This is a genomic window from Pseudoalteromonas sp. CF6-2 (assembly GCF_021729425.1).
Lineage (GTDB): Bacteria > Pseudomonadota > Gammaproteobacteria > Enterobacterales > Alteromonadaceae > Pseudoalteromonas > Pseudoalteromonas arabiensis.
In genome coordinates this window covers 1,500,001-1,557,671 of sequence record NZ_CP091442.1, presented here as the reverse complement: position 1 = coordinate 1,557,671, position 57,671 = coordinate 1,500,001, and the positions used below count along the sequence as shown (strand labels likewise).

At 40.8% G+C, this 57,671-nt stretch carries 52 protein-coding genes and 3 rRNA genes (2 of these 55 only partly in view); 20 read left to right on the top strand and 35 right to left on the bottom strand.

What is annotated here, in order from left to right; genetic code table 11:
* The 6 genes from icd to L3Q70_RS07210 form a co-directional block, all read right to left on the bottom strand.
* Window positions 1-481: the beginning of an NADP-dependent isocitrate dehydrogenase gene (gene icd / locus L3Q70_RS07235; RefSeq protein ID WP_193988693.1), read on the bottom strand. 785 nt of this gene lie to the left of the window's left edge; the window shows 481 of its 1,266 coding nt (coding positions 1-481); its start codon is at window positions 479-481; its stop codon lies off the left edge, out of view.
* A gap of 93 nt (window positions 482-574) precedes the next feature.
* A complete protein-coding gene (locus L3Q70_RS07230; RefSeq protein WP_237115248.1) occupies window positions 575-3,211 on the bottom strand; it encodes a 7TM diverse intracellular signaling domain-containing protein in 2,637 nt (878 codons plus the stop codon).
* 75 nt (window positions 3,212-3,286) lie between these two features.
* Window positions 3,287-5,539 (bottom strand): TonB-dependent receptor, encoded by a 2,253-nt coding sequence (locus L3Q70_RS07225; protein ID WP_237115139.1) that lies wholly within the window; start codon window positions 5,537-5,539, stop codon window positions 3,287-3,289.
* A 124-nt stretch (window positions 5,540-5,663) separates the two neighbouring features.
* Window positions 5,664-7,913, bottom strand: coding sequence for an NAD(P)-binding protein (locus L3Q70_RS07220; protein ID WP_237115138.1), 2,250 nt, complete (start codon window positions 7,911-7,913; stop codon window positions 5,664-5,666).
* Between the two features lie 9 nt (window positions 7,914-7,922).
* On the bottom strand, window positions 7,923-8,864 hold the full coding sequence (locus tag L3Q70_RS07215) for an acetoacetate decarboxylase family protein (protein WP_237115137.1): 942 nt from the start codon (window positions 8,862-8,864) through the stop codon (window positions 7,923-7,925).
* A gap of 47 nt (window positions 8,865-8,911) precedes the next feature.
* Window positions 8,912-9,487 (bottom strand): hypothetical protein, encoded by a 576-nt coding sequence (locus tag L3Q70_RS07210; protein WP_062568873.1) that lies wholly within the window; start codon window positions 9,485-9,487, stop codon window positions 8,912-8,914.
* Between the two features lie 272 nt (window positions 9,488-9,759).
* Between L3Q70_RS07210 and L3Q70_RS07205 the strand changes: the two genes are divergently transcribed.
* The gene (locus tag L3Q70_RS07205; RefSeq protein ID WP_237115136.1) at window positions 9,760-10,194 is read left to right on the top strand and encodes a hypothetical protein; all 435 of its coding nucleotides are present in this window, start codon (window positions 9,760-9,762) and stop codon (window positions 10,192-10,194) included.
* A 682-nt stretch (window positions 10,195-10,876) separates the two neighbouring features.
* Window positions 10,877-11,740, top strand: a complete 864-nt coding sequence (locus L3Q70_RS07200; protein WP_062568871.1) for a TIGR02285 family protein — start codon at window positions 10,877-10,879, stop codon at window positions 11,738-11,740.
* A gap of 20 nt (window positions 11,741-11,760) precedes the next feature.
* Here L3Q70_RS07200 and L3Q70_RS07195 read toward each other — a convergent pair whose 3' ends face one another.
* The 4 genes from L3Q70_RS07195 to L3Q70_RS07180 form a co-directional block, all read right to left on the bottom strand.
* The gene (locus tag L3Q70_RS07195; RefSeq protein WP_062568870.1) at window positions 11,761-12,339 is read right to left on the bottom strand and encodes a YceI family protein; all 579 of its coding nucleotides are present in this window, start codon (window positions 12,337-12,339) and stop codon (window positions 11,761-11,763) included.
* A 1-nt stretch (window position 12,340) separates the two neighbouring features.
* Complete coding sequence (locus L3Q70_RS07190; RefSeq protein ID WP_193988689.1) at window positions 12,341-12,892, bottom strand: cytochrome b; 552 nt, start codon at window positions 12,890-12,892, stop codon at window positions 12,341-12,343.
* A 140-nt stretch (window positions 12,893-13,032) separates the two neighbouring features.
* A complete protein-coding gene (gene nrtS / locus L3Q70_RS07185; protein ID WP_228074453.1) occupies window positions 13,033-13,398 on the bottom strand; it encodes a nitrate/nitrite transporter NrtS in 366 nt (121 codons plus the stop codon).
* A 96-nt stretch (window positions 13,399-13,494) separates the two neighbouring features.
* Window positions 13,495-14,403 (bottom strand): AraC family transcriptional regulator, encoded by a 909-nt coding sequence (locus tag L3Q70_RS07180; RefSeq protein ID WP_193988688.1) that lies wholly within the window; start codon window positions 14,401-14,403, stop codon window positions 13,495-13,497.
* 168 nt (window positions 14,404-14,571) lie between these two features.
* On the opposite strand from L3Q70_RS07180, the gene L3Q70_RS07175 reads away from it, so the two are divergent.
* Window positions 14,572-15,315, top strand: coding sequence for a cysteine hydrolase (locus tag L3Q70_RS07175; protein ID WP_237115135.1), 744 nt, complete (start codon window positions 14,572-14,574; stop codon window positions 15,313-15,315).
* A gap of 217 nt (window positions 15,316-15,532) precedes the next feature.
* Here the strand turns inward: L3Q70_RS07175 and L3Q70_RS07170 are convergent, their stop codons facing one another.
* The 4 genes from L3Q70_RS07170 to L3Q70_RS07155 all read right to left on the bottom strand — a co-directional run bounded on the left by L3Q70_RS07170 (window position 15,533) and on the right by L3Q70_RS07155 (window position 18,642).
* On the bottom strand, window positions 15,533-16,120 hold the full coding sequence (locus tag L3Q70_RS07170) for a hypothetical protein (RefSeq protein ID WP_193988686.1): 588 nt from the start codon (window positions 16,118-16,120) through the stop codon (window positions 15,533-15,535).
* A gap of 207 nt (window positions 16,121-16,327) precedes the next feature.
* Complete coding sequence (locus tag L3Q70_RS07165) at window positions 16,328-17,164, bottom strand: ScpA family protein (RefSeq protein WP_237115134.1); 837 nt, start codon at window positions 17,162-17,164, stop codon at window positions 16,328-16,330.
* Between the two features lie 8 nt (window positions 17,165-17,172).
* Window positions 17,173-17,793, bottom strand: a complete 621-nt coding sequence (locus tag L3Q70_RS07160) for an L-threonylcarbamoyladenylate synthase (protein WP_193988685.1) — start codon at window positions 17,791-17,793, stop codon at window positions 17,173-17,175.
* 9 nt (window positions 17,794-17,802) lie between these two features.
* Window positions 17,803-18,642, bottom strand: coding sequence for a PHP domain-containing protein (locus L3Q70_RS07155; RefSeq protein ID WP_193988684.1), 840 nt, complete (start codon window positions 18,640-18,642; stop codon window positions 17,803-17,805).
* 445 nt (window positions 18,643-19,087) lie between these two features.
* On the opposite strand from L3Q70_RS07155, the gene L3Q70_RS07150 reads away from it, so the two are divergent.
* Genes L3Q70_RS07150 through trpA form a run of 6 tightly spaced genes read left to right on the top strand, consistent with a single transcriptional unit; the run spans window position 19,088 to window position 25,648 of the window.
* Window positions 19,088-20,656, top strand: coding sequence for an anthranilate synthase component 1 (locus L3Q70_RS07150; RefSeq protein WP_062568863.1), 1,569 nt, complete (start codon window positions 19,088-19,090; stop codon window positions 20,654-20,656).
* Entirely contained in the window at window positions 20,656-21,261 is a 606-nt protein-coding gene (locus L3Q70_RS07145; RefSeq protein WP_062568862.1) for an aminodeoxychorismate/anthranilate synthase component II, read from the top strand. Before L3Q70_RS07150 ends, L3Q70_RS07145 begins: the two co-directional genes overlap by 1 nt.
* 9 nt (window positions 21,262-21,270) lie before the next feature.
* Complete coding sequence (gene trpD, locus L3Q70_RS07140; RefSeq protein WP_062568861.1) at window positions 21,271-22,290, top strand: anthranilate phosphoribosyltransferase; 1,020 nt, start codon at window positions 21,271-21,273, stop codon at window positions 22,288-22,290.
* The gene (gene trpCF / locus L3Q70_RS07135) at window positions 22,283-23,647 is read left to right on the top strand and encodes a bifunctional indole-3-glycerol-phosphate synthase TrpC/phosphoribosylanthranilate isomerase TrpF (protein WP_237115133.1); all 1,365 of its coding nucleotides are present in this window, start codon (window positions 22,283-22,285) and stop codon (window positions 23,645-23,647) included. The genes trpD and trpCF overlap by 8 nt, the downstream gene beginning before the upstream one ends.
* Window positions 23,648-23,654: 7 nt before the next feature.
* Window positions 23,655-24,839, top strand: a complete 1,185-nt coding sequence (gene trpB, locus L3Q70_RS07130; protein WP_062565365.1) for a tryptophan synthase subunit beta — start codon at window positions 23,655-23,657, stop codon at window positions 24,837-24,839.
* A complete protein-coding gene (trpA, locus tag L3Q70_RS07125) occupies window positions 24,836-25,648 on the top strand; it encodes a tryptophan synthase subunit alpha (protein ID WP_062568859.1) in 813 nt (270 codons plus the stop codon). The genes trpB and trpA overlap by 4 nt, the downstream gene beginning before the upstream one ends.
* Before the next feature lie 62 nt (window positions 25,649-25,710).
* On the opposite strand, the gene L3Q70_RS07120 is transcribed toward trpA, so the two are convergent.
* Window positions 25,711-26,283 carry a type 1 glutamine amidotransferase domain-containing protein gene (locus L3Q70_RS07120; RefSeq protein ID WP_062568858.1) on the bottom strand — a complete coding sequence of 191 codons (573 nt, stop codon included), beginning with the start codon at window positions 26,281-26,283 and terminating at the stop codon, window positions 25,711-25,713.
* Window positions 26,284-26,420: 137 nt separating this feature from the next.
* Window positions 26,421-26,720, bottom strand: a complete 300-nt coding sequence (locus tag L3Q70_RS07115; protein ID WP_338053563.1) for an HU family DNA-binding protein — start codon at window positions 26,718-26,720, stop codon at window positions 26,421-26,423.
* A gap of 162 nt (window positions 26,721-26,882) precedes the next feature.
* Between L3Q70_RS07115 and L3Q70_RS07110 the strand changes: the two genes are divergently transcribed.
* Together L3Q70_RS07110 and L3Q70_RS07105 are read left to right on the top strand one after the other, a co-directional pair.
* Entirely contained in the window at window positions 26,883-27,470 is a 588-nt protein-coding gene (locus L3Q70_RS07110; protein ID WP_062568856.1) for an inner membrane-spanning protein YciB, read from the top strand.
* 58 nt (window positions 27,471-27,528) lie between these two features.
* Window positions 27,529-28,167 (top strand): CPBP family intramembrane glutamic endopeptidase, encoded by a 639-nt coding sequence (locus tag L3Q70_RS07105; RefSeq protein WP_062568855.1) that lies wholly within the window; start codon window positions 27,529-27,531, stop codon window positions 28,165-28,167.
* A 51-nt stretch (window positions 28,168-28,218) separates the two neighbouring features.
* Here the strand turns inward: L3Q70_RS07105 and L3Q70_RS07100 are convergent, their stop codons facing one another.
* Window positions 28,219-29,643, bottom strand: coding sequence for a sodium-dependent transporter (locus tag L3Q70_RS07100; protein WP_237115132.1), 1,425 nt, complete (start codon window positions 29,641-29,643; stop codon window positions 28,219-28,221).
* Window positions 29,644-29,819: 176 nt separating this feature from the next.
* Here L3Q70_RS07100 and L3Q70_RS07095 point away from each other — a divergent pair, with 176 nt between their 5' ends.
* The 5 genes from L3Q70_RS07095 (at window position 29,820) to L3Q70_RS07075 (ending at window position 32,945) form a co-directional block, all read left to right on the top strand.
* Window positions 29,820-30,119, top strand: a complete 300-nt coding sequence (locus tag L3Q70_RS07095; protein WP_237115131.1) for a YciI family protein — start codon at window positions 29,820-29,822, stop codon at window positions 30,117-30,119.
* Window positions 30,120-30,279: 160 nt separating this feature from the next.
* Complete coding sequence (locus tag L3Q70_RS07090) at window positions 30,280-30,531, top strand: PepSY domain-containing protein (protein WP_062568852.1); 252 nt, start codon at window positions 30,280-30,282, stop codon at window positions 30,529-30,531.
* Window positions 30,532-30,533: 2 nt separating this feature from the next.
* Window positions 30,534-31,208 carry a response regulator transcription factor gene (locus L3Q70_RS07085; protein ID WP_062568851.1) on the top strand — a complete coding sequence of 225 codons (675 nt, stop codon included), beginning with the start codon at window positions 30,534-30,536 and terminating at the stop codon, window positions 31,206-31,208.
* Window positions 31,202-32,539, top strand: a complete 1,338-nt coding sequence (locus L3Q70_RS07080; protein WP_193988680.1) for an ATP-binding protein — start codon at window positions 31,202-31,204, stop codon at window positions 32,537-32,539. Before L3Q70_RS07085 ends, L3Q70_RS07080 begins: the two co-directional genes overlap by 7 nt.
* Before the next feature lie 16 nt (window positions 32,540-32,555).
* A complete protein-coding gene (locus tag L3Q70_RS07075; protein WP_237115130.1) occupies window positions 32,556-32,945 on the top strand; it encodes a hypothetical protein in 390 nt (129 codons plus the stop codon).
* A 19-nt stretch (window positions 32,946-32,964) separates the two neighbouring features.
* Here the strand turns inward: L3Q70_RS07075 and L3Q70_RS07070 are convergent, their stop codons facing one another.
* A complete protein-coding gene (locus tag L3Q70_RS07070) occupies window positions 32,965-34,002 on the bottom strand; it encodes an AI-2E family transporter (RefSeq protein ID WP_062568848.1) in 1,038 nt (345 codons plus the stop codon).
* 160 nt (window positions 34,003-34,162) lie between these two features.
* Here L3Q70_RS07070 and L3Q70_RS07065 point away from each other — a divergent pair, with 160 nt between their 5' ends.
* From L3Q70_RS07065 to L3Q70_RS07055, 3 genes are all read left to right on the top strand, one after another.
* On the top strand, window positions 34,163-34,753 hold the full coding sequence (locus tag L3Q70_RS07065) for a hypothetical protein (protein WP_062568847.1): 591 nt from the start codon (window positions 34,163-34,165) through the stop codon (window positions 34,751-34,753).
* 63 nt (window positions 34,754-34,816) lie between these two features.
* A complete protein-coding gene (locus tag L3Q70_RS07060) occupies window positions 34,817-35,737 on the top strand; it encodes a M14 family metallocarboxypeptidase (RefSeq protein WP_062569392.1) in 921 nt (306 codons plus the stop codon).
* Window positions 35,738-35,907: 170 nt separating this feature from the next.
* Complete coding sequence (locus L3Q70_RS07055; protein WP_062568846.1) at window positions 35,908-36,324, top strand: hypothetical protein; 417 nt, start codon at window positions 35,908-35,910, stop codon at window positions 36,322-36,324.
* Between the two features lie 26 nt (window positions 36,325-36,350).
* Here L3Q70_RS07055 and ccoG read toward each other — a convergent pair whose 3' ends face one another.
* The 9 genes from ccoG to L3Q70_RS07010 form a co-directional block, all read right to left on the bottom strand.
* Complete coding sequence (gene ccoG, locus L3Q70_RS07050) at window positions 36,351-37,733, bottom strand: cytochrome c oxidase accessory protein CcoG (protein WP_237115129.1); 1,383 nt, start codon at window positions 37,731-37,733, stop codon at window positions 36,351-36,353.
* A gap of 139 nt (window positions 37,734-37,872) precedes the next feature.
* Window positions 37,873-39,291, bottom strand: coding sequence for a sigma 54-interacting transcriptional regulator (locus L3Q70_RS07045; RefSeq protein ID WP_062568844.1), 1,419 nt, complete (start codon window positions 39,289-39,291; stop codon window positions 37,873-37,875).
* 115 nt (window positions 39,292-39,406) lie between these two features.
* Window positions 39,407-39,964, bottom strand: a complete 558-nt coding sequence (locus L3Q70_RS07040; protein ID WP_193988677.1) for a DUF1439 domain-containing protein — start codon at window positions 39,962-39,964, stop codon at window positions 39,407-39,409.
* Between the two features lie 47 nt (window positions 39,965-40,011).
* Window positions 40,012-42,693, bottom strand: a complete 2,682-nt coding sequence (locus L3Q70_RS07035; protein ID WP_237115128.1) for a DUF349 domain-containing protein — start codon at window positions 42,691-42,693, stop codon at window positions 40,012-40,014.
* Window positions 42,683-42,964, bottom strand: a complete 282-nt coding sequence (locus L3Q70_RS07030) for a DUF1315 family protein (RefSeq protein WP_062568841.1) — start codon at window positions 42,962-42,964, stop codon at window positions 42,683-42,685. Before L3Q70_RS07030 ends, L3Q70_RS07035 begins: the two co-directional genes overlap by 11 nt.
* 1 nt (window position 42,965) lies before the next feature.
* A complete protein-coding gene (locus L3Q70_RS07025) occupies window positions 42,966-43,292 on the bottom strand; it encodes a hypothetical protein (RefSeq protein ID WP_062569391.1) in 327 nt (108 codons plus the stop codon).
* 142 nt (window positions 43,293-43,434) lie between these two features.
* Entirely contained in the window at window positions 43,435-44,937 is a 1,503-nt protein-coding gene (locus L3Q70_RS07020) for an alanine/glycine:cation symporter family protein (protein ID WP_062568840.1), read from the bottom strand.
* 286 nt (window positions 44,938-45,223) lie between these two features.
* Window positions 45,224-46,351 (bottom strand): M14-type cytosolic carboxypeptidase, encoded by a 1,128-nt coding sequence (locus L3Q70_RS07015; RefSeq protein WP_062568839.1) that lies wholly within the window; start codon window positions 46,349-46,351, stop codon window positions 45,224-45,226.
* A 201-nt stretch (window positions 46,352-46,552) separates the two neighbouring features.
* Window positions 46,553-47,995 (bottom strand): glyceraldehyde-3-phosphate dehydrogenase, encoded by a 1,443-nt coding sequence (locus tag L3Q70_RS07010; RefSeq protein ID WP_062568838.1) that lies wholly within the window; start codon window positions 47,993-47,995, stop codon window positions 46,553-46,555.
* A 173-nt stretch (window positions 47,996-48,168) separates the two neighbouring features.
* Here L3Q70_RS07010 and L3Q70_RS07005 point away from each other — a divergent pair, with 173 nt between their 5' ends.
* Window positions 48,169-48,969: a DUF2989 domain-containing protein gene (locus L3Q70_RS07005; protein ID WP_237115126.1), complete on the top strand. Its 801-nt coding sequence runs from the start codon at window positions 48,169-48,171 to the stop codon at window positions 48,967-48,969.
* A 42-nt stretch (window positions 48,970-49,011) separates the two neighbouring features.
* Here L3Q70_RS07005 and ihfA read toward each other — a convergent pair whose 3' ends face one another.
* The 8 genes from ihfA to L3Q70_RS06965 all read right to left on the bottom strand — a co-directional run.
* On the bottom strand, window positions 49,012-49,311 hold the full coding sequence (ihfA, locus tag L3Q70_RS07000; protein ID WP_036969033.1) for an integration host factor subunit alpha: 300 nt from the start codon (window positions 49,309-49,311) through the stop codon (window positions 49,012-49,014).
* 2 nt (window positions 49,312-49,313) lie between these two features.
* Window positions 49,314-51,701 carry a phenylalanine--tRNA ligase subunit beta gene (pheT, locus tag L3Q70_RS06995; RefSeq protein WP_237115125.1) on the bottom strand — a complete coding sequence of 796 codons (2,388 nt, stop codon included), beginning with the start codon at window positions 51,699-51,701 and terminating at the stop codon, window positions 49,314-49,316.
* A 15-nt stretch (window positions 51,702-51,716) separates the two neighbouring features.
* A complete protein-coding gene (gene pheS, locus L3Q70_RS06990; RefSeq protein WP_062568835.1) occupies window positions 51,717-52,697 on the bottom strand; it encodes a phenylalanine--tRNA ligase subunit alpha in 981 nt (326 codons plus the stop codon).
* Window positions 52,698-52,773: 76 nt separating this feature from the next.
* Entirely contained in the window at window positions 52,774-53,484 is a 711-nt protein-coding gene (gene hda / locus L3Q70_RS06985) for a DnaA regulatory inactivator Hda (RefSeq protein ID WP_193988946.1), read from the bottom strand.
* Window positions 53,484-54,539, bottom strand: coding sequence for a DUF2066 domain-containing protein (locus tag L3Q70_RS06980; RefSeq protein WP_237115124.1), 1,056 nt, complete (start codon window positions 54,537-54,539; stop codon window positions 53,484-53,486). Before L3Q70_RS06980 ends, hda begins: the two co-directional genes overlap by 1 nt.
* Before the next feature lie 536 nt (window positions 54,540-55,075).
* A 5S ribosomal RNA gene (gene rrf / locus L3Q70_RS06975) occupies window positions 55,076-55,190 on the bottom strand.
* A gap of 58 nt (window positions 55,191-55,248) precedes the next feature.
* Window positions 55,249-55,363: ribosomal RNA gene (rrf, locus tag L3Q70_RS06970) — 5S ribosomal RNA — on the bottom strand.
* A 121-nt stretch (window positions 55,364-55,484) separates the two neighbouring features.
* Window positions 55,485-57,671, bottom strand: a 23S ribosomal RNA gene (locus L3Q70_RS06965); it runs 698 nt beyond the window's last position.

Here is a 57,671-nt window from a genome sequence, read left to right as displayed (position 1 = left end):
ACACATCTTCAGAACTATCACGGATGACTGTTATGTTGGTTTTCTCAGGCTCTTTTAAGGGCGAAGGAAGGCGTGAATAGCTGCGAATTGGCCGCATATTAACGAACAAATCCATTTCATGGCGAAGGGCCACATTCAAAGAGCGAAAACCTCCTCCAAGGGGTGTTGTTAAAGGGCCTTTAATCGCTATTTTGTATTGTCTAACGGCGTGCAAGGTTTCTTGGGGAAACCAATCACCATCATACAGTACAGCCGCTTTTTCACCATTAAATACTTCCATCCAATGAATTTTCTTTTCATCGTGATAAGCATGGTACACCGCAGAATCGACAACACTGCGCATCACAGGGGTAATATCCTGCCCGACTCCATCACCTTCTATGTAAGCAACGATAGGATGTGAAGGGATATGCCATACGCCAGATGAGTCAATCGTGATTTGCTCTCCCTGCTCGGGGATGGAAATGTGTTGATACGACATATTCGCTTCTTATTGATTATTATTTAAAGCTATTAATAGCAACGATTTACCTCACTGTCTGCGCCTGTGCGCGAATAGTCACTATTCAAGGCATTAATAATTCACTTTAGTGATTTCATCTTGCATGGCGCAAAACAAAGAGGTAAAGAGCTGCGCATCTAAAGTCACCGTGTCATTTTTAAGTGCCGTATCCACCGCAACGGCTTTCACATATAGTTGCTCACATTCAAACATATTAGCAGCGCCTTTTAGCATGTGAACATTTTTACTCAAGCCATCAATATCCATAACTTTGTACTGCTCACGCATTTCTCGATACTGATCCTCAAGCCCTTTTATATAATCATCTTTTAAAACTTGAAACTCTTTATCTGGTAATTTGATATCGCTTAATTCGTCGCAGTCCAAATAGCTGGAAATTTGATGGCTAAAAGCATTTCGATCTATCGGCTTTGCAATTAAATCGACAAATCCTTGCTTCATGTAACGCTCAATTTCATGTTTCATAGTATTTGCAGTCAGCGCAATAATAGGTGCTGTCACCCCTGTTGCTTGCATCATTTTTAATGCTTCTTGACCGTCCATTATCGGCATTTGTATATCCAATAAAATCAAATCGAAGGTATTTTCTAACGTTTGTTGGACAGCATCTTTACCATTTTCTACCGTGGTTACTGTCAAGCCCATCCGTTCTAGAATTCGTGCAATTAAACGCCTGTTATCTGGATGATCTTCAGCGAGAAGTACATGACCTTTTAAATTTTCTGGTTCATCTAATTTACAAAATGGCGATGTTTCTACCAGCCTGACTTCACTAATGTTATTTAGCCAACGTGTTTTTTCTGTTTTGTAGACTGCCATCGACAATATAAATTCACTGCCTGAGCCTACATGACTCTTAACACTAATGTCGCCATCGAGTTTTGCTGCTAAACTTTTCGAAATATTTAAACCCAGCCCTGTCCCACCATACTGACGTGAGATAGACGAGTCAGCTTGGTAAAACGCACTAAACAGCGATGCTTGCTCAGCATCTGTCATACCAATACCTGTGTCTTTAACACTGATAGTAAGAATATCGTTATCACAACTTACCGACAGTGTAATGCGCCCCACTTGCGTAAATTTGAGCGCATTAGTTGTTAGGTTCAACAAGATCTGTCTTAATCGACTTGGATCAGTGACAATGTAATCAGGTAAAGGAAATTGATAATCAACACTAAATTTAAGGCCTTTATCACGAATTTGTTTACCTATTAGGGATTCAATATTGGCAATTGTGGCAAATAAGTCCGTTTCTATCAGTTCAATCTCAAGCTTGTTAGCCTCAATTTTTGACATATCTAAAATATCATTAATTAAACCAAGCACATGCCGACTATTTTGTAAAATAACCCCAATACCATGGTTACGTTCATGGGGTTTTATATCACCGAGCATTATACCGTCCGCATAACCAATTATAGAGGTCATGGGCGTGCGAATTTCGTGGCTAATATTAGCAAGAAAACGGCTTTTCGCTTGGTTAGCATCGCGTAATTCATCAGCAAGTTGTTCAAGCTCTAATGTTCGAGAATGTACTTTTTCTTCTAAGTTTTTGGTCAGTTCAACATTATCATCGTGCAGTAGCCTAAATTTATCAGCAACAGCAAAAGCCAGTAACATAGCATCCATCGCCGTGCCGATTAGACCGAGCAAATATAAGTTAACCGTTGTCGCTGGCAACAAGCCAAGGTTAGTTAAATTACCAACCATATTTGGTAGCATCATCGCAAGATAAGCCAACACAAAGTAACGTGCTGGTTTAAATCCTTTAAGCATACAGCGCACACCAATGTATAAACCCAAACACAGTGCAATACCCGTGACCACCGTAGACCAGTAGAAACCAAAACTTGGCCATAAAATACAAAAAGGAATACCGAGTGTCGCAATAACACCCACAGTCATTGACAGCTGTGCAAGCTTTGGAAAAGTCTCTTTTAATTTCAGTAGGTTATTATAAAATAATATATTTGTGAGTGGCGTTAGTGCGAAACCGAGCCAATGCAAATGAGGATTGTAATAGCCAAATAATTGGTCAGATATATGAAAAAAATGACTCCACGCGAACACCCATGAAGCAGTAAAGAGCGCATAATAAAGGTGAGTGACATCTCTGGAAACAAGGTAAATTAACAAATTATATAAACCAAGCGCAATGCCAACTCCAAAGCACAGCATCATCACCATATTCTCTACAGTGATAGTATCAAAATAACTCTGGTACGGCGTTAACACAAGTTTTGCAGGCGTATAAAAATAATCACTTTCAAAGTAAGTAATCAATACATACTGCTTTCCCTTTTCTAGGGTTAGCCGATTACCATAATGGAATGCAAACTGGTTTCTCTCGACACCTCCTGTAAGATAGTGCTGAACAGGTTTACTAGGATCCGTTAGGTCATAGACACGACTTTCAATTTTCGATACAAGCGTATTGTAAGGATAGAGCACCAAATCTTCTCTGTTACTTTGGTTATCTATCTTAACGATCAGCCAATAACTCCCGCCCACCGAACTAATGCGAGATTGAGGTGTTTTACTTGACTGCCACTGGTTAATGTTAGCCGCTGACTGAGGAAACATATTATCCTTTGCCATGAGTACTTGCCCAACATCATGTAAATTCTGCTCAGCTGAGTCATCTGTATAAACATAAGTTTGCGCAGCATTGGCCGAAAACATCATGCTAAGAAGAAAAAGCAGACTGCCTACATAGAACTTAAATCTCATTCATCTATCTCTTAAGCAAGAACAACTCGATTAAAAATGATAGGCAACATCGAAACCATAACGACGCCCCTCACCTTTGAAATCTTCTAACATGCCCAAGAACGAGCTTAAATCGAACTTCAGTTGGCTATGCTCAGTATCAAATAGGTTTTTCCCCCACAAGATAAATGACCAATTATCGACATCATATTTCACGTTGGCATTTACGATACTAAAACCTTCTTGGTGCGCATAAGAATTCATATTCTGATCAAAGTAAAAATCAGACTGATAATCGTAACTTAGAGAAGCCGTAAGTGGGTTGTTGGCTATATAAGTATCATATTGCAGGCTTGCGGCAACATTCCATTTAGATGTAAAAGGCAAGCGGTTATCAGTAATACTGTTTCCGAGTGGATCAACATACTCTTCAAATTCAGCATGCGGAATATAGCCTACCGTTAAAACCAAGGCTAAATCATTGTATGGCTGGTAATAAACTTCGCTTTCAAGACCATAAATAATTGAGTTACCGACATTTTCAAGCAATTGTACGGGTGGCATTTGCGGTGTTTCTGACGGCTGATTCATAAATACTTGCTGATCATTGTAATCATAATAAAAACCAGCCCAGTTCATTCTCAAGTTCTGCTTCGGCCACCATGATTTTAAACCCACTTCATGCGCATTCAGTCGCTCTTTGCCATAATTAGCTAAAATAGCTTGTTCTTCTGACGATAAAAACCCGCCATTATAGCCACCACTTTTACTCCCATTGGCAAACCGATAATACATATTAGTTGCATCGCTGAGCGCATAGTTAATGGTAAGTTGCCTTGTTACACCGTTATCAGATTGAGAGTCTACAACCTCATAAAAAGGCACATTAACTCCCTCTAGATTGGTAGGGTCTATCACAGTATTTAAGGTTGCTATGGAGTGATAATCGAGTGATTCGTAATCGTACCTCAGTCCTGCACTTATTATCCAGCGTGTAGCAAACGGTACTTCTATCTGGCTAAAAAGCGCAAGGTTTTGCATACTAATTTCGTTGTCGTAGATAAACGTTGCCGTTAAGTTGCTAGGTAAAATGCCGCGCAGATCGCGTAAAATATCGTTAAGGTTGTCCTGTTTTATGTTTTCATCAGCAAAATAGACACCACTGGTGAGCGTGTAGTTTTCAAATTCATTTAGTAGCCTAAACTCTTGGCTAAATAGCTGAGTATCTAAACCTAACACCCCTTCGCATAAACGAGCTGGGGAGCCATCACAGTTAAATGCATGGCTGCGTTCTAAATCGTTAAAACTTGACAGTGAAGTAAACGTACTTTGCTCACTAAGATGCCAATTCACTTCCCCAATAAAGCCATAACCATCCGAGCTGTGTGGTGAATCGTTATTTACACTCACAGTAAAGAAGTCGTCACTGCCATCATTAAAACCAAAACTATCAAAACAACGCGTTGAGCCTGCTTCGCTAGGGGAGCATAATTCACCAGTGAGTGGGTTAGCTACAATGCCAATATTACCAACAGGTTGTACAATTCCATCCCAATCTTCGATGTGTGCTTGTAAGTACACATCAACCTTGTCCCATTGCGTTAAAAATGACACACGGGCATTTTTTTGCTCCATTCCCGCTTCGGGTGAATCACTGAAAATGTTTTCTGTGGAATAGTCATAATCTTGATAATTAACAGCAAAGCGTAGCGCACTTGTATCACTGACTTGCTGATTCCAAATACCATCAATACTGGTCGCATTATTATTGGCTATGCCAAGCGTTAGTGCGCCATAGCTATCAAACTCTGGGCGATTAGTACGGATCAGAATTGCTCCACCGGTGGAGTTACGTCCAAATAGTGTGCCTTGTGGACCTCGCAGTATATCGAGCTGGTCTATGTCATATAAATTAATGATTTGGTTATTGGCAGAGCCAACTGCAACGCCATCTAAATACATACCCACAGGTGAGGTGTTGGCCGTATTATAATCAAGCAAACCGACCCCACGTATACTTACAGCCGGTGGCGTCCCCTCAGCAGCGTTTTGAGTTATTTTTACATTGGGCGCAAATAAGGCGATTTCAGTCGAATCTTTAAAATGTTGATTCTTTAATTTTTGGCCACTCACTTGGCTGACAGCAACGCCCACATCTTCAATTGCTTGAGGACGCTTTTGCGCATAAACACTGATAACTTCCATGTCTTTTACAGTCTCAGACCCATGAGCAACTTCGCTAGTTACTCCATTACCAAGCAATAATACGAGTAATGTTGGGCCAATAAGATAGTGACGCTTCATATTGGTCAGACCTTAAAAGAGGGAAACTTGTTAAATTCTTGTAATTAACGTAAGTATAGACCATATAAAAGACTAAAGTCGCATAATTCACACATAATTTGTGAAATATCAAACTATTTAGCCCTCATTTAATGCTCTTATCTGTTTTTTCAAATGCATACTCACCACTAATAATTTCTGGATAACCGCATAACGACCTTGAGGTTTGCATTCCGGCCATCACAGCCGCTTCAACACAGCCCGCATTAACACCTGTTTTAATCCAGTCTCCTGTAATTCTTAAATTATTAAACATGGTACCATCCGTGGCTAAGCGGTATTGGCTAGACCCTGTCACCGACAAAACATAACGCTCACTCGGGTCAATATTTGCCCGCCAGTACTGTTGCTCGAATACAGGTAAAATGCTGCTTGGGTCATTAAAAAAAACTTGCCAATCAAACTGATTATTACTGTCGTAAGCGTTTGGCCATAAGGCTGACATATCAAGGTTAAATAAATTTTTCATATTCGCTTTAACAGCTTCTTTCATTTTAATTGGAAACTGATGATTTGTTGCTACTGGGTAGCTATTGCAGCTCAGTGCACTACAAAAGTAAGCGATATTTACAGGGGCATTATGTTTTGGCCAGTCTTCTTTATCGATTAAATTAGCCATCGCTGCCCATGTATCAAATGGCTCAACAAAACCACTAAGAATTGGCTTCTCTTTACTCAGTACGGTGTAATCAAACCCTAACTGCTGATCAGTTTTATTTAGCCATACCTGACAAGCTTGCGTAGCAACACTTTTTACCTGCTGCGATTGCTTTGCTAAATTGCTATCTAACTCAATTAACTCACTGGCAAGGTGCTCAAGTGACGCAACTGATACGCCTAAAATAAGTATATCGAAATCGACCCCATGAGTTAATTTAATACTAGGGAGAGGCTTCTTAAACTGCTCTTCATACACCTCAGGCCAAGAAGTCCAGAAAGACTCTAGGTTTATTTGGTATTCCTGAAGTAAATGAGCCTGGCTTGGCTCAATCTGTGAAAAAATAGGTTCACTTGGCCAGCACGGTAAACCTTTAACGTCGACTAAAGGTTCATACTCTCCTACTGCCAGCTTAACTTGTTGGCATAGCTCAACCTTTGAAACGACCGCCTTACCCTGTGTGTCCTGACCGGCTTCAAGGTTGGTGAGTTGATGGAAAAATTTAAATTTCACACCCCGTTTTTTCAAAAGCTCGTAAACTGGTGCAAATATCACATCTCCCATACCTGCTTGCATTTTCCACATTACCCCGCCTTTATAACAAAGACCTATACGCAACATGGCAAGTGCAGCCACACCCGCTTCAACATCGGGTTTATTAAAATCACCATCTGGATAAGCAAAAACCAAATCGTAAAAGCCTCTGATTGGCGCAGAGTTCACACTATAGGCTTTATTCGCGCCATTTTTCTCAAGCCATTGTCGAAAGTCGTAACAATTAATAACGGCGAAACCATCTCGATAAACTTTGTCTTTTATAAGCCCTGTTAGCATTGCAATCGCTAAATCTGCACTAATAAAAAGTCGACGTAGTTCTGGGCTGTCATCCAATAAGTCAATCACTTGGGCTTTAAACCAACGTTTCAGTTTTCGTACGATATACCAGATAACTAAACGATCGGCTTGTGTGTCGGTGTGCGTTGTTTGTTGCGAAGAAAATTGCAGTAAATGCGTCAATAGTGAACGAGGACTTGAGATAATCTCACCAGCATCTGACTCAATATCATTAATAAATTGCTTAGTACTACTTAGGGTATGATCAATATCAGTTTTAATTTTCTGATACATGTATTTAAGTAATGATTGATCCCGCGATTTTTTTGTCACCAATCTTGTTTCAGCGTGATGTTGTTCGCATATTTCTTCGATGTCTTCAGTCCACTTTTTTAACCAAGCCAAAGTCATGGTTACAAAATCCCACACAGTGATGTCTAAACTTCCATCTGCTGGGTTGCCTGCAACTGTCGGAAAATCAATTGGCCACGTTTGCCACTCGTTATCAATGTACTCCTGCAGGGCAATAAAGCTATGGGGTTTAAATGCTTCTTGCCATGTAGCAAGTGGACGTGTAGCTGGCCTGTTTAATGAGTTATACACTCCTTGCAAAGTACGAAAACTATTTACATATGCACCAAACCAAACATGCAATCCATGCTCTTCAATACGCTCTGCAAAATGGCTATTGCGCCCACTCGCGCCCTTGCCACCTAATCGCCAACCTTGTTGATAAACTGTAATTTCACGCTTTTGTTGCCAATCAGCCTGTTCAGTTAAGTAAACTGCAGCTGTCATTGCAGCTACTCCTCCACCCACTATGGTAATTTTTTCTTTTTGCATACTATTCCCTTACGCAGATAAAATTTCAGTTGCGCCAAGTTGATCAAAGTCCATGCTGACATAAAACGGTAGGTGTACAGCTTGCTTACCAAGAGCAATACCAAACATATCGTTTAGCGGAAAGCTCGCTAAAAAATTAACATTAAGGCTGTAATCATTTTTTAAAAGCGTTAGCTGATGAATTTTTTTTATCACTGAGGGTGAGTGGACAACAGCTTTATAAACAGAATTTTCACCCTCACCATCAGGAAATTGTTTATATAAAATTTGGTCCATTTGAGGATGAATGAAACCATCAAGTAATTGCTTTAACAAGGATAAATCAATCCCTGTGTAGTCATCACTTAAAACCGAGGCGACACGCTCTGCAAATTGCTCCACATTATCTAACAAACTCTCGGGCTTTTGCTTTATCACTCGCGTTATAGTGAGCAACTCATGCTGAGCTAACATGGAGTCAGGCGAAAACTTATCAAAACACTGCAAGGACACTGAGAATCGCCCGCTATCATCAATGTTACTGGGCATTTCATAGTCACACAGATATTTATTGTACCCCCATGTTTCACGACCATTGATCAGCGCATAAACATTATTCACACTAATAAATGCAGGGTACCAATACAGATAGCTAATATCGCCATGTAACATTTTAGCGATAGGCAACCAAATGATAATATCCGTTTCCTGCATCCAGCCATGTTCAGAAAAAGGTGCTGCAAGTGACGATATTTTTTCAATATCGGTGAATGTGAGTAAGCAGGTTTCCCCTAAAACATTAAACGTTGTCGAGTCATTGGCAAGTTTATTAAGCGTAACATCGACATAATGCTGCATTTTTTGCTCAGAAGCGGAAACAAAAAAGCCATACATGTTCGCATTGAGCATCCTGCATGGAGGTTTAGCTACAGGGTTAGATAAAAAGTGGCTGTATGTTTGATTTGTAGACATAGTAATTACTTTAATTATTATTTAGTAATGACTATAGACCAGATTTTCTAATTAGGTATTGATTGCGCTGAGCTTGTCTCATTTGCAAGTAAGTGCGAGGTAAAATACTTATAAGCATTTAAATCAAAATTTTCAGATAAAGCATTCATAAAGCCATGCGCATATTCACTTATACTGCACTCTACCCGTTCCTTTTCGTTTAAAGCTGCCACCACAGGCTTGATATCAAAATGCGCTTCGCTGTGTGGAAAAATAAATCGACAAGGTATATTCGCATTCAACGAAAGGTGGTGTCTCACTTGCGAAGGATAAAAAGCAATGAGCTGCTTTATAAAAGGGTTATGTAGTTCTGCTTGTGCTCGCCACGCTGCTGATGCTCCTGCGCTAAAAGCAATAATCGTTGTAGGACGTTTTATCGTTGTTAATGTAAAGTGGACACGCTCGAAATAGGTGTCATGCCCACACTCATTCAAAAAGTGCTGATATTGGGCTGATTCATTTGTTGGCAATTGTATTTGCCCCATATATGGGTCGCACATTCTAACTCGATTTTTAAGCTGCAGGGCAAGCTGTGTTAGGTGAGCAGTTTTACCAAAAATGTCTGTTACCAAGAGGTAATTCATGAATCTACTTCTATTATTAAATATTATTTTTGTTGTCCCGATTAGAATACGCCTGTTTCAAAAAAACATCCAGCTATATTAAGCCTGGGCAAGCTATCCCCTTCAAATTGATATGGATTAACTTGAAAGACTGTAGAGACCTTTGCTGACTACTGCATAAAACTAATTAATAAATAAAGATAATCCTGTTGCTTTTGACATATTGAACAATTACTCTAACTGCCGATTTGTACCCAATAAACATCATTTAAACACTTACAAGGAAGTTAAATATGAAATACTTACTTTTACTCTCTACATTAGCATTGGCTGCATGTAGCTCATCACCCTCACGTATAGATACCAGTAATACAATGGACGTGATTGCTTTAAGTGAAGCGAGTGCGCCAGACAGTGTTAAAGGCATATTTAAATTTCATATTAAAGCCGCCGGAAAACACAGCGGTGACGTTTTTTTAAATACTGAAGAAGATTACCGTGATAGAAGGTCAATTACAGTTGCCTTAAACTATAAAGTTGTACCTGAACTCACTAAAAAATATGGTGAATCTCCGGAGACATTTTTTATTGATAAAGAGATAGAAGTCACGGGAGAAGCAAAACGCGTGACAATAGACTTCATCTCACAAGGACGAGCTACAAATAAATACTATTACCAAACTCATGTAGACGTATCCTCAGTTGAGCAAATTAAAGTACTTAATTAACAGCAAACATTTAAAAGACAAGTAAATACGTCTATTTGCTTGTCTTTTATAGTTTGAGTAAACGAGCACTTCCCTTAAAAATAACGCAGTTATAGCACTACATTAAAAGCCACTATTTAAAGTAGATTTTTTAAAAATAAAGCTTGCATAAAAAACATTCGTGAAGTAGTCTAGTTGTCTGGTTTTTAGAAACCTCGCGGTTAACCCCTTACCTTGATCCAGTAATTCCCGCATATTCGTATAAATACTTGCGACGTCGTGTTACCAAATGACAATTTGATGAATTTCAAAATTATCACCAAACTGTCACAAACTTAGTCAACACTGTACGCAAGACAACAAATGTCAGACTGTATTTTTTAACTGCCTTTAAAGCTCTACAGAATCTGACAAACAGAAAGAGTGAGTTTTATTATGTCATATAAATACAATGGGTCCCTGATCCAAATTGCACATCCTGTGCAGTCAATATCGGTTAACAAACAGCGTGTAATTTTTAGTGACACGCAAGGCTTGAAAAACGCCATTTTCCAAAAGGCCAGTGATGCCCGCCAATTTGTGAAATGGCTAAAAGCCAACTAAACCGAAAAACGCCAGCTCTGCTGGCGTTTTAGTTTTTACTTCTCTGCATTGAGCTAAAACCCTGCTACACTTATATTTTTAACTATTAATAGGTAGTAAGATGCGCCGTGCCTGTGTTCTTTTACTATTCTTTTTTTGTGCAGCTTCATTCGCCGAAAAACAAACAAAAACCATTCAATGGGTAGTCGTTGATTTCGCACCCTATTACATCATGAATGACCGTTATGAAGGTACTGGACGGGACGAAAGTGTCATGAAAATGATAGAAAAAGCGTTACCCGATTATCGATTCACACATACCCTTTATCCGTCGAGTCGTGTGATACACGAACTTTCGAATCCACAAAACAATTACTGTATGTTGTCGTTGTATCAAAATGAGCATCGTAAACAGCACATTGCTTTTAGCTCTCATACCTCAACAATTGGATTATCCCCATCAATAGCCATACGAAAAGAGCTAATTAAAGCGCTCGATTTAGACCCCAGTAAAGCAATTTCTTTAAAAGCTCTGCTAAATGATAACCACCTTGCACTTGGGGTATCTATGAGCCGCTCGTTTGGTAAAAGTATTGATGACGTGATAAACACCAATCATGATGCCAATATAATATTTCGCCCAGGCAGTGATACTTTAGCGAGCCTTACTTACATGCTAAGTAAAAAACGCATTGATATTCTATTGGGTTATCCAAGCGAGCACTATTATCTAGCTCATTCAATGGGCTTCGAAGACAAACTAACACAACTCACTCTTACGGAGGCACCCAAGTTAAGTGAGGGGTTTATTGGTTGCACCAATAATGAACAAGGCCGGCACATTATTAGCCAATTAGATGTTGCATTAGAAAAAATCGCACATACACAAGAATATCACGATATTTTAGTGCGCTGGTTACCTGATAATTTAAAACCAATTTTAGAGAAAAGGCTCAAGGATAGAAATGAAAGTGCCGCTCATTAAGCGGCACTTTTAAAACAATGTTACTTACGAACACCTTCAATAAATAAACCAATATCCACATGTGTAGATGCAGGTCCAAGGTTGTAATCAATGCCGTAGTCAGCAAGTTTTAGGCTTGTTTCACCTTCAAAACCAACACGGTAACCCCCCCATGGATCTTTACCTTCACCTATTTTATCAATTTCAAAGGTAATCGTTTTAGTGACGCCATTTAAAGTGAATTCACCCGTTACATCAGCTTCATCACCCTCTTCGTCAAATTTAATTGAAGTACTTTTAAACGTCGCTGTTGGGTGCTTATCTACATTTAAAAAGTCTTTACCACGTAGGTGCTTATCACGTTCAGCGTGGTTAGAATCAATACTCTTTGTTTCAATCGTTACATTGATTTTAGAGGCATCAGGCTTTTTATCATCGTAGCTAAAATCACCTGAAAAAGTGTTAAAGCGGCCATGCAGCCAGCTATAGCCTAAGTGTTTAATCTTAAAAGTAACGAATGCATGGGCACCGTCTGTATCAATCACATAGTCTGCTGCATTCGCATTTGCAGTAGAAAATAACGCCGCACTTAATGCCGTGCTTAAAAGTAACTTTTTCATATTAATCATCCTTTAGTGGTTTGATCATTCTAGTTAAGGTTTTATCTTTATCGATAAAATGATGTTTTAGTGCCCCTAATGCATGTAAAACAACAACACCTATCAGCCCGTATGTGGCATAAAAGTGAATTTCACCTGCAATATCTTCTTGATTAGCAATTGAACCTGGCAACGCGGGTACAGCAAATAAATTAAATACGTCAATAGCACGTCCATCTGCTGTCGAGATTAAATAACCCGTTATAACAATGACGATAAGTAATAGATAAATTATTTTATGTACTGAGTGAGCAATAAAGTTCATGGTTTTAGTATTAGATACCGGTTCAGGTTGTGTACCGAGTAACCGCCAACCAAAACGAAAAAGTAAAACAGCAGCTAAGGTAATCCCTACACTTTTATGTAAATCAAGGGAGCCTTTATACCAAGCATCATAATAAGTTAGCTCAACCATATAGACACCTAAGCCAAACAGGCCAAATACCCCAAGAGCCATTAACCAATGAAGTGCAATTGCTACCCATCCGTAGCTGGTTTTAGTGTTGCTTAACATACTCTTTTCCGAAAATCGCTATTCCTACTGGTAGAATAGCCTAGCTTATTTGCAATTAAAATAGCGTTAAACAAACATCATCTGTGCATTTACGCACACATTTGTTTAAGCTATATATGATTTCGCTTAAACAAAAAGAGTTAATGGTTTTTGTGCCAAAGCGTTTCGTCTCTGCATTTACTACACTCACCGACTAAGTGATTTTTTAGTACATGCAACGACACCTTATTGCATTTGCCACAACTTAGCTGCGCTTCAACCCATGCTCTTGTTCCAGGGTCAAATCTTAAACGGGCTATTGTTGCAGAGTACACAGACACAAAAAATGGTACACAAAAGGTCAGTGCTAGTTTTAGCCAATGAATATCGGCTAATTTCATACTTAGAATGAGATCGCCTTGATTAATTATGTTTAAGAAAATACCCACAATAAGGGCAGTCTTAATACCTGTAACTAAGGTTGTTCTGTTAAGTGCGACCTTTAAAAATAGAATTGATTTGATCACGATATGCTCTTGTGAGTTTAAAGACTCATTAAATGACCTTTAAAACACAAAAACTATTCCTAATGATTTATTATAAAAGACTGACCGCTTTTATCATCACAACTTAGAACGATAATTAGAGGGCGTTTTTCCAAAAAACTGTTTAAAGGCACTTTTAAAGGAGCTTTCAGATTGATAGCCCACCATCTCTGAAATCGATGTTAAAGAATACTGTGTTTGACTAATTAACTGCTTTGCTTTGAACATTCGTCTCGCCAGCAAGTACTTCATTGGTGTAACGCCTACCGACTCTTTAAAGCGGGTTGTAAATTTTGAACGGGACATATTACATACCTCTGCTAAAGAAGCTAATGTCCAATTTAGTTCTGGGCTTTCATGAAGTAAACACAAAACTTTATTTAGACTGCCACTGTTGAGCGCTGCGATAAAATTCTCTTGTTCTTTATTATGTTCTATATAACAACGAATAATTTGAATAAACAAAACATCTGTCAATCGGTCAATAAGCACCTCTTTTCCGAGGTTATTATTAGCACTTTCACTTGTTAACATTTTAATTGCGGCGTTCAACCAACTATAGCTATGCCGATATTCCTGCGTGATGTGAATCAACTCTGGCAATGAGTCAACAAATGCATGATTAGAGTCACGATCAAACTCAAAATAACCGCAAACAATATTAAATTGACCATCACTCCCTAAGAATGGATTTTCACCCTTGTGAATTTTTTCAACGACCTGCACCGCTGGTAGGCAATCAGAATTAGGATTATCTAATAACTGATGTTCAGTACCATGAGGTAAAATAACAGCATCCCCTGCCAGCAACTTTATCTGCTCATCACGGCCTTTAATATTTAACCAGCAACTCCCTTTATCAATTATATGAAAAGCAGCTTTTTTACTTGAGGCTACGCTCAATCCCCAAGGTGATTGAAAGCACTCTTTAAAATAAACACTTCCGCGTAAATGAATATCTCTTAAAACTACACTTAATGCATCCATCAACATTTGCCTGTCATTACACTCGATATTCAAATAGTAAGCTTTTGAATACGCAAGTGAAACAACTTAAAGCGCTATAGCACTAATTGTGGACGCTAAGACATTAAGAATTTCTCGTTTAGTAGTGATAATAAATGCGCTAAAACAAGTAAACAAAAAGGTGTAATTATGAAATTTAGTATTAAACAGTTAAGCCTCGCTATCACAATGAGCGTATTGAGTATCTCAACAGCTTATGCTGATGGATTACCAAACCCTGGTATGGAGTATTCTCGGGGTAATACGGCTGTTGTTATTACAGATCCACAAGTGGATTTTTTAAGCCCTAAAGGTGTTACTTGGGGTGTGGTGGGTGAAAGTGTCACGAAAAATAACACTGTTGAAAACCTCGAATCTTTAATGAAGACCGCTAAAAAGAAAGATATTCCTCTGTTTATCTCTCCTCACTACTACTACCCACATGATCATAAATGGCAACATCAAGGTTCATTAGAAGTGCTTATGCACAATATCAACATGTTTGATCGTAAAGATGCATTATCACTTGATGGATTTAAAAATTCAGGGGCTGATTGGCTACCAAAATATAAAAAATACATAAATGATGGTGAAACGATAGTTACCAGCCCTCATAAAATGTACGGCCCTGACTCTAACGATCTTGTCTTACAGCTCAGAAAAAGAGGGATCGGTAAAGTAATACTTGCAGGTATGTCATCTAATTTATGTACAGAATCTCACTTAAGAGAACTTATGGAGCAAGGCTTTGAAGTACAAGTTGTTTCAGATGCAACCGCAGGTGCAATTCTGCCAGGCATGAATGCTTATGAAGCTTCTTTAATTAATTTTCGGATGATTGCAAATTCAGTTCGAAATACCAAAGAAACAGTAAAGCTAATGACAAAAATCTAATCAAACTTTACTTGTAGCGAAAATTAAAAAGGCGATACTTTTAAAAATCGCCTTTTTTAAAATCATTCATCATTTTTTATATTAATTAATCTCTTTGCGGCAGCATAATCTGGGCGAAAAAGAGTTTAATTTATAGTCTAGAACTTAAGCCGATAAAACCAATCACTATGAATTACTCTTTAATACTCGGATAATTCACTTTCAGCTATAAGACAGATCACTCTTGCACGTTTACAATCCGCTCTATACCTGTACTATATTTTACGAAATCACCTTCACCAAAATTTTCTGCAATCTTCACGTCAATACTCTTGCTATGCATCGTAGAAAGAAATCTAACCAAATATATTCCTGGCTTGCTTACCTTATAAGCATAAGAGATATCATATTTTTCACGAGGTCCTATATCAATAAAAGGCAAAGCAATTTTATTTTTACCTTGATATCTCGAATGCCCTAAATACACAGGTTCGTTGTAGGTAACGTGTCCATCTTTAAAGTCCATTTTTGCAACTAAAATAGAATTATTATCAAGCAAAACTCGAACATCCTCATTGCCAATGTTTTCCAGAGTGATGCCTATTGCTAAAACAACTCCTCCCTCTGTCATAAATTGTTGTACATTAATATTAGTTAGTGCACTAGACGCTAGGTTAGTTTTTTGTCGGAGCTCAACAACCTGAAGTTCAGCAATACTTTCTTCTCGTTTAATCCACGTACCATAAACAGCCCAAGCAGCAACACAGATAGCTGCTAGCATAAGAAATATCTCTTTTACTACTGTAACTTTTTCAATGGCTTTCATTTAAATCTCTTAGCTTCATTGTAGTGTATCTCGTACGTACCAAATTCTAAATTAACATCATTTAAGGACTCACATGAACTATAGATTTCAAACACAAGAACTAGCTAAAAAAGCTTAGTAAAAGACTAAAGATAGATTCAGAATTGCTTCCTATGGGGCTAACCTTGAACTCTATTTCAAGCCACTTGTTTGACTTAAAGCTTACAGCTATTCGCTTTCTTCCACCAAACCAACATAAATCTGGCTACTGGCATCTACCTGAAAGCAGCTGATCAGGTTTTCTTTCACCAGCTCTAACATGGCGATAAAGCTTACCACAACACCGCTTCGCCCCTCTTCAATGGTAAAAAGAGTGTGAAAAGGTAATTGTAATTGAGCTTCTGAAAGTTTATCTAATATAAGACTCATGCGTTCACGGGTAGACAAGGCCTCTGCGGTAATATGGTGATGCTCAAATGTTTTCGCCCGTGCCATAACGTCACTTAACGCAACTAACAAGTCCTTCATATCAACATCAGGTAGCAAGGCATTCTGCTCAGCAAATTCTGGCACCAGCGCTTCGGCAACAAAGATATCGCGGCCTTCGCGAGGGATTTCATCAAGATTTTCGGCGGCTTTTTTAAATTGCTCGTATTCTTGTAAACGTCTTACAAGCTCAGCTCGTGGGTCTTCTTCCTCTTCAAGCTCTTCATGTTTTGGTAGTAATAATCGTGATTTTATTTGTGCTAATAGCGCCGCCATTACGAGGTATTCACCTGCTAGTTCAAGCTGAAACTCGCTCATCATTTCAACATAACTAACGTATTGCTCAGTAATACTAAAAATAGAGAGCTCTAGCACATCCAATTTATGTTTTTTGATTAAATACAGAAGTAAATCAAGTGGCCCTTCAAAGGTCTCTAAAATGATTTCAAGCGCGTCGGGTGGAATGTATAAGTCTTCAGGCTTATCGACCACCGCTTTGCCATGCAAAAAAGCCAGTGGCAGCTTTTGCTGTACTGGCTCTTGTAAATTATCTGTCGCATCAAGCGGTTGGCTAGTCAATGAAGTCTCTACTCAAATGGTTTAGTATCACCACAACCGACACGTAGAATTTCGATATCATCATCCGACAAATCAATCACTGTGGTTGCTTGCTCAGGAAGATACCCACCATGAATAATTAAATCAACTTGCTTTTCAATACGCTCGCGAATTTCATCAGGATCAGCTTCGGTATATTGCTCCCCTGGTAAAATTAAAGAACACGACATTAACGGTTCACCTAATTCAGCCAGTAAAGCACAGGTAATTGGATGTTCGATAACACGAATACCAATGGTTTTTTTCTTTTCGTTTAATAAGCGCTTTGGTACTTCTTTAGTGCCTTTAAAGATGAACGTATATGGCCCTGGGGTGTTATTTTTAATTAATCGAAACAGCTGATTATCGACACGAGCATAAGTTGATAGCTCCGATAAGTCGCGGCAGACCAAAGTAAAGTTATGGTGTTTTTCAATACCACGAATACGTTCGATGCGCTCTTTCGCTTGTTTATTACCAATGTTGCAGCCAAGTGCATAACCCGAATCGGTTGGGTATACAATAACGCCGCCTTGCTTAATAATATCAACCGCTTGGCTAATTAAGCGTGGTTGCGGATTATCTGGATGAATATGAAAAAACTGACTCATTACACGCTCCTATTGCCCTTCCCATGCTTGCCAAACCCCTTGGCAATCTTTTGGTAAGTATAAGTTTTTACCTAACTCCAACCAGCTGGTCGGAAAATGAAAATCTGAACCTTGCGACGCGAGTAAGCCATATTCACGACTAAGCTCCCCTAAAAACTGGCGCTCACTGGGTGCTTGTTGTGGTTGTGCCACTTCCATGGCATCGCCACCTGCGCCTTTAAATTCAATAATTAACTTACGCAGCCACTTATTCGACATTTGATAACGCCCAGGGTGTGCAAGTACGGCAACCCCGCCGGCTTGGTGAATTGCAGCAATTGCCGTTTGCATATCGCACCAACTACTTGGTACATAGCCTGTTTTGCCTCGCCCTAAGTATTTTTTAAATACCCCCGGGAAGTTTTTAGCTACACCACGTTCAATTAGTGCACGGGCAAAATGCGCCCGTGTGATTTGTGCATTCTCGGCAAATGTTTTAGCTTGCTCATAAATGCCATCAAAACCATTTTTGGCAAGACGACGACCTATCTCTGTTGCTCGCTCTTCACGCTTGGCTTGTTGCGCGTGTAATAGTGACAGCAGTGATTCATTGTCATCGTCAACATTTAAACCAACTATATGAATTTCAAAGCTTTCCCACTTTGTTGATACTTCTACACCAGCAATCAATGTAAGCGGTAAATTATCATCTGCAATGACTTGGCGCGCAGGTTTTATCGCACTTAACGTGTCGTGATCGGTAATTGCAAACACATCAATGTTTTTTTCAACCGCGCGGTGTAACAATTGCTCGACTGATAGCTGACCATCTGAGTATGTGGTGTGGCTATGTAAATCGTATTTTATCAAAGGGAAAGACTGCTTAACGTAAGTTCTTGAATCAATGATGTGAGTATAACAAAATTTTTATAGTAATTGTGGTAAATTAATACTTGACAGTATCGGCACAGGTACGCTTTACTGTATGCACTTTCAGACACGTTAAATAAGCAACAAAAATGAACAAAACAATTCAAATCACAATTTGGTGGTGGCACTCGTAACTAGCGGGTGACGAATTGTCGTGTCTAACGATTTCTAAACCCGCTCATGTAGTGGGTTTTTTTATATCTAAATTTTAAGGTTTTATAATGAATTACATAGCAACTCTTACACATCACTGGTGGTGGCGCCTGGCTTAGCGGGACGGTAAGGGTCTATCTAATTTATAGGCATCTTTATACGAACCCCGCCAAGCATCGCTTCGCGGGGTTTTGTTTTTTAAAGAGTTTTTGGGAATGAGGGAGAATGAGGTTTGATTTTTAGTCATATAACAACGACACCGGGTGAAGTAACCAGTATCACTCAAGTGCGTGACTACATAAGTAGCCCACTTGCGTTATACAGTTTACTCGATAAGCCTAATTCACTGCTGTTAGAGTCTGCTGAAATTGATTCTAAAGACAGTGTAAAAAGTCTAATTTTGGTTGACTCAGCGCTACGACTTGTTTGCCAAGGCAAACAGGTCACACTCACAGCACAGTCAAATAACGGCAAACAATTACTGCCTTACTTACAAAGTCATGTGCAAAATTGCTCGGTAGAGCTTGTAGAAGACACATTAAGGTTAACCTACGATGAGATTGCCAGTGATACCGATGAAGCCAGTAAATTAGTGGCTGATAACGCTTTTAGTGCCCTACGCAGCTGCATTAATAGTATTAAAAGCACCACAGACAATCCGTTTTCTGTGTTTTTAGGCGGTGTATTTGCCTACGACATGGTTGCTAATTTCGAATCCCTTTCTGATGTGCCTGACGGTGAAAACAGCTGCCCAGATTACGTTTTCTACTTAGCTGAAACGCTCGTTGTCATTGACCACCAAGCGAAGACAACTGAGCTGATTGGCAATGTGTTTAATGGCCCAGATGTACATGCAAACTGCTTTGAAGTCGGCCAACAGCTAGAGCGTTTAAATGCTGTATGTGACAAAGCCAAAAGCTACCAGGGGCAAAAGCAAACAGGCTCAAACCCAATTTCTGTTGATGTTAACGACGAGCAATACTGCGAACATGTCATCAAATTAAAAAAGAACATCGTTGATGGCGATATTTTCCAAGTTGTTCCATCACGTACTTTCTCTCTTGCCTGCCCTGACTCACTTCATGCTTACAGCCAACTAAAACTTCAAAACCCAAGCCCATATATGTTTTACATGCGCGATGAAGAATTTGTGTTATTTGGTGCATCACCCGAATCAGCCCTCAAATATTGTGTACAGAGTAAACAAGTCGAGGTATACCCCATTGCCGGCACTCGCCCTCGTGGTAAGTTTGCTAATGGGCAAATTAACCCAGACTTAGACAGCCGTATTGAACTTGAACTTCGCAACGACCAAAAAGAGCGTGCTGAGCACCTGATGTTAGTTGATTTAGCGCGAAATGATGTTGCCCGTATTAGCGTACCAGGCACACGCCACGCTAAAGAGTTATTAAAAGTAGACCGCTACTCACAAGTGATGCATTTAGTTTCACGCGTTGTGGGTACTTTAAAACCTGAACTCGATGCGCTACATGCTTACCAAGCTTGCATGAACATGGGCACCTTAGTGGGTGCGCCTAAAGTACGCGCTGCTGAATTAGTTCGTCAAACCGAACAAAAACGCCGCGGCAGTTATGGGGGTGCAGTGGGTTATTTAACCGGTGATGGTGCCATGGATAGCTGTATTGTTATTCGCTCTGCCTTTGTTAAAAACGGCACAGCCTACGTGCAAGCAGGTGCAGGTGTGGTGTTTGATTCAGATCCACAATCAGAAGCTAATGAAACCCGCGCTAAAGCACAAGCTGTGATCACTGCGATTCAATCGACTTACGAGGCACAATAATGACGATAACATCAGCCTATAAAATTTACTTTTTAGATAACTTTGATTCATTTAGTTATAACTTAGTCGATGAACTTTCTATGTTAGGGTGCCAGTTAGTGGTATACCGTAATAACATCAGTGCACAAAGCATCTTTGACAAAATGTGCCAAGAGACAGTACCTGTATTATTAGTGCTTTCACCTGGCCCTGGCGCACCATCTGATGCAGGTTGTTTAATGGAACTCATTGAACTGTGTAAAGGCCGCTTCCCGATGCTGGGTATCTGTTTAGGGCAGCAAGCACTAACACAAAGCTACGGTGGGGTTATTGGTCATGCAGGCGAAACAGTGCATGGCAAGTCATCAATTATTACGTTGAATGAGCACCCAGTATTCGCGGGTATGGGCGATAAAATGCCGGTTGCTCGTTACCATTCATTAATGGCAACCAAAGTCCCTGATGAGGTGGAAGTTATTGCCTCTTATGAGACTATTCCAATGGCAATTTACCATCAACAAGATAATGCCCTTGGCTATCAGTTTCATCCTGAGTCAATTTTAACGCCAAATGGCGCATTGCTATTACAGCAAAGCATTGAATTTTTAACCGCACGCGTGCAGTAGAGGAATAACATGGAAGCAACAACTCAAACCCAGTTAAACCAATTATTAGCAAAGCAAGATTTATCGTTTTCGCAAGCAACTGCATTGTTTGATGCCATCATGAATGGCCAGCTTAATGATATTGAATTAACTGCTGCACTTATCGCCCTAAAACTAAAAGGTGAAACGAGCGATGAAATCGCCGGTGCGGCGGCATCAATGCGCGCCAATGCGGTGCCATTTCAAACCAGCAAAACCTTACTTGCCGACAGCTGTGGTACTGGTGGTGATGGTTCAAACACCATTAACATTAGTACCACTGCTGCTATTGTTGCCGCCGCTGCGGGTATTAACATGGTCAAACATGGTAATCGCAGTGTGTCGAGTAATTCGGGATCAGCGGATTTACTAAAAGCCTTGGGTATTAATATTGATATGAGCCCAGAGCAAGCTGCCTATTGTTTAGAAAATACAGGGTTTGCATTTTTATTTGCACCGCATTATCACAGCGGTGTACGCCATGCGATGGGCGTGCGTACGGCTCTTAAAACCCGCACTATTTTTAATATTTTAGGGCCACTAGCCAACCCTGCTGCCCCTGAGGTGCAATTGCTTGGCGTTTATGATGCTTCGCTGTGTTTACCAATGGCCGAAACCTTAAAAACCCTTGGTACAAAACGCGCTATGGTGGTTCACGGTGCAGGCACTGACGAAATTGCCTTACACGGAACAACCAAAGTGGTTGAGTTAAATAACGGTGAGCTGAGCGAATACACGCTAACAGCAAGCGATTTTGGTCTTGCAAACTATTCACTTGAACAACTAGCGGGCCAAGGCCCAGAATATAATGCAAAAGCAAGCTTAGCGATTTTACAAGGTCACGGTGACGAGGCGCATAACGCAGCCATTATAGCCAACGTTGCGGCACTTCTTTATTTAACCGGTAAAGCAAGCGATTTAAAACTAGCCGCAGATCAGGTAAGTGAATTATTAGCATCAGGCAAAGCGATGGACACATTGAACGCAATTATTGAGGTAAGTCATGGCTAACGTGTTAGACAAAATTGTTGCCGACAAACGTATTGAATTAGAACAAAGAAAAGCACAGCGCCCGCTTGAGTCTTTCATCGGAGATGTTGTGCCAACCAAGCGAGACTTTGAAGCGGCGTTAGCAGCAACAGGCACGCAATTTATTTTAGAATGTAAAAAGGCATCTCCGTCAAAAGGGCTTATTCGCGAACCATTTAATTTAGACGAAATTACATCGGTTTATAAAAAGTACGCAACCTGTATGAGCGTGCTTACCGACGAAAAATACTTCCAAGGTAGCTATCAGTACCTTGAGTACGTGCGCAGCCAAGTAGAACAGCCGCTTATCTGTAAAGACTTCTTTATTGATGAGTACCAAGTTTACTTAGCACGTTTATCGGGTGGTGATGCTATTTTATTAATGCTCTCCGTCCTTGATGACGAACACTATTTAGCGCTTCATAAAGTGGCTGATTCGTTAAATATGTCGGTGCTTACTGAAGTCAGTAATGAGCATGAAGTAAGTCGTGCACTTGCACTTAATGCAAGCCTTATCGGTATTAACAACCGCGACCTTCGTGATTTAAGTACTGATCTTGCAACGACAGAGCGCTTACGTCAGCTTATCCCAAATGACAAAGTGGTTATTTCTGAGTCGGGCATTTATACCCATAATGATGTAAAACGCCTTGCACCATTGTGCGATGGCTTTTTAATCGGTAGCTCACTGATGGCTGAGCGTGACCTAGAAGCCGCGTGTCGTAAAGTGATTTTAGGTGAAAATAAAGTGTGTGGTTTAACCCGCTCACAAGACGCGATGGCAGCCTACACAAGTGGTGCTGTGTATGGTGGCTTAATTTTTTATCCTAAGTCGCCACGTTATGTCGATATCGACTGCGCTAAACAAGTAACGCAAAGTGCCCCGCTCGCGTATGTGGGTGTTTTTGTCAATGCGCCTGTTGAACAAGTGGTTGATTATGCACAAAGCTTAAAATTAGCTGCGGTGCAATTACATGGTGACGAGAATAGCGAGTATATTCAAAGTCTCAGAAAGCAATTACCACTTGGCTGTGAAATTTGGAAAGCCCAAGCTGTTAAAGGCGAGTTACCTGAGCCGCTTGAAGGGGTTGATCGCCATTTATACGACACTTACAGCAAAAGCCAAAAAGGCGGCACAGGCGAAGCATTTGATTGGTCTGTGCTTGAGACGGCAACCGTGCCGTTTATGTTAGCCGGTGGTTTAAATCCAGATAATATTCATGCAGCGCTTTATCGCGGTGCCAATGGCCTTGACCTAAATTCTGGCGTTGAAGCGTCAGCGGGTAAAAAGTGTCAAACAAAATTACAAAATGCGTTTTCGCATATCAGAAATTATTGAGGTTAGAATGCAAAATCCAGCTTATTTCGGTGAATTCGGTGGTATGTTTGTACCACAGCTGCTTGTGCCAGCACTCAAGCAACTGGAAGCAGAGTTTAATAAATCACAAAACGATCCAGCTTTTCAGGCTGAGTTCGAAAAACTTTTAAATGAATACGCAGGTCGCCCTACGCCATTAACACTGACACGTAACTTAGTTAAAAATCCTAAGGTAAAACTGTATTTAAAGCGTGAAGATTTACTGCATGGTGGTGCGCACAAAACCAACCAAGTACTTGGTCAAGCACTACTAACCAAGCGCATGGGTAAAAAAGAAGTGATTGCAGAAACAGGTGCCGGCCAACATGGTGTTGCAACGGCCCTAGCCTGTGCCCTACTTGGCTTAAAATGCCGTGTTTACATGGGTGCAAAAGACGTTGAACGTCAGCAACCAAACGTATTTCGCATGAAACTAATGGGCGCAGAGGTTATTCCTGTCACAGCGGGCTCTGGCACCTTAAAAGATGCAGTCAACGAAGCACTGCGTGACTGGTCAGCAAATTATAAAGACGCTCACTACTTACTAGGCACTGCAGCAGGCCCTCACCCATTCCCAACCATGGTGCGTGAGTTCCAAAAAATGATTGGTGAAGAAGCAAAACAACAAGTGCTTAAAGCTGAAGGTCGCTTACCGGATGCGGTGCTTGCTTGTGTGGGCGGAGGCTCTAACGCCATTGGTATGTTCACAGACTTTATTGATGAGCCAAGCGTAAAACTAATTGGTGTAGAGCCAGCTGGTAAAGGCTTAGATACCCACCAGCATGGTGCCACCTTATGTAAAGGCACAAAAGGCATTTTACACGGTACTTATACCTACATTATGCAAGATGATGATGGCCAAATTGAAGAGTCTTACTCTGTATCAGCTGGTCTTGATTACCCTGCTGTTGGCCCACAGCATGCTCACTTGCATGAAACAGGCCGTGCAGAGTACGTTGGTATTACTGATACTGAGGCACTTGAAGCATTTCAACTACTGGCCAAGAACGAAGGGATTATTCCAGCGCTTGAATCAAGCCATGCCCTCGCATATGCCCTTAAATATGCCGAGCAACAAACCGAAGACACTATTTTAGTGGTTAACCTAAGCGGCCGAGGCGATAAAGATTTAGCTCACGTACACAGTGTATTATCAGAAGGAGGCGCACTATGAGCCAGACTAACCGTTACGGACAACTGTTCGCCACATTAAGCGAAACTAACCAAGGTGCCTTTGTACCGTTTGTTACTATTGGCGATCCTAATAAAGCACTGAGTGTAGATATTATCAAAAGCTTAATTGATGGCGGTGCCGATGCCCTTGAGCTAGGTATTCCATTTTCAGATCCGATTGCTGATGGCCCGGTGATCCAAGCGGCCAACATTCGTGCACTTGATGAAAACATCAATACCCAAGATTGCTTTGATATCATTAAACAAGTGCGTGAGTACAATGCTGATATTCCAATTGGCCTATTATTGTATTCAAACCTGGTGTTTAAGCGTGGCATCGAAAAGTTTTATCAAGATGCTAAAGAAGCGGGTGTCGATTCAATTTTAGTGGCTGACGTACCACTACATGAGTCAAAGCTATTTCGCCAAACAGCAATGAAAAATGGCATCGACCCAATTTTTATTGCAACGCCTAATGCTGATGATGACACTTTACGAGAGTGTGCGTCATACGGTCGTGGTTACACATACCTTCTTTCACGCGCAGGTGTAACAGGCACAGAAACCAAGGCGCAAATGCCAGCAGATTCATTAGTTAAAAAGCTAAAAGATTACCATGCTGCACCGGCTTTATTAGGCTTTGGTGTATCAACACCTGAAGATGTTAAATCAGCACTCGAGTCAGGGGCCGCTGGTGCGATTTCAGGCTCGGCCGTTGTTAAAATCATCGAGGCAAACCTGGATGACCAAGCAGCGATGCTTACTGGTTTAAAAGAGTTTGTAGCCAGTATGAAAGCAGCTACTAAGTAATTTATCATATAAAAAAGGGCCTTAAAGGCCCTTTTTTGTGTTTAACTGATTATGAGAAGTAATTAATGATGACGGTGGATGCCTTCTTTAATTTCTTCGATAAACTTACGGTTAAAAGCCTCTAAATCAGCAGGGCTTCGGCTTGTAACTATACCCTCATCAACACACACCTCTTGATCAACCCAATTAGCGCCAGCATTAATTAAGTCGGTTTTAATACTTGGGTATGACGTTACTGTACGGTCGCGTAATTTGTTAACTTCAGCTAGTAACCATGGGCCGTGGCAAATCGCGGCAATGGGTTTGTTTTTTCCGGCACTGAAAAAACCATCAACAAACGCTTTCGCATCGCTATTCTGGCGAAGTGTGTCTGGGTTAAATAAGCCGCCGGGTAATAATAACGCGTCATATTCAGCAGAGTCTGCTTCGCTGACTACACGGTCCACACTGACTCGTTCACCCCATTGGTTTTCATCCCAGCCTGTAATATCACCACGTTCAAGTGACACAACCTCTACCAAAGCGCCTGCTTCGAGTAAAGCACTACGCGGTGACAATAGCTCACTTTGCTCAAACCCATTAGTTGCGAGGATGGCAATTTTTTTACCATTAAGTTGGCTGTTTAAATCTGACATGTTATCTCCTTATTTAGGTAAACCTAAGTTAATTACAGCAGACAATATGCCAGAGTTAACCTCATGAAATTAAAGAGCTAATTTAAAAGTTTTGATTATTAGCTCTGTAAAATATACAACACCCTTGCAAATACTGCTTACAACACATCCTTTAATGCCTTTGCAGGCTTAAACACAGGTTTGTTAGCGCCTTCGATTTCGATTTCTTCCCCTGTTTGTGGGTTGCGCCCTTTACGTGCTGGGTAATAACTTAGGGCAAACGTACCAAAACCATTGATTTGTACTTGGTCACCTTCAGAGAGTGACTTTTCGATGACATTTAACAGGCTGCTGAGTGCAGCTTGTGTGTCTTTTTTTGTTAATTCACTATGGGCAGCCATTTGTGACACTAACGCGGCTTTATTCATAAAATGCTCCAAAATACGCCGCTTAATCATCTGAGGTTAAGCGGAAAAAGATAAGGTAAAATAACCCAAACACCGGTTTAGACCAGATTTGCTCGGGAGGCTAAGCTTTCAGGGCAGCTAAGTCAACCTTGTATCTTGAGCAATAACTTGATACAACCCAGTATCTTTTTAAATTAGAGCATTTATAAATCTATGCATGCGATTATTGAATACATCCCGCTGATTTTGTTTTTTGCGGTTTTCAAATTAGTTGATATTTATTGGGCAACAGCATTGCTGATGCTAACTACCTTAATTCAGGTTGCTTATTGTTATTTTAAAGACGGCAAAGTGCCAACCCGTCACTGGGTGTTTTTTGCCATCGCAGTGGTATTAGGTACTCTCACCTTAGTTTTTCATGATGAACAGTTTGTGAAATGGAAGGCCACCATTGTGTATGCCATCTTAAGTGCTACCTTGTTAGTCAGCCGCTATGTGCTTGGTAAAAACTTGGTAAAAAAGGCACTTAGCTCGATTTTAGAAAATGTCTCTGAGAGTAAACAAGAAATCAAGGTACCGGAAACACTGTGGAACAAACTTAATCTCTTTTGGGTTGCAGTAACCGGTGGTATATCAGCTCTAAACATTTATATTGCTTATAATTTCTCACTCGATTTTTGGGTTAATTTTAAAGTATTTGGCTTAATGGGGATTACCTTTGTGTGCGTACTAGCCACTATCATCACGCTCTTCAAATACTTACCTGAAGATGATGAAGAGAAAGATTCAAAGCAATCTTAATGTCATAAATCTGTCGTCTTAGCTTGTTAGCGTATACAAAAAACACGCTGAGACGACATTGAACGCTAACCATTACCGCTGGTTTGAATTTACCCTCATATTTGTTTCTTTGCCGCTTTTAGGCTTCTTGCTACGCGCCTACTTGGCTAACTGGCTTATACCTGCCCTTATTATTTTAATGGCCGTGTGCAGCATGTTGCTTTTGTCTGATCCTCATTTCAAACGCTTAAGGTTAACCAGCTTAGGTGAATTTAGTGCAGTCAAACGTCGCTTGTTTAGCTTCTTCTTTTTAGGAGCACTATTCTCAGGCATGTTTTACGGCATCATGAATCAAGAAAACTGGTTTTCGATGCCCAGAAATTCTTTTTATGATTGGCTAATGTTGCTATTACTCTACCCAATTTTATCGGTGATGCCACAAGAGCTTATTTTCAGAACCTACTTTTTCCACCGCTACAAACGCATTATGCCAAGTAAAACCGTGCGTATCATTGTCAGTGCATCGGTGTTTGCGTTAGCTCACATTGTCTATGCGAATGTATTGGCCGTACTGCTGGCATTTTTAGGTGGGCTATTATTTTCTTACACTTATGCGCAAAGCCGCTCGACCTTTGCGTGCGTTATTGAACACAGCTTATGGGGGCTTTGGATGTTTACTTTGGGGCTAGGTGATGTTTTAGATGCAGGGGCTATTTAGCGAATATAAAAAAGCCGCGCCAAAGTGCGCGGCTAAATATTGAGTTGGCTTTTAAAATCCGAAAATACTAAATGCAAAAAACTTCGTTGCGACGGTATTTACAAAAATGAGTAATAAAATTGCAGGGATAAACGTTGATAGCGAAAAGTTCACATACTTCTCTGTAAAGCTACCGATATAGCCGTCACAGCCTTGGCTTAGCTCTGCTGATAGGTTTGCTTTTTTCCAGCGGTACATCACGAATAAACACACCATTAAGCCATTAAGCGGTAAAATTGTGTCGTAAAACACATCATAAACAATATCAAATAAGCTCTTATCTGCGCCGCCATAATTAACAAACTGAGTAAGTGAGTCAACCATACCAAACGACATGGTACACAACACAGTTAATACGCCTGTTGATAAAGTTAGGATAGCCAATGCTTTTTTACGGCTGATACCCTTACGATCACTTAATGTTGCTGTTGGTACTTCTACAATCGATACAAGTGACGTAATTGCCGCAAAAAAGACGAGTAAGAAGAATACAAACGCAACAATTGATGCACCCACGTAGCCAATATCAGCTTGTAATGCTAATAAAATTTTTGGTAGATATACAAAAATCATCGACACCGATGAGTCAGATAAAGTACTTGGATCAGTATCTGGGTTAAAACTAAAAATAGCTGGAAGCACCATAAGACCGGCAATAAACGCAACCAAGGAATCGGTTACCGCAACCATTTTAGCACTGCCAACGATATCATCTTTCTTAGAAATATATGATGCATAGGTCATTAAAATACCCATACCTAACGACAGTGAGAAGAACGCTTGAGCTAGCGCACCATTAAGTACACTCGCACTCATTTTACTAAAATCAGGTACGATGTAATACTTTACACCCGCCATCGCGTTATCAAGTGTTAATACATAAACCACCAGCGCGGTAAGTAACACAAATAAAGCCGGCATCATAAACTTAGCTGCTTTTTCAATACCTTCTTTTACACCACCAACCAAGATCAAGTTAACGATGATTGCAACTACAGCCATATAACCAAACACGGTATAGCTATTGATAAAGGTACCAAAGTTATCAGGCTGAGCTAAAGCACCTAAATTACCAAATGCGGTTTGCGATAAATAACCAAAAATCCACACAGTGATCACCATGTAAAACACAGCAATCATAAATGGCGTTAGTACCGCTAAAAAGCCCGCAAAGTTCCATTTAGGATCATTGCTCGCCAATAATTTGTAAGAACCGAGAGGATCTTTTTGCGCTTTACGACCCATTGCCATTTCGGCCATCATTACAGGCAAACAGATAAAAATGACAAACAATGCATAGACTAACAGGAAAGCACCACCACCATTTTTTGTAGCGGAAACAGGAAAACCCACTAAGTTTCCGATACCTACAGCAGAACCGGCTGCCGCTAAAATAAAACCGAGGCGGGAGCTAAAATGCTCGCGTTTTTCGCTCATTTAAAAACCTTATTATTATTTTCTCAATCAAGCGACTCTACCAGTGTTATACCGCGTATTTCAAGCTTTATAAGTTAAAGTTATATGGGTTTGTGTAAAGATTATTACGCAAATAATCTCTCGTCTACTCAGCAGAATATGCTACTATTTTTTCAAAATAACATTGAGAACACATTATGCTGTATATGATTTATTCAACAGACGTTGAGAATAGTTTGGACGCACGTAAATCTGCTCGCCCTGCTCACTTAGCTCGCCTTCAGGAATTAGACGATCAAAATCGTTTATTTACAGCAGGCCCACTACCAGCCATTGATAGCGAAGACCCTGCTGAAGCAGGTTTTACAGGTTCATTAGTGGTTGCTGAGTTTGATTCATTAGAAGCAGCAAGGGAATGGGCAGCAAACGACCCTTATATTGCAGCTGGCGTTTATGATAATTCAGTTGTAAAGCCATTTAAAAAGGTCTTTGGTTAATTTTTAACTAGAGTGAACTTTCCTGCTGCAATAATTCAGTGTTTGTTCACTGCTTGTTAACTAAGATCATCTCGTTAAATCACATAATTTAACGTTTTTACTTGAGTTTTAGTTACTTGGTTAATTAAACTAAATGGGTCTGGTTTAGGAGTTTCCCGTCATGCGCGTATTATTAGCCTTCAGTTTTAGCCTACTATTTGCACTTTCGAGCTTTCAAGCAGCTGCAAGTAACAAGCAAGCTGATGAGGTCAGTAAAAAGCAAGCAGTGTTGATTGCAAAAAAAGCGGAAGACGGTAGAACCCTCAAAATCACAGAGCAAGAAAAAGTATATACCGTTAGAATATTAAAAACGAACGGACACGTGGTCGATATCCATGTGAACAAAAAGACTGGCGAAGTGAAAAAGGATTAAAAATGCGAATTTTAGTAATTGAAGATGATTTACACTTGGCAGACAATTTACGTAATGCCCTTGAGAAAGAGCGCTACAGTGTAGATCTTTGTCACGATGGCGAAGCTGGTTTATTTCATATTACAGAATACCCTCTTGATATGGCAGTAGTCGATTTAGGCTTACCAAAAGTAGATGGTATTGAACTGATCACAAAAGCACGTGCACAAGGTATTACTATTCCTATCTTAATTTTAACGGCGCGTGACCGTTGGCAAGATAAAGTAGAAGGTTTAGATGCGGGCGCTGATGATTATCTTACTAAACCGTTTCATGTTGAAGAGTTAATTGCACGCTGTAACGCACTTATTCGCCGTAGTGCGGGTAAAGCAAACCCAGAAATGACCGCTGGTCCAATCAAAATTCATACTCGCTCTCAGCAAGTATGGGTAGATGACAGAGAGCTTAGCCTTACAGCATATGAATACAAAGTACTTGAGTACTTAATGGTTAACCCACAAAAAGTGATCTCTAAGTCAGAGCTAACTGAGCATATTTATGACCAAGACTTTGATCTTGACTCAAACGTAATTGAAGTATTCGTACTTCGTTTACGTAAAAAGCTTGACCCCGACGGTACACTAAATCCTGTAGAAACATTACGTGGTCGTGGTTACAGGCTTAAAAGTCAGTGGTAGCATCGCAAATACCGCTTAAAGTAAGACAAGGATTTATCCTTGTCTTTGTTTTATTAGTTGCCTTACCGATTTTGTTTTTCTCAATTGGTAAGGCTTATTACGCCTCCTTGGTCGAAGCGACCGAAAAAACGCTCGAAGCCCATTTATACTCACTTATTTCTGAAGTCGACTTTACAGAGCGCGGCATAGTGATGCCAAGCACCATTCTCACACCAGAACTCAACAGACTAAACTCAGATACTTACGCCATGATTTATCGTGGGGATTTACCTGTTTGGTACTCTGAATCAGCAACGAATATTAATTTTATTCCTGACGAATTCGAAGCCCCAGCTGGTTCAGCAGATTTTCGCCGTGTTGAATATAATAATGTGGTTTATTGGCAGCTTACCCTGACCGTTATTCTAGAAAACATAGATCAATCCGAACATGCACGGTTTATTTTGCTAAAACGTAATGATGCGCTACTAAGGCTAATGGATGGATTTAAACAAACATTGGTTAACTGGATGTATGTTATGGGCGTGGCAATCGCCGCATTAATGGCCATCGGTTTTGTTTGGAGCGCAAGACCCTTGCAACGTTTAGACAAAGAGATCAAATCTATTGAGTCTGGCGATAATCAGCAGATTAAAGGCCTTTACCCAGTTGAGCTACAAACAATTAAGGCGGATTTAAATTTATTACTTGAGTCGCAACAACGTCAAAAGGAGCGCTATCGTGCCTCGTTAAGCGATTTAGCACACGCGTTAAAAACCCCATTGGCTGTACTGAAGTCCAGCCCACTTGCTAATGATGCTGACGCTCAAGAGCAGTTAGATCGCATCAATGTGATGATCGAACATCAATTAAAGCGAGCCGCCACTGGTGCGTCTGACACATGGAAAAAACAGACTCTCGTGAAGCCCATTATTGATTCAATTTTGAGTGCCATGTCGAAGGTTTATCGTGAAAAAGATATTATTTTTACTTGTGAAGTAACAGAGAAAGATTACTTCTTAGGTGACAAAACTGACTTAATGGAATTGTTAGGAAACCTAATTGATAATGCCTGTAAAGCATGCCGCTCACAAGTCGACATCAAAGTTTTGCAAAGTAAATCTTTGACAATCAGTATCAGTGATGATGGACCTGGCGTGCCCGTTGACAAGCGTGAATCATTATTAACAAGAGGCACCCGATTGGACACTTATGAAAGTGGTCATGGTGTTGGTATGGCTATCGTGTCGGACTTAGTAAACTCTTATAATGGCCACTTAACAATTGGTGACTCCGAAAAGCTTGGTGGTGCTGAGTTTATTTTAGAGTTTAACTATCGTGATAAAAAATAATATGAAACACCCGATATTGACAGTTTTTTTAGGATTTATATCATTTCAAGCATTCTCTATCGATGCTCAAGAGCAATGCACGTTACACGGCAATACACCTGCTGAAACAAAGCAATATATTCGTTGCTTAGATAAAGTCATTGCGGATTTGGAACGCGAACAAAAAATGTGGGTGAATAAACTGACTCTAGATCTGGAAAAGATAAAAGAAGATACAGGTAATAGCCAACTATTACCTATATTTTTACGCAGTGTAAAAAACCAAGCCAGCTACCAAGAGGATAGTTGTCGTTGGCGTTACTTACAGAAAATGCCAAATGCAACTAAGGCAGCTATCACCTACAAACAATGTGAAATCAACATACTTAATCAGCACCTAAGTGTGTTAAAGCGCCCATTAAAGTAAGAAGGCGCATCAGCGCCTTTTAGTCATCTAATTTAAGCTCTTCACCGTTTCCTAGTAAAGTTGCGAGCCAACGCCCTTCTTGGCTTGTTTCGAGGGCTATTTTAACTATCATAGTTAATGGTACGGATAACAGCATTCCAACTGTTCCCATCAACCAACCCCAAAAGATTAAAGACAAGAATACAACTAACGTTGATAAACCCAAACCTTTACCCATAAATTTAGGCTCAACGATGTTACCCATAACCGTATTTATTACTAGGTATCCACCCGCAATAACCCCAGCAACAAGCGGGCCTTGTGTTATTAAAGCTAATAATACCGCCGGTACGGCCGCAATAATCGACCCAATATTAGGGATATAATTGAGCATGAATGCCACAACCCCCCATAACACAAAGTAATCAACACCAAGTGCCCACAACATAGAACCAGCAAGCAGGCCGGTACCCAAACTTACTAACGTTTTTATCGCTAGATAAGAATTAATTGAATCTAAAAAACGATCAACTTGCTTCATTTTCATTTCAGGGTCATCTAATGCCATATGTACTTTTTTGCTTAGCATGGGCCCTTCAAACAGCATAAATACTACCGTGAGAATAATGAGAAACATATTTGCCATTACCCCACCAAGGCCAGTGAGCATATTTGTAGCCACATCAATCATTTTACCGGGGTCAAATAAAGAAATAATCTGCTCTTTATCAATCAGGATGTTATAGCTGGCAGCCACATTAACAACCCACACAAACTTTTCTTTTAACTGAGCTTTGTATTCAGGTAGGTTCTCTGAGAAATCTGTCATAGATTGGCCGACTAATCCGGCAAGGCTTATCCCCACACCTACAATCATCATCATGACGAAAATCACGGCAATAACCTTGGGAATACCATATTTGGCAAAAAAACGGATCAGAGGATTACATATAATGGCAATAAAAGCTGCCAAAACAAAAGGGATTACAATTACACTTGCAGCTTTAATACCTGCTAAAACAACAACTAAAGCAGCAAAGATAACTAAACTTTTATTTACACCAGTCAAACTCGACAAAATAAAATCCTTGTGAATTATTTTCTCCAGTGTAAGTCAAATAGACTCTAAAAGAAATCTCTACAGAACTGGCACAGTTAATGCCTACTTTGTACACATTATTTGAACAAACTATGACCTTAAGTTACCATTGAGCAGTCGTACTTAAAAGGAGCTAGGGATGACGCATTTATCAGAGCAAGAGTTGTCTTTTTTTAATAGCCTGTTTGAGGCTGAACAAAGTATTGATGACCCTATCAACACTAAAATGTCATTAAATCTCAACCTACCAGATAAACTGAGTGGATTGCTGAAAAATGCCAAGCTAACACTATTGGCAGAAGTAGGTATATACCAATTGTGGTTTCCATTAGAGTTCACGACAGATGAAAGAGGCCAATTAACGCCGGTTCTTAGCGCTCCCGAAGTAATTGATACAAAAGGAGTTGAAAGGAGTTGGCGGACACCCGACCTTGACCTGCAAACAGAAAAGTATGTTATTTTATCACTATCGAGTACTGGGCTACTATTACAACCAAAACATGCAGAGGCTGTCTTAGAGCAAGAAATTACACTTGCTTTTAACTTACCCAACCAAGAACATGTGATGATTAGAGCTAAACCAGTTAGAGCAACCAGCAAAGGCATTGCCGCTAAAATTATTAAAGTATGTGAAGGCCAAGATGCAATGCGTCAATACTTATTCGACATTCACAAACATCATCACGCAAAGTTATATGAACAAGGAAATATAACGACTGAACTCATCTAGTTGCATGACATGCTGCGCTTCGATAAGCTCGCTTTTTTGCAGCAAATCCAAATAAGGTATTTTATGAGTTATCCTATCGGAACCCCTGGTACACCTTGGAATGATGAAGACAAAAAAGCATGGCTTGCGCTTCAATCAGTAAAGCGTAGCTACTCAGATGATGTTGTATCACAGCTAGATTCTTTATCAGAAAAGTTCGATGTTGAACGCTATGGTACGCTTGACTATGACATTAATAGCTATCCACTTTTCATTTTAAAAAGCAAAAATTGGCTAAATAACAAACCATGCGTGTTAGTAACAGGTGGCGTACACGGTTATGAAACGAGTGGCGTGCACGGCGCATTAGCATTTGCCAAAAAAGCAGCTACCGATTACCTTTCACACTTTAATATTTTGATTGCACCTTGTATTAGCCCTTGGGGTTACGAAACTATTAACCGTTGGAATCCGACTGCAACTGATCCAAACCGCTCTTTTTATCAAAATAGTCCTGCGCAAGAATCAGCAGCAATCATGCAGTACCTAGCTGATAATTCAATTGCACCTTACGCACATATTGATCTCCATGAAACAACCGACACTGATAATAGCGAGTTTCGTCCAGCGCTTGCAGCCCGCGATGCCAAAACACATGACAATTGGAATATACCAGATGGATTTTATCTTGTAGCTGACAGCGAACGTCCTGAACATGCATTCCAAACGGCAATTATCAAATCAGTTGAAAAAGTTACCCACATCGCCCCAAGTGATGAGAATAATCAGTTGATTGGTGTGCCGCAAACTCAGTTTGGTGTGATTAATTACGAAGCAAAAAAGCTCGGCTTATGTATGGGCTTAACTGATGCAAAATTTGTTACAACAACTGAGGTTTACCCTGATAGCCCTCAAGCAAGTAGCGAAATTTGTGTCGATGCTCAAGTAGCGGCAATTACAGGTGCTCTTGACTACATTGTTAACAAAAAGTTATCCAACCTTTAAATACTAAACAATTAAATTATTCATTTAAAACAAAAAAGCAAAACAAAAACCCAGAAAAAAGCATAAAAATAGAATTTTTATGCTTTTTTTTGAATTGTACAATAAATAGCTAGACAGGTTCTGTGAATTGTATAAAATTCGCGCTCTTTTTAATTCGAAAGGGAAGCAAATTGGAATTTAAGAATCACTATGGCAGTGTCAGTATCATCACTGAAGGTTCAATTATTATTGGACAATTTTCTGGTAATATAAACGCACGTTTAGTCAACAACTTCGCTACGGGTTTAAAAAAGCATGTCAGTGCTTTAGCTGGGCGTCCGTGGGCTTACATTAGTCATTCTACACACCTACTTGCAACGACTCCTGATGCAGAACGAAGTTTTGCCAATTTATTTCGCGCTTTACAGGGTACAAACTGTATTGCCACAGCATATATGTTCAGTTCTTCAATTGTACTTAATCAAATGAAACGTATCATTGCAGAAGCTGAAGCTCCAATACAAATTCTTGATTGTTTATTTGATGATTTGCAAAGCGCCAAAGCCTATGTTTTAAAACAACTTGAATTCGCTGAAATGGCTTGTTAACAAGCCATTTCGTCGTCTAATTTGTATTAATTTTTATAGAACTTTGTCTCTTTGGTTATCGCTATACTTGCATCTTCTAGTGCTTGAATATGAAAGCTAATTGGCGTTACCTTTGACTTTAATTCATACCCATCAGCAACCACGGTAACAGGCACCCTCTTCATTTGACCTGCATCAATCGTTATCGCTTCTGGCACCTGTAGGTTTGCTTCTTCTATACCAGTAATACCAATTGAATAGCTCAAACTATGCTGAGTTTTATTGATGATTGACAAAGTGTATGGGTTTTCAACCAGCCCTTCAAAGTTAACACGATACAAAGCATTACGGTCACGAATAACTGATGCTTCAATGGGCGTGCGCATAGCGACCCAAACAATCATAGCAACCACAAATAAGGCCGTTAAACCGCCATATCCAAGTAGTTTTAATCTAAATGGGTTTGTTGTTTTTCCTTCCATTTGCTTTTCTGAAGCGTACTTTATTAGCCCCTTTGGATAATTAAATTTTTCCATGGTACTGTCACACGCATCGATACATAAGCCGCAGTTTATGCATTCATATTGCAAGCCGTTGCGTATATCAATACCGGCTGGACATACTTCTACACACAGGTTACAGTCAACACAATCACCTAAGCCTAATTCCCTTGGATCAGCTTTACGTTTACGCGCACCACGAGATTCTCCACGCTCTTGATCATAGGTGACTACCAGCGTGTCTTTATCAAACATCACAGACTGAAAACGTGAATATGGACATGCTACCGTACACATTTTTTCGCGCAGAAAACCGGCATTGCCATAGGTGCAAAATGCGAATAAGAAAACCCAAAAGCTAACAAGCCCTGACATATCAAGAGTGAATAAACTCATGTATAAAGACTTAGCAGGTATAAAATAAGCCATAAATGACATAGAAGTGAGTAAAGAGATGACAAGCCAAACAGCATGCTTGGTTATTTTCTTTTGCCACTTACTTGCTGACCAAGGGGATTTATCAAGTTTGATTCGTTGGTTACGGTTGCCTTCGACTTTATGTTCAACCCAAGTGAACATAAGCATCCAAATTGTTTGCGGGCAGGTATAGCCACACCAAACTCGGCCTAACCAGTTCGTCACAAAAAACAATGCAAAAGCACCTGTCATAAATAACATGGCTAAAATCATAAAATCTTGAGGTAACAGTGTTAACCCAAACAAGCTAAATTTTTGTGTTGCTACGTCAAGTAAGACGGCTTGACGACCATCATACTGAATCCACGGAATGGCGATAAACGTCAACATCAGCATCCAGCCTAAGTAACGGCGGATACGTTGGAAGTGCCCTTTTTGCTCTCGGATATAAATCGGCCCTTCTTGGTTGTAGGGCTTGATGATTAAGTCTTGCTCTTTAATATCAAATTTCATTTTGCTACTTACTTCTATGTCGGTAATAACCTTACAGAGCAACTATCAGGCCAACTAAAAATAAAATTAAATAATTGATATTAAAGAATATTTTTACATTTAGGGCATTTAAAACCGCGAAATATCACGAGCAACCGCGTTATTTCGCGAAATTACGTTTTATAGCCAGCTTTTTCATTTTTGATCTAAGAGTACTTTCGGGTAAACCAAGCAAAGTAGCAGCGCCATTTTCACCTGATATTTGGCCGTTACACCGCTTTAGTACCTCGCAAATATGCTGCTTTTGTACAGCAGCAAGCGAGACAACTTGCTCATTTGTTTGCTCGTTATTCAAAGGTGCAGAGAGTTGTAGCAAAGCTTGTTTTGATAAAATAGCTTCACGCTCGAGGATATTTTGTAGCTCACGAATATTGCCTGGCCAATCATAATTAGCCAACTTAGTGAGCGTTGCTTTGCTAAGCCCCTTTAGCTGTTTACCTAAGCGCTTGTTAAGCTGAGTGATTATGTTTGCCGCGAGAAGTGGAATGTCTTCTTTGCGCTCACGCAGCGCAGGAACACGAATAGGAAACACATTTAAGCGATAATACAAGTCCATTCGAAAGCTGCCCTGCTCAACCATTTGCCATAAGTTTCGATTAGTTGCGGCTAATACTCGGATATCGACTTTTAAGGTTTGGCTACCACCCACGCGCTCAAACTCTTGCTCTTGTAGCACGCGCAGTAACTTACTTTGCGCTTCTAATGGCAGCTCTGCCACTTCATCTAAAAATAACGTGCCTTTATCAGCCAGTTCAAAACGCCCTTTTCTGCGCTCATTAGCACCTGTAAACGCCCCTTTCTCATGACCGAATAACTCTGATTCTATTAAATTTGCAGAAAACGCTGCGCAATTTACTTTAATAAATGGCTGCTCAGCGCGGCTACTTAAACGGTGTAGGTTTCTTGCCACCAGCTCTTTACCGGTGCCATTTTCACCTAAAATCAAAACCGTACTGTTCGTTTGACTCACTAGGGTTATTTGCTCAAGCATACTTTGAAACGAATGACTTTGCCCGACTAAACCCGACCCCTGCCAGTCTTCATTTAATTCAGAAATAAGATAGGCATTCTCAGCTTGTAATTGCTCAGATAAGTGCTGAACTTGGGCTAGAGCATCGCGCAATGCAACTTCAGTTTGTTGCTGTTTTGAGACATCGCGAAAAATCGCGACAGCACCAATCAAGGCGCCATTTTTGTAAACAGGTGTTGAAGTATATTCAACGGCAAAATAGCTACCATCTTTACGCCAGAATACCTCATCATTTACATGGCGGTGTTTACCATCAAACATGGTACAGTATATTTGGCATTCATCTGCAGGGTATGGTGAGCCATCTTTACGAGTATGGTGATGATATTGGTGAATTTTTTTACCTAGAAGTTCTTCTGCTTTCCAGCCAGTCATACGCTCAGCAGCTGGATTGACGAATACTGCATTACCCGATAAATCAAAGCCGTAGATGCCTTCACCTACAGCATTTAATAAAAGAGTTGGATCATTTAAAAATTCTTTAATCATAGCAAAATATCTATTCGCGAAATATCACGAGACATTATCGCAACGAATAATCATTTAAACAAGCTATGAAAAAAGCCAAAAGAGCACTATAAAAATGCTCTGACTAATTAAAAAGTTACATCGCAGGAACTAAGCGGATTTCCCCTTGTACTACTTGCAGATCGAGTGGCAACTTACTAAGTAAAGCTATTTTCGGGTCACTCGTATTAAGCTTGTAAACAGGATTGACCGCTAAAAACCCATTAATTACTTGCATGGCTTGATCATCAAGTAAACTTAAGTTCCCTTTAAAGCCAGCGGTATCTACATGGGTATCTAACAATTTTACATTACGTAAAAACACGGCTTTTTTCTCACTGTCATAAAAAGGACTGCCTTCTATTTGCAGCTTTAGCCGTACTGGGTATTTAAGTGCAAACGCATTAACAACAGCGCTTGAATCAGCACCTAACACAATAACATCACGTTTTTCGGGACCGATATTGACACTTAAATCGTTAACTGCAAATTCTACAGGTAAGCCCATTAATTTTATTTGTTCTTTAAATTTTGGTAGTTGGTTTGATAAAGCCGCTTCAATTTCTGAATTCGTGAATGAATAAACCGAAATGCCTTGCTCTGTGCTTTTACATGCCCCTAACAATAAGCAAGTTAAAAATAGTAAAATTCTCATAGTCTTCCCCGAAAAAAGCCGCTAGTAAGCGGCTTCATAAATAGTCGTTATTGTGCAAATATTGCTTTAAGCCTTGCTAGTGTGTCAGGTGAAACTGAACCTCCACTGACCGCTAAAAGCTGTTTTAAATAGTAATAAATATCTGCTTGCTCTCCACGGTGCTTATCATCAAGCATCGCTACTTGCTCTGTCATGCGTAGCTGACTATCGGCAGATTCTACACCAGCTAAAATTTCAATACGTGTTAGCAATTGCTGCGCGTTTAATACTGTTGTCAATGGCGTTTGGAACTGAGTGGGGATATCAGTATCGTCCTCAAGCGCTGTAAATAAAGCATCGAGCTTAGATTGCTCTGCTTGTTTACTCATTTGCGCTGTTTTTGCATTAATTGCCGCCTCTAACCGAGTAACACGAGTTGATAACGCTTTCGAATAATCAAGCCCTGCAAGCTTAGCAGCTAAGTCTTTAAGCTGAGCAAGATGTACCACTGTTTCAAGTGCAGATTCAAGCTCAGTTAACAGCTCTGCGACAACTTCGTCATTTTGTTGCTGCACTTGCTTTTGCTGTTCAAACTCAGCACTGCGCTTGGCAAATGTTTCGTCATTAACACGTCTAAATTGCTGCCATAAAGTGTTTTCTGCTTTCATTCCTGCAAAGCCAATCGTTTGCCAAGTTTGTTGAAGTGCTTTGAGCTCTTGGCACGCTGATGCTAAATCAGCGCTTTGAGATAACTGTGTTGCTTGCTCTACCAGCGCTGCTTTTTGCTCAGCATTTACTTTATGAAACGCCACTAGCTGAGCTTGCACTTGTGACTGCGCCGCTTTGAATTGTGCTTGCAACTCACGATACGTTTTAGGGTCAACATTACCAGCAGAACGCCATGCTTTAGCAATCCGATTAAATTTACTTTCAAACTGCTTCCAATCAAACTCATCAGACTGAGTATCCTGCTCATTTAGCTGTTGCATTTGCGTGATAATATCAACACGCTGTGATTTGGCTTGCTCACGTTGTTGCTCTTGCTCAGCGAAATATTCACGACACGGCGCAAACAGTAACTCTACTAGCTGATCAAATTGTTCACCTTGGCGTTTCTCTTCTTCTGTATCAAGACGCCCTAACTCATTCCAACGTCGACGTAACTGTTTAACTTGCTCTGCACGCTGTTTAGGGTCAGTACATTCTGTTGCCGCTAATTCACTTACTTCTTTAAGTAGTGCTTCACGCTTTGGCGCAGATGCGTATTTTTGCCAATCTTTCGCTTCCGCTAATTGTGATTCAAGGTCAGATTTAAGTGAATCAAGTGGTTGCCTATATGACTCGGTGAGTGTGTCATATAGCTCTTCAAAGCCTTTAAAAACACCAAACGCAATATTAAAACGGCCTTGTTCAATCAAACGTTTAACATCTCGTGCTTTTCTCTTAGCTGCTTGCTGGTTTTTAGCAAGTTTAGTCGCAAGTGGCGCCATCGCTTCTTGCCATATGTTGACACGTTCTGTTAGTGCCGCATTTAAACTACCTTGTAATCGCGTAGGGATCTTAGACAATTTTTGACGAGCAATTTTTTGCTCTGTTTTAAACTCTCGCTGCAGCTCATCAAACAGTGCTTCATCACCACTTGGTTCAATCGCAGATAAGGTTTCAAACGCTTGTTTGTATTCAGCTATCGAAGTAACAAGTGTTGGTAATTGCTCTACCTGCTCAAACAAATTCTCTAAGCGTTTTTTAACGTCTCGAACATTTTGGTTATCAGTTAGTTTTGTCTCAGTAAGTGCCTCTTTTGCTTGTGCAACTTTCGCCTCTAGCCAATCTTGTTGGATTTGTTCAGGCTCTTCCATCCCAAGCTGTAGAGCATTCTCAATTTCTTCTGATAACGCTTCAAGTGTTGCCAGTGCAAGTACTTGACGTTGCTGCTCCAATAATAATTGTTGAGCAATTTCATATTCATTACGAAGCGAAGCCAGGTGAACATCTAACTTTTGAGTGATCGCTATGTATTTTTTATCAAGCGCTTTAACTTGTTCTTCATTCAACCACTTAAGTTCAATCGCTTGCCATTGCTGTAACAAATCAGCATGTTGTTGAGATACCAGTTGAAAATCAGTTTTATCACGTAATGCATTCAGTTTCGCCAACACAACGCGTGTGTCTGCCTCCACCTTAGCCGGCATTTCAATAGCTAAACGCTCATTTTCAAGGTGGGTGTTTAGCTGCTGCTGAGCTTGTCCTTTAGCATGCTTTAATAATGGTTTAGCCAATTGATGATTGATTACCAACTCAACAAGCTGAGCTTGTAATTCTTCGCTGCCTTCTTTAAATGCTTTATCAATCAAGTTAGCATTGGCTAAACGCTTTAATAATTTAACCCGAACCTGAATTTCTTTTTCTGCAAATGCTAACTTCTCAAGTGTTTTAACTGGAGCATAACGCTCGATAAATTCATTTTTAATATTGGCATCTAATTGGCCATCTGTGCTTAAAACAGCTTGATTGATATGGTGCTCTGCTAGCTCTTTCAGAGCTTGATCTTGCTTATAAACCTGCCACCATAAAACAATATCATTCACTTTATTCAAGGCTTTTTTACGGATTTCAGCAGAACTGTCTTCAAGTGCAATACTGTTTAAGATATTAGCATCACGTTCTCTATCAAGGCGCTCAACGGCTGCCAAACGAATTTGGTTTTTAGGGTGCTTCCATTTTGGAGTAAACAGGTGTTTAAAGATCATTTTCACTAAACCTAGCTATTTCATTTTCTGATGCGAATTCTTTTTGCAATTGAGCTTTGCTCTTTTGCACCATTTCACCATTTTCACCAATGGTAAATTGCTCATTGGTTTGCGAAACTTTAGCTTGGTAAAGCATCACGAGCTGAACGGTTTGTTGTTTTTGCTCTTCAGTTAATGGCGTGCCATCAGGCCACTTGCCTGTTGAGGCGCCGTACTGGAGACGCTCAAATACGTCTGGGGTGATATTTTTAACTATCTGATCAATATTCATGTTACTTTTTCTTTTTCAAAACTACTAAATAGATGCGGCTTACGATATACCAAACAAAACCTACAGCCATTGCCGCTGCATAGGCATACCACTCAAAAGACTTTGCTTCGGGGTGCATAAAGTAATAACAAAAAAAGCCCCCTAAAAATAAAATCAGCGCGAGGAAAGAGTGATTCATAAACTTTTGTTGTTTACGAATGCGCGTTTCTTTTTGCATTTGTTGCATTTGTTCATTGCTAAGATCGGTAACTTGGCATTCACAATGCGGACATTGCTTATGTTTATCAGATATTGATTTTGCACACTGCGGGCAACTAATAATCGCCATATCTTTCTCCATACTACGCATAAAAAAGGCGCCTTTAGGCGCCCTTTATTGTACTCGTTTTATGAGCCGATGTCTTATTTGAATTTCATTCAATTATGAAGATTCGAAAACTACAATCATCAAACTCGTCTAAAAATACATTTTATTCTTTTTCTTTAGCCTTTTGTGCTAAACGCTTTTCCCAGAAGATCGCATTTTTGATGCCTAACTTAACTGGATCAAAGGTAATTTCACCACCCGCTTTCTTTTGATCTTCATAATCACGTAAACAGTTAAGTGCAGGTTTTGCGACAAAGAAGATAGCTAAAATACCAACAATATTAATCCAAGCCATTAAGCCAACACCAATATCACCAATAGCCCAAATATAGCCAGAGTTATTTACCATACCGTAAGCAACCATGAACATGATAACCACTTTAACAACAACTAACGGAATGCTACCTTTAAAGTAACGATTTAAATACGCTACATTGGTTTCTGCAATATAGTAATAAGCAAGGATTGTAGTAAACGCGAAGAAGAACAACGCAATACCAACAAATGCTTCACCAAAGCCGCCAAATACGCTAAATAGTGCCATTTGGGTAAAGGCTGCTGAACCTACTTCCGTTGCTGCATCAACGTTTTGCACTATGAATTGACCTGCAGGTAACTCACCCACAATATTATACTGCTTAGTGATAAGGATCATTAACGCTGTTGCAGTACACACAAAGATTGTGTCCACGTAAACAGAAAATGCTTGCACTAAGCCCTGTTGAGCTGGGTGATCAACTTCTGCGGCAGATGCTGCATGAGGGCCTGTACCTTGACCTGCTTCGTTTGAGTAAATCCCACGCTTTACACCCCAACCAATTGCCGCACCAAAGCCAGCTTGAGCTGTGAATGCATCAGATAAAATCATCGAAAAAATACCCGGTACTTTATCCAAATTTATAAATACTACGATTAGGGCTAGTACGATGTAACCTAATGCCATAAATGGCACTACAATTTGTGTGAAGTTAGCAATACGCTTAATACCGCCGAAGATAATAAACGCAAGCACGATTAGGATGATAGCCAGCGCCACTAATTTGAAGCTACCCACTTCGCCAAAGCTGGTGCTAACCAATGTACCTTCACCAAATACTTGCGTAAATGCATTACCTACCGCATTTGCTTGTACGCCAGGTAAAAATACGCCACAGGCAACAATGGCTGATACAGCAAATAATACAGCTAACCATTTTTGCTTTAAGCAACGGTCAAAATAATACGCTGGACCGCCTCGATATTGACCATCTTCTTCAGATTTATAAATTTGCCCAAGGGTAGACTCTGCATAGGCTGTACTTGCTCCTAAAAATGCCACCACCCACATCCAGAAAATAGCACCAGGTCCACCAAAGCCAATTGCCGCAGCAACCCCAGCAATATTACCCACACCAACACGGCCAGATAATGAAACAGCTAGCGCCTGGAATGATGAAATACCGGTATCTGAGTTATTGGAGCTTAGCAATAACTTACACATTTCTTTGAAATGTCTAACTTGAGCGAAACGGGTTAAAACGGAATAAAATAGACCTGCACCTAGACATAAATAAATGAGTGCATTACTCCAGATTATGTCATTGACGGCACTTACAAGAGCTTCCATGGATATCCTCTATGATGATATTTTTTATTGTTAGTTACGATACTCTGCGTGAGCTTGTGAGAATACGCGACATATATGTGTGAGAAATATTAATAAAACTTAATAACGTCTCAGCGAAACGTATTGAATATTAACTTAAACACCCCATCTTTGTTAACAGTTAATTTTCAAAATGACGTGTACGTGACATTAATTAACATTCATTGTGCCATTCGTAAGCATCGCTGAAACTCTTATCACTAGATACAATTACGGGCATCAGTTTTGCTGATGCCCGTAATGTGCGTTATCTTAGTTTATCGACCACGTTCACGATGGCCGCTAACGTATCTTGACCAAATTGATACGAACGGCGGTCTGACCAACCGTAATCAGGATCTGGTAAATCATCGTTATCTTTAAATGGCATCTCTACCGTATACGCTAATGCATTAAATTCATGGGCAACAGCCGAAGAACCTACCGTTAAGTTAGCCTGGCCCGGCTCATCTTTTGGATAACCATGCTCGTCTTGGAACTCTGGCGTCACAGTTAAAAGCGCGGCTTTAAAGCTATCTTCTAACTCTTTTAAGCGATCATCGTAGCCTGGGATACCTTCACTACCAGCAACAAAGTTATAAGGGATCGCTTCGTCACCATGAATATCCAAGTGCATATCAAGGCCCGTTTCGCGCATCTTGTTTAGCACCAAGAATACTTCTGGGCTATTTTCCATGCTCGGTGTTTGCCACTCACGGTTTAAGTTAACGCCTTTCGCGTTTGTACGAAGGTGACCACGCACACTGCCATCAGGGTTCATGTTCGGCACGATATAAAATACTGCTTTAGACAAGAGTGCTGCAGCATGTGGGTCTTCATCGTCAAGTAGTTTATGAAGTAAACCTTCAACATACCACTCAGCCATTGTTTCACCTGGGTGTTGGCGTGCTGTGACCCAAATGATCTTTTTATCATCACTTGGGATACCCACACGCAATACACTCATGTCGCGACCATCAAGTGTTTCACCTAATGTTTCTAGTTCACATGCATGCTGGCTTTGTGCCCATGCAAGTAAATCTAAGTGACGGTCATAGCTATATGGGGCAAAGTAAGCAAAGTACATGCTGCCACATTCAGGTTCAACTTCAAAAGATAGCGTGCCATCGGCATACTCAGAAGGAACACGGAACCACGTTTGACGGTCGTACGATGCAACAGCGTGATAACCTTCCCAGCCATCAGGATACGCTGAGTTTTTTAGGTTATTTATGTGTAATTTATGGTTTTGAAACGGTGTTGTTTCAAGACGAAAGTGAAACCACTGAAAAAAATCAGACTGATTGTCTTTATTAATTTCTAATTGAATATTCAGTGGATCAACGGCTTCAATAACCTTGATATTACCACTGTCAAAATTGCTGGTGATTTTCATTCTATAAACCTATTGGTTAAAAATAATTCTTAGCTATTCGCTTGTTAGTTAAGAATTAAGTCAACGCTCTTGTGTAGAACGTTTTGTTAGTAATATGATGTAGACGTAGCACAGCCTATCACATGCAGAAAATTTGCAAACACTTTCACGACTAAAAAAGCCAGCATAATGCTGGCTTCTAGATTCTTTAATATTTAGCTATTAACGAGGTAAGCTTGGGAAAGTTACTTCAGCCATGTCACGCATACAACGTACAACCTGACAGCTATAACCAAACTCATTATCGTACCAAACGTAAAGCACAACACGGTTGTCATCTACGATTGTTGCTTGTGAGTCAACAACACCTGCGTAACGGCTACCCACTAAGTCTGTAGAGACGATTTCAGTTGAGGCTGTGTAATCGATTTGGTCACGAAGATCAGAGTAAAGTGCTGTTTCACGTAAGAACGCATTGAGTTCTTCAACAGTTGTACCTTTTTCAAGGTTTAAGTTCAAGATAGCCATTGATACGTTTGGTGTAGGAACACGGATTGCATTACCAGTTAGTTTACCTTCAAGCTCAGGTAACGCTTTAGAAACCGCTTTTGCAGCACCCGTTGACGTGATAACCATGTTAAGTGCAGCAGCACGACCACGACGCTCAGCTTTGTGGTAGTTATCAATTAAGTTTTGGTCATTTGTGTATGAGTGAACAGTTTCAACGTGACCGTTCTTGATACCAAACTTATCGTTAAGCGCTTTTAATGTCGGTGTAATAGCATTGGTAGTACAACTTGCTGCACACACAATTTTATCTTCAGGTTTGATATCTTGGTTGTTTACACCGTATACGATGTTTTTAATATTGCCTTTAGCAGGTGCAGTTAATAATACTTTTGCAGCGCCTTTCGCTTCTAAATGCTGACCAAGGCCGGCTTCGTCTTTCCAGATACCTGTGTTATCAACAACAAGTGCATTGTCGATGCCGTAAGCTGTGTAATCAACTTCGCTTGGTGAGTTAGCGTAGATAACTTGGATGTAACTACCGTTAGCTTTAATTGCATTACGCTCTTTATCAATGGTGATAGAGCCATTGAATGGACCGTGAATAGAGTCACGACGCAGTAAGCTTGCGCGCTTTTCTAGGTCGCCGTCTTTACCGCCACGTACGACGATCGCACGTAAACGTAAATCAGCATAAGGGCCTGATTTCTCAATTAATAGACGCGCTAATAAACGACCGATACGACCGAAGCCATATAACACAACATCACGCGGCTCTTTACGCTCTGCATTAGCGATTTCTGCCAACTCGTCAGTTAGGTACTCTTCAACTGAACGACCTTTAGCTGCATCATTAAATAAATAACCATACGCTAGTTTACCAATATCGATACGTGCTGAGTTTAAGTCCATTTTGCTAATCGCTTCAAGAAATGGGAAGCTTTCACGTAAACGTAGTTTTGTACCTTCAAACTGAGCAACGGTCTTATGTGCTTTGATGATATCGATTGTACTGGCATTAACGAGAGGACGGCCATATACAGCAATTTCGATACCACGACTACGGTAAAGCTTACCAATAATTGGTTGCATGCTTTCTGCGTAGTCTTGACGTTCTTGCCAGCTGCTTGTGTATTCTAACTCGTGAGATGAGGTCATTTTTTTTACCTAATTAAACAATTTTGAACGGATAGCCATAAAAATGCACTGTGATTTGAGAGCAGCACATTTCTGGCAGGAGTATTCTAATTTAAACTCAGATGATTCTCCACTGTTACAGATCAATTCATTGCGCTAGAATAAAGTAGTATTTATTAACTTGAGGTTAAGGAATGTTATTAAGAGCAAGCCTGCTGCTTGGTTTATTGGCATTAACTGGGTGTGAAGATCCGCTAACACTGGCCAAAGTGTGTGAAGAAACCCCTGGCTTTTGTAGTGATCTAAATAAAGATAGCCACTGTAAAGAGCAACGCAAAGACGTCATCATGCAACGTTATATTGAATATAAGTCGCCTACCGATGAAAATAAGTATCAGCTTTTAAAAGGCTTTGAAAAGTATGACCAATGCGTGTCGTTAGCCGCAAAGATTGAGCATATAAAACTTAAAGAAAAAACAACCTCACGCGTTGAAGGCCACTTGACGAGCATTAAGGAAATGACCCGTATCTTCCAGGATACTAAAGATACCAAACACCCAGGCCTTCTTTACTATCACTGGTCACGCAATAATGACCAATCGGCGTTAACCAAGTTGCTTGCTTTAGAAAATGATAAAAGTGTCACTGAAAATGCTGAAATGCAATTTTTCCTTGCCAGTTATTATGTAAAGTTTGATGATGAAAAAACCATCGACTTGCTTTACAAAACACTAGAACTCAATAAAGCAGACGAAACCCCAAATTCTGAGATCTACCCAACTTTAGTCAGCTTGTTTTATAAACATGAGAAATACAAACACGCATATACTTTCGCACGGGTTGCACAGTTATCTGGCTACGAAAATGTTGATATTTTACCAATCGAACATAAGTTAACAGCCTCAGGTAAGAGCCTAGATAGCTTAGATCATTTAGCACAACAAACCTACGACAGTATCCAAGCAGGTAAGTTTGTGTCCCCTCGTGACTTTTAAACTGCAAAAAGAAATAAAAAAGGCAGCTAACGCTGCCTTTTTTCATTTTGATTTGCTTGTGCCAACTTCAACGCGAGTTTTTAACTTCTGACCGGGTCTAAAAGTTACTACTCGGCGTGCCGAAATAGGGATATCTTCGCCTGTTTTCGGATTACGGCCTGGACGTTCTTTCTTATCTCGAAGATCAAAGTTACCAAATCCAGAGAGCTTAACCTGCTCACCTTTTTCTAGCGCTGAGCGGATTTCTTCAAAAAACGCTTCAACTAAATCTTTGGCATCTTTCTTATTAATCCCGAGTTTTTCAAATAGGTGTTCAGCTATGTCGGCTTTAGTAAGCGCCATATCTAGTCCCTCAACGATGCGTTAAATTGTTCGGCCAGTGCGGCCACCACATTATCAACTACCTGATTGATATCTTTCTCTTCGAGCGTTCTATCAACCGCTTGTAGTGTTAGAGCAATCGCCAAACTCTTATAATTTGGCTCAATACCTTTGCCCTTATACACATCGAATAAGTTTAGGTCAACCAATTGATTTCCGCCAACTTTTTCTATGACATTTAAAATATCGCCAGATTTTACGTGATCTTCCACTAAAATCGCGATATCACGGCGGTTTGACGGGAATTTCGACACAGCCACAGCTTCTGGTAATTTTCTTTTTTCTAATGCAGACATTTCGATTTCAAACACAAATGCTGTGTTATTGATATCTAGTGACTTTTGCACTTGTGGGTGCACTGCACCAAAGAAGCCTACTTTTTTACCATTAACATAAATAACCGCTGATTGGCCTGGGTGTAAGCCATCAGACTGCTCTGCTTTTATCTCAAAACGTGATGAATCGTTGCTAATCGCTAAAAGTGCTTCAACATCACCTTTTAAATCATAAAAATCAACGCTACGTTTTTCTTGAACCCAATGTTCACCGTGAGCAAGACCAGAGATAACACCTCCGATCACAGCAACTTGGTTTACACCATTCTCAGCATTCTCGTCGCGTAAGAATTTTAAACCATGCTCAAATAAACGTACACGGGGTTGCTGACGGTTTTGGTTATACACTAATGATGCTAATAAACCCGGCATTAAGCTGACACGCATAGCTGACATTTCAACTGAAATTGGGTGTGGCAATACAAGTGCATCACTTTGCGGGTGTAAAATTGCTTGTGCTTTTGGATCAACGAAGCTGTAGGTAATTGCTTCTTGGTAACCACGTGTAACAAGCGTATTACGGAATTTAGTGACCGCAACATGCGACTCATCATGGTTAGTCATTTTTAACTTAGCAGTTGGTGCAACGTTAGGAATGCTGTTATAGCCGTAAACACGCGCAACTTCTTCAATTAAATCTTCTTCAATACGAATATCAAAGCGATAGCTAGGTACGTCAGCGCTCCATACGCCATCAACAATTTTTACGTCTAAACCTAAACGCGTTAGGATGTCAGTGACTTTTGCATCATCAATATGGTGGCCAATTACGCGGTCTAAACGCTCACGACGTAAACGTACCTCTGTCACTTTTGGTAATTTGTCAGTTGCGACGGCTTCAACAACAGGGCCTGCTTCACCGCCAACAATCTCAAGAAGTAATGCTGTCGCACGTTCCATTGCATCTTTTTGCAGCGCAAAATCTACACCACGCTCGTAGCGATGTGATGCATCTGTGTGTAAACCGTAGCTACGTGCTTGACCCGCAATAGCGACAGGGTTGAAGAATGCACTTTCTAATAAAATGTCTGATGTTGCTTCAGTTACACCAGACTTTTCACCACCAAAAATACCCGCGATAGCAAGCGCTTTGTTGTGATCAGCAATCACAAGCGTAGACTCGTTTAGTTTAGCTGTGTTGCCGTCAAGCAGAACTAACTCTTCACCCGCGTTTGCGCTACGTACTTTAATACCACCTTCAATCGCATTTAAATCAAAGGCGTGCATTGGGTGACCTAGCTCTAATAACACGTAGTTTGTTACATCAACAACAGGGTCAATTGAACGAATTCCACTGCGACGAAGCTTTTCTACCATCCAAAGCGGTGTTTCTGCCTCAAGGTTAATACCTTTGATTACACGGCCTAAATAACGAGGGCACGCTTCATCATTGACAAGCTCAATTGATACTTTGTCATCAATCGTTGCAGCAACTGGTGCAATTTCAAGTGTATTCACATCAACACTGTTAAGTACGCCCACTTCACGCGCTAGACCTTTAATACCTAGACAATCACCACGGTTTGGTGTTAAGTCAACATCAATAATGTTGTCATCAAGGCTTAAGTATTCACGTAAGTCTGTGCCGACTGGTGCATCACTTGGTAATTCCATGATGCCATCGCCTTCTTCGCTGATACCTAATTCAACGAATGCGCACAGCATACCGTGTGAAGGTTGACCACGAAGTTTGGCTTTTTTGATTTTGAAGTCGCCAGGTAATACAGCGCCAACAGTCGCAACCGCTACTTTTAAACCTTGGCGACAGTTAGGTGCACCACACACGATATCAAGTAGCTCATCACCACCTACGTTTATTTTCGTTACACGTAATTTATCAGCGTCAGGGTGTTGACCACATTCAACCACTTCACCAACAACAACGCCTGTGAACTCAGCCGCTGCAGGCTCAACACCGTCAACTTCAAGACCAGCCATTGATAACTGTTCCGAAAGAGCCTGTGTGTCGATTGCTGGGTTAACCCACTCTCTTAACCACTTTTCACTAAATTTCATTTTATATCTTCACTCTTAACGGAACTGGTTTAGGAATTTTAAATCGTTTTCGAAAAATGCACGTAAGTCGTTTACGCCGTAACGCAACATAGTCAAGCGCTCAACACCCATACCGAATGCAAAGCCTGTGTATTTTTCTGGATCAATACCCACTGATTTAAGAACGTTAGGGTGAACCATGCCACAGCCTAATACCTCTAACCACTTGCCGTTTTTACCCATAACATCAACCTCAGCTGATGGCTCGGTAAATGGGAAGTAAGAAGGACGGAAACGAATTTCCATGTCTTCTTCAAAGAAGTTACGTAAGAAGTCGTGCAGAATACCTTTTAACTCAGTGAAGCTTACATCTGTATCAACCATTAAACCTTCCACTTGGTGGAACATTGGCGTGTGTGTTTGGTCGTAATCGTTACGATAAACACGACCTGGAGAGATGATACGCAGTGGTGGCTGCTCAGTTTCCATGGTACGGATTTGTACACCACTGGTTTGTGTACGTAACACAAGCTTAGGGTTGAAATAGAAAGTATCGTGATCAGCACGTGCTGGGTGATGCTCAGGAATATTTAGCGCATCGAAGTTATGAAAATCATCTTCAACTTCAGGACCTGATTTAACCGCAAAACCTAGCTCACCAAAAAAGCTTTCAATACGTTCAATAGTACGAGTTACTGGGTGTAAGCCACCTGTTGGCATAACACGACCTGGTAAAGTTACGTCGATTGTTTCTGCCGCTAGTTTCTCTTCAAGAGCCTTACTTGCTAGTAACTCACGCTTTTCGTTAATGGCTGTTTGTACTTCTTGTTTTGCTTGGTTAATCACTTGACCCGCTTCTTTACGCTCTTCAGGAGCAATCTTGCCTAGCGTTTTAAGTAAGTTGGTGATTTCACCTTTTTTACCAAGGTAATTAACCCTGATATCTTCTAATTGCGCGATTTCATTCGCACTGGCTACAGCCTCGAGTGCTTGCGCTAAAATATTTTCTAAGTTCATTGAGTACCTGGTCTTTCACAGAAGGATTTTGTAATAGCTAATGATAACTGAAAGCAAGGACTAGATTCTAGCCCTACTAAAGCTTTAACGTTGATTTTATAAAAGGAATTGTTAATTTTCTTTGCGCAGCCATAGAGGCATGGTCAAGTTTATCTAAAACATCGAGTAGTGCGCGCATATCGCGGCTTAGTCGCGTTAATAAAAAGCGCGCACATTCGTCGGTCAGTTCAAGACCACGCATGTGAGCACGGCGTACAAGTGCTTCAGCTTTGTCATCGTCACTCATTGAGCGTATTTGCAATGTCGTGCCCCATTTCAAACGCGATACAAGATCAGGTAGATTGATATGCAGCATATCAGGTAATAGATCGGCAGTGACAACCAAGTATTTACCTGGCTCGTTAAAGCGATTGAAAAAGTTAAATAAGCCTTTTTCCCACGCATCATTACCAGCCACTAAATGAACGTCATCGATACATAAAACATCAAGAGTCTCCAAGCCATCAAGAACCATAGGCCCGTAATCAATCACCTCTCTCATAGACAGTAACATCGTTGACAAACCACGTTCTTGGGCGTCAATACAGGTTGCGTACAACAAGTGAGACTTTCCAGAATCACCTAAACCACATAAATAAGTATATTGGAATTTACTGCTTAGTTTTGTAAATGCATCTTTAAGATGACTAACCTCAAGAGAATTTTCGCCACCAAAATAAGACGTAAACGTTTCATCATCAGGTAACGTAACCGGCAGTGCCATTTGCATAGGATCTTGCACTAGAATTAAAGCCCCTGCCACTGATATTCAAGTTCATCTTGATTAATGATTTGATAGAAATCTCGAGGGTCCTGATAGGCTTTAAAGGCACTATCAAGTTCTAATGCTTTTCTAAAATCGTTCATACTGCCTGTGTGATTAACATGGAATTGCACCATATCAGGTGTACGTAGCAAAATTTCTACACGGGTAACAACACTCAAAGTTGCTAATCGACGTTTTGCAAGTTCAATATCAACAAAATTATTAATACCCTTTAAATAAAATTTTGCTGATGCAAGTTGGCCAATCGTAGTTGGGTCTATCGCATACTCTAATGCTAAGCCTGAGGCTAAACTATCAACCATATCAGCAACAATCTGTTGCTTATCACCTACCAGACGATTAGTTTCGAAAAGATCGTCATTTGTAAAACGCCAATCAAGGATCCACGTTTCTGAATCTTGTTGTTGATACATTCTTGCAGTAATACTTCGCTCTGCACTATAACGACTCGACGCACGCTCTACTGGCTCAGAAAAGTTACCCCATACCTCAGGAATACCAACAATTGAGCGGTCTTGTAGATCAAGTAAAGGGACAACGACTGCTAAACCACGCTCACCTGCTTTATCGTAAATTAGCTGTTCAAGTTGCGGGTAGGATTCCTGTGTTACCAGCTCCCGACGCCAGTTATCTTCTATTGCAAGCCAAATAGCGACTAAAGGACGACGCGTGCCCCATAATGGCAAGCCAAGCTCCTTAACCAGCGCATTAATTTTGTTCGCTTCAAACTTAACGACCAGATTTAAACTACCATCTGCTTTTTCGTCGTATTCGAACTTGAGCATGTAATCTGATATGTCACGAGTACGCTGTTTAGCAACAGGATTTTGATCTGCAGTTGTATCACCACTGACCTTTACCAACACATTGAGCAGTGCTTCACGACTGGCAGCTAAGCGAGCATCACGTGATTTATCTGCAACTTTAAGGGTATCTTGATATAGATTAGTCACCTCAACAGCAAAAGTTGAAGCACTCGAAAAAAATAATAATAAACAAATAAGTAATCTAGACACAGGCCATTAGTTCTTGCTTTTAAACTGTTTTGATCCTAAATCAAAGCCATAAACAAAGCAAAGTTAATTTAATGAACGCCAGCTGACAAGTTCGTCGCCACGCTTAGAGAAGTTGTTGCGAGTGTGCCTTAAGAGTCAGAGAAAATAGCGCGCACGATGTAAAATCGCGACCACATACGAAAAAACCCGTTGCATTGCTGCAACGGGTTTCTCTAATTGGAGCCATGGTGCGCTACGCAGTAGGATGTCCTACTTTCACATGGCGAATTCCACACTACGCCTACAAGGATAGAAGTAGTAGGGTCTTGGTTGAGTGTTTTATTTTTCTACAGGCAACAAAAAAACCCGACTCTTTCGAATCGGGTTTCTCTAATTAGGAGCCATGGTGCGCTACGCAGTAGGATGTCCTACTTTCACATGGCGAATGCCACACTACGCCTACAAGGATAGAAGTAGTAGGGTCTTGGTTGGGTGTTTTATTTTTCTACAGGCAACAAAAAACCCGACTCTTTCGAATCGGGTTTCTCTAATTAGGAGCCTGGCAATGTCCTACTTTCACATGGCAAATGCCACACTATCATCGGCGCTGTTTCGTTTCACTACTGAGTTCGGCATGGGGTCAGGTGGGTCCAAAACGCTATTGTCACCAAGCAAATTCTGTTTAATTTTCTTATTATTTTTAATTTAAAGTCTTGCGACTGAATTAGGAGCCTGGCGATGTCCTACTTTCACATGGCAAATGCCACACTATCATCGGCGCTGTTTCGTTTCACTACTGAGTTCGGCATGGGGTCAGGTGGGTCCAAAACGCTATTGTCACCAAGCGTATTCTGTTTGTTAATCGCCTTAGCAATTAACTAAAATTCGGAAATCTGATAATCGTAAATCTACTTTAGTATACTAACTTCTGTCTGTTACGCTGTCATAAAACGCGTTTGGCGTTGTATGGTTAAGCCTCACGGGTAATTAGTACAGGTTAGCTTAATGGCTCACACCACTTCCACACCCTGCCTATCAACGTTGTAGTCTTCAACGGCCCTTCAGAGACTTTAAAAGTCTAGTGAGAACTCATCTCGAGGCCTGCTTCGCGCTTAGATGCTTTCAGCGCTTATCAGTTCCGAACGTAGCTACCGGGCAGTGCCATTGGCATGACAACCCGAACACCAGCGGTTCGTTCACTCCGGTCCTCTCGTACTAGGAGCAACCCCTCTCAATTCTCAAACGCCCACGGCAGATAGGGACCGAACTGTCTCACGACGTTCTAAACCCAGCTCGCGTACCACTTTAAATGGCGAACAGCCATACCCTTGGGACCGACTTCAGCCCCAGGATGTGATGAGCCGACATCGAGGTGCCAAACACCGCCGTCGATATGAACTCTTGGGCGGTATCAGCCTGTTATCCCCGGAGTACCTTTTATCCGTTGAGCGATGGCCCTTCCATTCAGAACCACCGGATCACTATGACCTACTTTCGTACCTGCTCGACGTGTCTGTCTCGCAGTTAAGCTGGCTTCTACCATTACACTAACCGTACGATGTCCGACCGTACTTAGCCAACCTTCGTGCTCCTCCGTTACTCTTTGGGAGGAGACCGCCCCAGTCAAACTACCCACCAGGCACTGTCCGTAATCCCGATCAGGGACCAACGTTAGAACATCAAAACTACAAGGGTGGTATTTCAAGGACGGCTCCACAAAGACTAGCGTCTCTGCTTCAAAGCCTCCCACCTATCCTACACATGTAGGTTCAATGTTCAGTGCCAAGCTGTAGTAAAGGTTCACGGGGTCTTTCCGTCTAGCCGCGGGTACACAGCATCTTCACTGCGATTTCAATTTCACTGAGTCTCGGGTGGAGACAGCGTGGCCATGGTTACACCATTCGTGCAGGTCGGAACTTACCCGACAAGGAATTTCGCTACCTTAGGACCGTTATAGTTACGGCCGCCGTTTACCGGGGCTTCGATCAAGAGCTTCGTCCGAAAACTAACCCCATCAATTAACCTTCCGGCACCGGGCAGGTGTCACACCGTATACGTCATCTTGCGATTTTGCACAGTGCTGTGTTTTTAATAAACAGTCCCAGCCACCTGGTCACTGCGGCTCCCGTCCGCTTAGAGAGCAAGTCTCATCACAGATAGGAGCGTACCTTCTCCCGAAGTTACGGTACGATTTTGCCTAGTTCCTTCACCCGAGTTCTCTCAAGCGCCTTAGTATTCTCTACCTGACCACCTGTGTCGGTTTGGGGTACGATTCGGTATAATCTGAAGCTTAGAGGCTTTTCCTGGAAGTATGGCATCAACAACTTCACACCCTTGGGTGCTCGTCTCGTGTCTCAGTCTTAAGAGTCCGGATTTTCCTAAACTCTCAACCTACTCACTTTCACATGGACAACCAACGCCATGCTTGTTTAGCCTGCTCCGTCCCCCCATCGCAATTATACCAAGTACGGGAATATTAACCCGTTTCCCATCGACTACGCCTTTCGGCCTCGCCTTAGGGGTCGACTTACCCTACCCTGATTAACATGGGATAGGAACCCTTGGTCTTCCGGCGTGCGGGTTTTTCACCCGCATTATCGTTACTCATGTCAGCATTCGCACTTCTGATACCTCCAGCATACCTCCCGGTACACCTTCAACGGCTTACAGAACGCTCCCCTACCACTCAAACAAAGTTTGAATCCGCAGCTTCGGTGCATAGTTTAGCCCCGTTACATCTTCCGCGCAGACCGACTCGACCAGTGAGCTATTACGCTTTCTTTAAAGGATGGCTGCTTCTAAGCCAACCTCCTGGCTGTCTGGGCCTTTCCACATCGTTTCCCACTTAACTATGACTTTGGGACCTTAGCTGGCGGTCTGGGTTGTTTCCCTCTTCACGACGGACGTTAGCACCCGCCGTGTGTCTCCCGGATAGTACTTTACGGTATTCGGAGTTTGCAAAGGGTTGGTAAGTCGGGATGACCCCCTAGCCTTAACAGTGCTCTACCCCCGTAAGTATTCGTCCGAGGCTCTACCTAAATAGATTTCGGGGAGAACCAGCTATCTCCCGGTTTGATTAGCCTTTCACTCCTAGCCACAGGTCATCCCCTAACTTTTCAACGTTAGTGGGTTCGGTCCTCCAGTTGATGTTAC

What these genes read in the sequence shown, in the direction of transcription:
- L3Q70_RS07225 (WP_237115139.1), bottom strand. Translation starts at nt 5,539, where the DNA reads ATGAAGCGTCACTATCTTATTGGCCCAACATTACTCGTATTATTGCTT.
- trpD (WP_062568861.1), top strand. Translation starts at nt 21,271, where the DNA reads ATGGAAGCAACAACTCAAACCCAGTTAAACCAATTATTAGCAAAGCAA.
- L3Q70_RS07045 (WP_062568844.1), bottom strand. Translation starts at nt 39,291, where the DNA reads ATGATTAAAGAATTTTTAAATGATCCAACTCTTTTATTAAATGCTGTA.
- trpA (WP_062568859.1), top strand. Translation starts at nt 24,836, where the DNA reads ATGAGCCAGACTAACCGTTACGGACAACTGTTCGCCACATTAAGCGAA.
- L3Q70_RS07210 (WP_062568873.1), bottom strand. Translation starts at nt 9,487, where the DNA reads ATGAATTACCTCTTGGTAACAGACATTTTTGGTAAAACTGCTCACCTA.
- L3Q70_RS07025 (WP_062569391.1), bottom strand. Translation starts at nt 43,292, where the DNA reads ATGGCGATTATTAGTTGCCCGCAGTGTGCAAAATCAATATCTGATAAA.
- L3Q70_RS07230 (WP_237115248.1), bottom strand. Translation starts at nt 3,211, where the DNA reads ATGATGTTTTCGGCCAATGCTGCGCAAACTTATGTTTATACAGATGAC.
- L3Q70_RS07190 (WP_193988689.1), bottom strand. Translation starts at nt 12,892, where the DNA reads ATGTTAAGCAACACTAAAACCAGCTACGGATGGGTAGCAATTGCACTT.
- L3Q70_RS07005 (WP_237115126.1), top strand. Translation starts at nt 48,169, where the DNA reads ATGTTATTAAGAGCAAGCCTGCTGCTTGGTTTATTGGCATTAACTGGG.
- L3Q70_RS07195 (WP_062568870.1), bottom strand. Translation starts at nt 12,339, where the DNA reads ATGAAAAAGTTACTTTTAAGCACGGCATTAAGTGCGGCGTTATTTTCT.
- L3Q70_RS07160 (WP_193988685.1), bottom strand. Translation starts at nt 17,793, where the DNA reads ATGAGTCAGTTTTTTCATATTCATCCAGATAATCCGCAACCACGCTTA.
- trpCF (WP_237115133.1), top strand. Translation starts at nt 22,283, where the DNA reads ATGGCTAACGTGTTAGACAAAATTGTTGCCGACAAACGTATTGAATTA.
- L3Q70_RS07120 (WP_062568858.1), bottom strand. Translation starts at nt 26,283, where the DNA reads ATGTCAGATTTAAACAGCCAACTTAATGGTAAAAAAATTGCCATCCTC.
- L3Q70_RS07170 (WP_193988686.1), bottom strand. Translation starts at nt 16,120, where the DNA reads ATGAAAGCCATTGAAAAAGTTACAGTAGTAAAAGAGATATTTCTTATG.
- L3Q70_RS07145 (WP_062568862.1), top strand. Translation starts at nt 20,656, where the DNA reads ATGACGATAACATCAGCCTATAAAATTTACTTTTTAGATAACTTTGAT.
- L3Q70_RS07110 (WP_062568856.1), top strand. Translation starts at nt 26,883, where the DNA reads ATGCATGCGATTATTGAATACATCCCGCTGATTTTGTTTTTTGCGGTT.
- L3Q70_RS07090 (WP_062568852.1), top strand. Translation starts at nt 30,280, where the DNA reads ATGCGCGTATTATTAGCCTTCAGTTTTAGCCTACTATTTGCACTTTCG.
- L3Q70_RS07060 (WP_062569392.1), top strand. Translation starts at nt 34,817, where the DNA reads ATGAGTTATCCTATCGGAACCCCTGGTACACCTTGGAATGATGAAGAC.
- L3Q70_RS07085 (WP_062568851.1), top strand. Translation starts at nt 30,534, where the DNA reads ATGCGAATTTTAGTAATTGAAGATGATTTACACTTGGCAGACAATTTA.
- L3Q70_RS07115 (WP_338053563.1), bottom strand. Translation starts at nt 26,720, where the DNA reads ATGATTAAGCGGCGTATTTTGGAGCATTTTATGAATAAAGCCGCGTTA.
- L3Q70_RS07010 (WP_062568838.1), bottom strand. Translation starts at nt 47,995, where the DNA reads ATGACCTCATCTCACGAGTTAGAATACACAAGCAGCTGGCAAGAACGT.
- L3Q70_RS07200 (WP_062568871.1), top strand. Translation starts at nt 10,877, where the DNA reads ATGCGCCGTGCCTGTGTTCTTTTACTATTCTTTTTTTGTGCAGCTTCA.
- L3Q70_RS07100 (WP_237115132.1), bottom strand. Translation starts at nt 29,643, where the DNA reads ATGAGCGAAAAACGCGAGCATTTTAGCTCCCGCCTCGGTTTTATTTTA.
- L3Q70_RS07215 (WP_237115137.1), bottom strand. Translation starts at nt 8,864, where the DNA reads ATGTCTACAAATCAAACATACAGCCACTTTTTATCTAACCCTGTAGCT.
- L3Q70_RS07020 (WP_062568840.1), bottom strand. Translation starts at nt 44,937, where the DNA reads ATGGAAGCTCTTGTAAGTGCCGTCAATGACATAATCTGGAGTAATGCA.
- pheS (WP_062568835.1), bottom strand. Translation starts at nt 52,697, where the DNA reads ATGAACTTAGAAAATATTTTAGCGCAAGCACTCGAGGCTGTAGCCAGT.
- pheT (WP_237115125.1), bottom strand. Translation starts at nt 51,701, where the DNA reads ATGAAATTTAGTGAAAAGTGGTTAAGAGAGTGGGTTAACCCAGCAATC.
- L3Q70_RS07180 (WP_193988688.1), bottom strand. Translation starts at nt 14,403, where the DNA reads ATGGATGCATTAAGTGTAGTTTTAAGAGATATTCATTTACGCGGAAGT.
- L3Q70_RS07220 (WP_237115138.1), bottom strand. Translation starts at nt 7,913, where the DNA reads ATGCAAAAAGAAAAAATTACCATAGTGGGTGGAGGAGTAGCTGCAATG.
- ihfA (WP_036969033.1), bottom strand. Translation starts at nt 49,311, where the DNA reads ATGGCGCTTACTAAAGCCGACATAGCTGAACACCTATTTGAAAAACTC.
- L3Q70_RS07015 (WP_062568839.1), bottom strand. Translation starts at nt 46,351, where the DNA reads ATGAAAATCACCAGCAATTTTGACAGTGGTAATATCAAGGTTATTGAA.
- L3Q70_RS07095 (WP_237115131.1), top strand. Translation starts at nt 29,820, where the DNA reads ATGCTGTATATGATTTATTCAACAGACGTTGAGAATAGTTTGGACGCA.
- L3Q70_RS07175 (WP_237115135.1), top strand. Translation starts at nt 14,572, where the DNA reads ATGAAATTTAGTATTAAACAGTTAAGCCTCGCTATCACAATGAGCGTA.
- L3Q70_RS07205 (WP_237115136.1), top strand. Translation starts at nt 9,760, where the DNA reads ATGAAATACTTACTTTTACTCTCTACATTAGCATTGGCTGCATGTAGC.
- ccoG (WP_237115129.1), bottom strand. Translation starts at nt 37,733, where the DNA reads ATGAAATTTGATATTAAAGAGCAAGACTTAATCATCAAGCCCTACAAC.
- L3Q70_RS07030 (WP_062568841.1), bottom strand. Translation starts at nt 42,964, where the DNA reads ATGAATATTGATCAGATAGTTAAAAATATCACCCCAGACGTATTTGAG.
- L3Q70_RS07035 (WP_237115128.1), bottom strand. Translation starts at nt 42,693, where the DNA reads ATGATCTTTAAACACCTGTTTACTCCAAAATGGAAGCACCCTAAAAAC.
- trpB (WP_062565365.1), top strand. Translation starts at nt 23,655, where the DNA reads ATGCAAAATCCAGCTTATTTCGGTGAATTCGGTGGTATGTTTGTACCA.
- L3Q70_RS07065 (WP_062568847.1), top strand. Translation starts at nt 34,163, where the DNA reads ATGACGCATTTATCAGAGCAAGAGTTGTCTTTTTTTAATAGCCTGTTT.
- L3Q70_RS07040 (WP_193988677.1), bottom strand. Translation starts at nt 39,964, where the DNA reads ATGAGAATTTTACTATTTTTAACTTGCTTATTGTTAGGGGCATGTAAA.